This is a genomic window from Phenylobacterium sp., assembly GCF_004297125.1.
Taxonomy (GTDB): Bacteria; Pseudomonadota; Alphaproteobacteria; order Caulobacterales; family Caulobacteraceae; genus Phenylobacterium.
Window position 1 is genome coordinate 54,630 of sequence record NZ_SCVD01000040.1, and the last position, 55,325, is coordinate 109,954.

The window sequence follows — 55,325 nt, forward strand, 5'->3', positions numbered from 1 at the left end:
GCCGAGGAGCTGAAGCGCCAGGCCATGGCGCACGAGGCGGTGGGCTTCGCCCTCGACATCGACGGCCGCCGCACCCTGCGCCTGCCCGCCGAGTCCCCGGGCGACGAGGGCCGCCTCGCGCGCCTGGGCGCGGTCATGGGCCGCGAGTTCTCCGAGAACGCGCTGCTCATCGACCACGAGCGCGAAGGCGTGCGGCTATCAGGCTACGCCGGCCTGCCCACCTACAACCGGGGCAACGCGGCGCATCAGTACCTCTTCGTCAACGGCCGGCCGGTCCGCGACCGCCTGCTGCAGGGGGCGCTCCGCGGCGCCTACGCCGACTTCCTGGCCCGCGACCGCCACCCGGCCTGCGCCCTCTACATCGAGCTGGACGCCGGGCTCGTCGACGTGAACGTCCACCCCGCCAAGGCCGAGGTACGGTTCCGCGATCCGGGGCTGGTGCGCGGCCTGATCGTCAGCGGCCTGCGCCATTCCCTGGCCGGCGCCGGGCACCGCGCCTCGACCACCGTCTCGATGGCGGCGCTGGGCGGTTTCCGGCCGCAGGGCCTGCCCTATCCGGCCGCACGGCCCTCGGGTGGCGGGTTTTCGGCCTGGAGCGCCGGCGGCTGGCCCGCCGCCGCGGCCGCCGTCTCCCAGGCCATCCCTGGCCTCTCCGAGGTCTCGGCCCGCGCCGAGGACGCCTGGCAGCCGGGCGTCGCCGAGCCCGCCAGCGCCGCGCCCGTCTTCGACCCCGTGGACTATCCGCTGGGCGCCGCCCGGGCCCAGGTTCACGAGACCTACATCGTCGCCCAAACCCGCGATGGCGTGGTCATCGTCGACCAGCACGCCGCCCACGAGCGCCTGGTCTACGAGCGGATGAAGGGCGAACTGGCCGAGGGCGGCGTCGCCCGCCAGGCTCTGCTGCTGCCCGAGGTCGTCGAGTTGGACCCCGCCGAAGCCGACCGCGTCGTGGCCCGGGCCGACGAACTGGCGGCGCTGGGACTGACGATCGAGCCGTTCGGCCCTGGCGCGATCCTGGTGCGCGAGGTCCCGGCCCTGCTGGGCGAGACCGACGCCGCCGGCCTGATCCGCGACATCGCCGACGACCTGGCCGAGAACGGCCAGGCCCTGGCGCTCAAGGAACGGCTGGAGGAGGTCTGTTCCACCATGGCCTGCCACGGCTCGGTCCGCGCCGGCCGCCGCCTGACGGCGCCCGAGATGAACGCCCTGCTCCGCCAGATGGAAGCCACGCCCCACTCCGGCCAGTGCAACCACGGCCGCCCGACCTACGTCGAACTCAAGCTCGCCGACATCGAGCGGCTGTTCGGGCGGCGTTAGGTCAGCTCTCGCTCCGCGAACGCCAGCATCGCCGCCTGCAGGTACTCCGTCATCCCGGCCGCCTGGGCCTCGTAGCGGGCGTGGAAGTCCGGGTGTTCGCCGTAGAGCGCCGCGAGGTTCTTGTAGGCCGCCCGCGTGACCGGCTGCGGCCACTGGTTGGCGATCCAGTCGCGGTGGCGGCCGGTCAGCGCCTGTACAGGCGCGCTGTCGGCCGGCAGGCCATCGGCCAGCGCGCAGACGAACCCGGCCTCGATCCCCGCGATCTCGGCCTGGGCGGCGTCGAAGTCCGCCTGCTTCCAGTCCTTCTGCACCGTCTTCACCGCGTCGATGGATTTCCGGATTTCTGGCCCATAGCGGTCGACCAGCCACGCCTCCTGCTTCGCCTGCTTTTCGGGATCGAAGCCCCGGTACATCGCCTTGTCGTCCATCGTGGTCGCTCCCTGCAAAGCGGCGAGGGTGTCGTCGATCGTCCGGACCAGCCGCCGCGTGCGCCGCGCCTGGGCCTGGAGCCGCGTCCGGTGCGCCGTCAGCGCCGCCACCCGATCGAAGTCGGGCGCGTCCAGCACCCGCCCAATCTCGTCCAGCGGGAAGCCGAGCTCCCGGTGGAACAGGATCTGCTGCAGGCGCAAGAGCTCGTCCTTGCCGTAGTAGCGGTAGCCATTGGCGCCGACGTCCGCCGGCTTGAGCAGCCCGATGTCGTCGTAGTGATGCAGCGTCCGGACGCTCACGCCCGACAGCTTCGCCACCTCGCTGACCGTATAGCCGCCCACCGTTCGTCGTTCCCTCTGCCAATGGCGGGATCAGTCAGGCCTCACGCCGCGTTAGGGTCAATCACCCCATGGCACGGAGCGAACGGATGGAACTCCACACCGGCCGGATGATCGATCACATCCACCTGCGGACCCAAGACCTGGACGCCTGCAAGCGCTTCTACGGCGCCATCATGGACGTTCTGGGCATCCCTTATCGAAGCGACGACAACCACTTCCAGGCCGACGAACTCTGGATCGACGCGGGCGGCCAGCACAGTCATGTCCACCTGGCGTTTCAGGCGAAGGACCGCGAGACCGTGGACCGGGTCTACAAGGCCGCCCTGGCCGCCGGCGGCAAGGACAACGGCCCGCCCGGCGAGCGCGACTACCATCCGGGATACTACGGGGGGTTCGTCCTCGATCCGGACGGCAACAACATCGAGGCGGTCCACCACGGCCCCGCCGATCGCTCGGCCGACAGCGTGACGATCAGCTTCGAGATGCCGAAAGCTTAAGCCGCGCGGGCCTCCGCGCCCTCGCCCCCGACCTGCAGCACGGCGTTCATCGCGGCCAGCAGGCGCTCGGGCTTGATCGGCTTCTCGACCACGCCGTTCATGCCGCACATCCGGTAGAACGCGGCGTCGGACGGGTCGGCGTTGGCGGTCAGCGCCAGGATCGGCGCCTGCGACGCCGGCCCGCCGCCCGAGCGGATGCGCCGCGTGGCCTCGATCCCGTCTATGCCCGGCATCTTGATGTCCATCAGCACCAGGTCGAAGCGCCCGCTGGCGGCGGCCTCGACCGCGTCCTCGCCGTTGTCCACGGCTTCGCTGGAGCAGCCGAACATCTCGCACAGGGTCTGGGCGACCATGCGGTTGGTGGCGTTGTCGTCGACGATGAGCACGTGGACCGCCTCGCCGGCCTCCACCGCCTGGGGCGCGCCCGCCTCGGCTTCCGGGGCTGGCAACCGGCGCAGCGGTATCTCGAAGGCCAGTTCGGCGCCGCCCTCGCGCGGCCGCGCCGAGATCGTCCCGTTCATGCGCTCGACGATCTGGCGGCAGACGGCCAGCCCCAGGCCGGCGCCGCCGTGGCGCATGCCCTCTTCGGTCTGCTGGAAAGGCGCGAAGACCGCCTCGAGCCGGTCGCCGGGGATGCCCGGTCCCGTGTCGGTCACCGTGCCGGCCAGGCGGACGTCGTCGCCCTCGACGACGGCGGCCAGCCGCACGTCGACGCCGCCCTGCGACGTGAACTTCAGCGCGTTGCCGACCAGGTTGTTCAACACCTGTCGCAGGCGCACGGAATCGGCCAGGATCCAGAGGTCGGCGGGTCCGTCGTAGACGGCGCGGATCTCCAGCCCCTTCAACTCGGCCTGGGCGCTCCACAGTCCGGAGACGTCCTCCAGGATGCGCCCCGCCGACAACGGCGCCTCGTCAAGTCCCAGGCCGGCGGCTTCGGCGCGCGACAGGTCCAGGGCGTCGTTCAGCAGCCGCAGCAGGGCCCCGCCCGACTCCAGGATCGTGTCGATGAAGGGCGCCAGGTCGGGCTGCTGCGACTTGCGCCGCACGATCTCGGCCACGGCGAGGACGCCGTTCAGCGGCGTGCGGATCTCGTGGCTCATCACCGCCAGAAAGCGCCCCTTGGCGGCCAAGGCTTCGCCGGCCTCCGAGGCCAGGCGGCTCATGGTCTCTGCGTGGCTGCTGGCGGCGGCGGCCGAGGCCTGGAGCAGGGCCAGCGCCGTGCCGACGCCGGCATAGCGGCCGGCGCGGGTGACGATGAAGCCGTGCAGCAGCTCCGAGGGCCGCTCGGCCAGCACGCTGCCGAAGAACTCGGCCAGGGTCGTATCGCCGTCGGCGACCACCGGGTCGCGCTTCATCATGTGCGAGGCCGGGCGCTTCGACCACAGGGCGTAGCCGTGCTGGGCGGCCATCAGCACCAGGAAGGCGTTGCGCTCGACCAGCCCGACCGGCGCGCCGGCCTGGTCGACCACGGCGATCGCCAGCGTGTCGGGCTCGTTCTGGAAGCGCTCGTACAGCTCCGCCCCCGGCGTGTTCGGGGACACCGGTGAGATATGCGGCGCGATGTCGAGCAGCAGCGTCATGCCGGTCTCCGGGAAACAACCGGCGCCAGACATCTGCGATCACTCCTAACGGGGCGTTAGAAATACCGTCTTCGTTGGCGAAGATTTTGCGAAGAGTTTGTGACAGTCGCGGTTATTATTGTCGTTTCAGGAAATCAACGGCGCCCTCAAGGTAATCGCGCACGTCGCGCAATGTATGTCCGACCATCCGTGGCGACGACGCCGCGCGACCCCAGCCGTCGTCGGGCGAGGTTGGAACTTACGCTGCGGCATGCGACGTCAAAGCCGGTTGTCCGTGCGCGCACCAGCTCTACTATTTCCGCCGCAACAGGGATCCCGGCCAACCGGGCGCGCAGATGAACGCTCCCAGGGGTGGCCTCGGTTCGAGCCGGTTCGCCGGCGACGGCTTCTTCCGCAGCGCCCTGGAAAGCAGTCCCGACTGCGTGAAGATCCTCGACCTCTCCGGGCGCATCCAGTTCGTGAACCGCAATGGCGTCGTGCTCATGGAGGCCGAGGACGCGGCGAGCCTGCTGGGCGTCGAATGGCTGAGCCTGTGGGGCGAGCCTGAGCGGCCGATGGTCGCCGCGGCGCTGGCTCGGGGCGCGGAGGGCGAAACCCAGCGGGTGATGGGGCCGGCGCGGACCTTCCGCGGCGCCCTGCGCTATTTCGACAATGCAATCGCGCCCCTCTGCGACGACGCCGGCGCGCCGGTCGCCCTCCTGGTCACCTCCCGCGACGTCACCGAAATCGAGGCGGCGCGGCGCGCGGCCGAGGCGCGGGAACACGAAGCCGAGCTGCAGGCGGCGATCCTGCGCTCCGCCAACGAGGTGGCGCGGCTCGGCGGCTGGCACGGCGATTTCCGGACCGGTCTGCTCACCCGTTCGGAGGAATGCGTCCGCATGATGTGCGGGGGCCCGCCGGTGCAGCCGATGCGCGACGGCCTCGACATCTACGACCCGGAGGACCGCCCCCGCATCGCCGCCTACATGTCGCGGGTCCGTCCGCCGGGCGAGCGCATCCGCTACGAGGCCCCCTTCACCCGCTACGATGGCTCGCGCGGCTGGCTGCGGGTGTTCGGCGAGGCGGTGTACGAGGGCGACGTCTGCGTGGGCCTGCGCGGCGCGGCGATGGACATCTCGGACGAGAAGGCCGCCGAGGAGACGATCAAGCGCGCCGAGCAGCGCCTGATCCTGGCGCTGCAGCTCGCCGGGATGCACGTGTACGAGCTGGACTTCGAGCAAGGGCTCCTCACCCACCACGGGTCCGACGACACTCTCCTCGACGGAGATCTCACGTTCGACGACCTTGGAAGCGGCCTGGAGATGATCGTGGATCCGCGCGACCGCGACGCGGTGAGCGCGGAGTGGGACGCGGCGCTGGCGAACGGCGTCTCCTTTCGCTCGGAGTTCCGCGTGAACCGGGCGGATGGACAGGAAGTCTGGGTCTTCGCCGTGGCGGAAACCGCCTTCGACGAGACGGGCAGGCGGCGGCGGCTGATCGGGGCGCTGAAGGACATCACCGCGCGAAAACGCAGCGAGCTACAGACCCTCGAGGCCATGGCCAGGATGCGCGAGCACGAAACGCGCCAGAAGCTACTGCTGGACGAGCTGAACCATCGCGTGAAGAACACCCTGGCGGCCGTCCAGTCGGTGGCGGTCCAGACCCTCCGGGACGAGGGCGACATGGCCCACGCCCGCGACCTGTTCATCGAGCGCCTCCTCGCGCTGTCCTCGACCCACAACCTCCTGGTCCGCCGGGCCTGGCAGAGCGCCTGCCTGCACGAGCTCGCCGAGACGACGCTGAAGCCCTACGGCCGGCCCTACGAGGTCATCGGGGCGGACCTTCAGCTCGACCCGAACTTCGCCGTGAGCCTCGGCATGGCGCTGCACGAACTGGCGACCAACGCCCTGAAGCACGGCGCCTGGCGCGGCGCGGGCCGGGTCGGCATCGAGGTGGCGCAAGGGGCCGGCGGCGAGGTCGCCATCACCTGGCGCGAGACCGGCGGCGGTGCGGTCACGCCGCCCACGCGGCGCGGCTTCGGCTCGCGCCTCCTGGAACGGGGCGTCGCCCGCGAACTGGGCGGCCGCGTCACGCTGGACTTCGCCCGCAGCGGCCTCGTCTGCGCCATCCGGGTCCCCGAAAGCGAGCGCCTGAGGGTCGTGCACGCCCAGGCGTGAGGCCGACCGGGACGAGTCCCCGGCGGCGTCAACTTCGACCGACTCGCAGGAAATGAACGCGCGCCGCCCCGTAGTCGCGCGCGTCCAGCATCTCGTAGCCGGGGATGAGCGGAGGGGGTTCGGTCACCCCGCGCTCGAAGACCACGACCGCGCCGGGCGCCAGCCAGCCGCCCGCCGCCAGCTTCTCCAGCGCCTGCTCGCCCAGGCCCTTGGCGTAGGGTGGATCCAGGAACGCCAGGTCGAACGCTGGCCCGTCGGCCCCGGGCTTCGCGCCCAGGTCGGTGGCGCTGCGGCGATGGACCCGGGTCTTGCCGAACAGGCCGCCCAGCGCCTCGACGTTGTCGCGGATCGCGCCCCGCGCCGCCTCGTCGGTCTCCACGAACAGGCAGAAGCTGGCCCCCCGCGACAGGGCCTCGAAGCCCAGCGCCCCGGAGCCCGCGAACAGGTCGATCACCCGCCGCTCGCGGACGCCGGCCGACCACGGGGCATGTTCCAGGATGTTGAAGATCGCCTGCCGGGCGCGGTCCGAGGTCGGGCGAGTGGCCTCGCCCTTGGGCGCGATCAGCGCCTTGCCGCGGAATTCCCCTGAGACGATGCGCAAAGCCCGGCGCTCCTTGTGACTGCGGTCCTCCCGTTCCAAGCTTTCCGCCAACAAAGCAAGGGAGAGCGTCATGGGCTTGGTGAAGGTTGAACGGCGGGGCGGGACCGCGGTGATGACCTATGCGAACCCGCCGCTGGGCACGATGACCGCCGCGGGGTCCCAGGAGATGCTGGAGGCGTTTCGGCCTCTCAGCGCCGACGCGGCCGTGCGCAGCGTCATCGTCACCGGCGGCCTGCCCGACATCTTCATCCGCCACTACGACGTGGGCGAGCTGTCGGCCGCCAGCGACGCCACCGAGGGCATGGCGCCGCCGGAGCCGCCGCCATCCGCCCAGCCGGGCGGACGCCCGCGCCAGGGCTTCCTGGCCCTGGTGGACGAGATCTTCGAGGCGCCGAAGCCCGTCGTCGCGGCGATCAACGGCCTGTGCATGGGCGGCGGGTTCGAGCTGTCGCTGGCCTGCGACCTGCGGGTCGCCAGCCCGAAGGTGGCCGCCATCGGCCTGCCCGAGACCCGGATCGGCATCTTCCCGGGCGGCGGCGGGACCCAGCGGCTGCCGCGCGTGGTCGGCGAGGCCAAGGCGCTGGAGATCATCCTGCGCGGCCTGACGTTCGACGGCGCGGAGGCGCACCGCATCGGCCTGGTCCACGAACTGGCCGACGACCCGCTGGCCCGCGCCCTGGAGATCGCCGCGGAGTGGGAGACCCGCGGCGCCCAAGGGCTCGCCTACGCCAAGCGCCTCACCCGCGCGGCCCTCGACCGCCCGGTTTGGGAGGGCCTGTCCGATGAGCGCCGGAGCTTCGGGGAGGTGATGCGGACGGCCTCGGCCCGCGAGGGCCTGCGCCGGGGCCGCCCGCCCGCGGAGATCCAGAAGGTTTGATCCGAGCGGGCCTGGGGCCGGTTGGTTTGGGCGAGGCCGATCTGAAGTCCGAGGGCTCGGGGCCGGACGACTTTGGGCCGGGCTTGTAGCCGGACGCCTTGGGGCCGGAGCCCTTGTATCCCCCGGGCTTGGGACCAGCGGCCCTGAAGCCGGACGGCTTGGAGCCCTCGGGCCTGGGTGCGGACGGCTGGAACGCGACGGCCTTAGGCTCCGGCGGCCGGGACGGCCTCGGTCCGGTCGATTTCGACGCCGAGGCCCGGGCCGCCGCGGCCTTGCGCTCGGCAGGCCGTGGCCGAGGGGCCGCCAGGGTCGGGGCGGGGCGGTCGATGATGCCGGGGCGCGTCGGCGTGACCACCTTGCCCGCCCGCTTCGCCTTCACCGCGGGCTTGGGCTTGCCCGAGGCCTTGGACCTGGCGAAAGCTGCGTCCTTCAGCGGCTGGCGGACCTTCGGCTTCGGCTTGGCCCAGCCGGCCTTGTAGACCGGCTTCTCCTTGGGACCGGTCCGCGCCGGCGCTAGGTCGGCCTGGGCCTTGGCTTCCTCCTGGGCGCGACGCGACGCGCTCTTGTTGGGCGAGCGGTACTGCGGCCGCTCCCCGGTGGGCAGGTTGGCCGGGTCGATGTGCTCGGCGAACTGCTCGCGGACCACCCGAGGCCCCACTTCCTCCAGCTCGCCCACCCCCAGGGTTCCCAAGGCCAGCGGCCCGTAAGCCAGGCGGATCAGCCGGTTCACCTTCAGGCCGATGGCCTCCAGCACGCGGCGCACCTCGCGGTTCTTGCCCTCGTGCAGGCTGACGGTCAGCCACAGGTTGGCGCCCTGCGGCCCCTCCTTGGCCTTGTCCAGCTTGGCGTCGACCGGGCCATAGCGGACGCCGTCGACGGTGATGCCGTCCTTCAGCGTGTCCAGCTTCTCCTGGGTGGTCCGCCCGTGGGCGCGGGCGCGGTAGCGGCGGACGATGGCCGTGGACGGCATCTCCAGCGCCCGGGCCAGCTCGCCGTCGTTGGTGAGCAACAGCAGGCCCTCGGAATTGATGTCGAGGCGGCCCACCGAGATCAGCCGCGGCAGCCCGTTCGGCAGGGCGCCGAACATCGTCGGGCGGTTGTTCGGGTCCTTGTGCGTCGTCACCAGGCCCACGGGCTTGTGGTAGCGGAACAGGCGCGCGGGCTCGGGCTCGCCGATCACCTCGCCGTCGACGGTGAGGATGTCGCCGGGCTCCACCTTCACGGCCGGCGTGTCCAGCGTGCGGCCGTTGATGCCGACCCGCCGCTCAGCGATCAGGCGCTCGACGTCGCGGCGCGAACCGACGCCGGCGCGGGCCAGCAGCTTGGCCACGCGTTCGCCCCCTTCGGGGCCGCCATCGGAATCGTTGTCTTGACCCGGATCGTCGGGCTGGGGTCGTAGTGGATCGTGGACCATGATCAGCGGACAATGCGCATCGCGCTCGAAGCGGCGCAAGCGGCAGCCTTGGCGGGGGAGACACCCGTCGGCGCCGTCGTGGTCGATCCAGCGTCCGGCGAGGTGGTCGCGGTCGGCGCGAACCAGCCCATCGGCAGCCACGATCCCACCGCCCATGCCGAGATCGTGGCGATGCGCGAGGCGGCCCGGAAGCTGGGCAACTACCGGCTCACCGACCTCACCCTCTTCGTCACCCTGGAGCCCTGCGCCATGTGCGCCGGAGCCATCAGCCACGCGCGCATCGGACGGGTCGTGTTCGGCGCCGAGGACCCGAAGGGCGGGGCCGTCGTGAACGGGCCGCGGTTCTTCGAACAGCCCACCTGCCACTGGCGGCCGAAGGTGGAGGGCGGCGTGCTGGCCCAGGAGGCGGGCGACCTCTTGCGCAGCTTCTTCCGAGCTCGCCGCAAGCCGTGAGGTACGAGGAGTTCGCCCCGCCCCAGGCGCTCGCCCCCTACGTCCATTGCCTCTGGGTCTTCGAAGGCCAGGACGCACGGGAGCCGCAGCGGATCGTGCCGGACGGCCGGTGCGAGCTGATCCTGCACTGGCGCGCGCCCTACCTCGAACAGGATGGCGCGGGCTGGACGCCGCAGCCGCGGGCCCTGTTCGCCGGCCAACTCACCCGGCCGCTCCATCTGTTGGCTCGCGAACGGGCCGGGGTGGTGGGCGTGCGGTTCCGGACGGCAGGCTCCGCCGTCTATCTGCAGAGCCACGTGAACGCGTTCACGGACCGCCGGCTGGCGGTCAGCGACGCGCCGGACCTGCGCAAGGCGACGGACGAGACCGAACGGCTGGCCCTGGCCGCCGGCTATGTGGCCTCCCGCCTGGAGCCGCGCTTCCACGATCGGCAGATCTCGCGCGCTGTCGAGGAATTGCGCCGAAGCGGGGGGCGCGTGCCGCTGGATGCGCTGGCGTCCACGGCCGACCTGTCGCCCCGCATCCTGCAGCGCCGGTTCCTGCAGGCGGTGGGCGTGCCGCCACGGATGTTGGCCTCCATCCTGCGCTTCCACCGGGTGTTCGAGGCGCTGCAGGCGCCCGGCGTCACCAGCTGGACCGAGGCGGCCCAGGTCGCGGGCTATTTCGACCACCCGCAGATGGCCCGCGACTTCCGCCGTTTCGTGGGCTGCACGCCCAGCGAATTCCTGGCCGCCGAGCGGGGCCTGGCCAGCCACTTGGCGTCGTAAACGTACAAGCGCCGAACGCCCGCTACGGTTAAGCCTGGGCCTCGGAGGACCACCCCATGCGCATCGCCCTCGCCCTGATCGCCCTCGCGACTGCGACCGCCGCCCGGGCCGCCCCGGCGGACGACGTGACCAGGCTGTCCTGGATGGCCGGAAGCTGGGTCGAGGAGAAGGACGGCGTCACCACCCGCGAGACCTGGCTGCCGCCGCTGGGCGGAGTCATGGCCGGCGCCGGCCAGACCAACGCCGGGACGCGTCCGCCCCGCGTGGAGCACATGAAGATCGCCGCCGAATCGGGAGGCGCCACCTATACCGCCGTTATCCCCGGCCAGGCGCCGACGCCGTTCGTCCTGCTCCCCGGAAAGGATGGCGAGGCGGTGTTCGAGAACAGGGCCCACGACTTCCCGCAAAGGGTGATCTACCGCCGCTGCGGAGAGGACCTCTGCGCCCGGATCGAGGGGATCCTCCGCGGCCGGCCGGCGTCGGAGTCATGGCGCTACCACCCCCTCCGCTGATCTTTTTCGTTAACCTCACCGAGACGGAAATCATTAATTTCAAAGATTTTTTCGCGCGCTGAAACCGGCCGCCGAAAGGCTCCGTATCTGCGGCATGACGTGGGAAACCTATTGCCGCGAAGAAGCCGCCGAGTGCGAGAGACTCGCACGCGACGTGCAGGGCGACGACCGCAAGATCTGGGCGCAAGCCGCCCGGCAGTGGCGATCGCAGCTCGCGAAGCGCAAGCCGGCGAACGGCCAGGAAGGCCGGGCCTAGACGGCGCCAGCCGCCGACGGGCCTTGCGCGCACCTGCGCGCGAGTCCGATGATCCTTCCAAACAACGGTATGGGAGGAAGGCCATGGGACTGCTCGAAGGCAAGGTCGCCATCATCACCGGCGCCGGAAACGGCCTGGGCGAGGCCTATGCGAAACTCTTCGCGAAGGAAGGCGCGGCGGTCGTCGTCAACGACCTGGGCGGGCCGCGCGACGGTTCGGGCGCGGGCTCCGTCTCCGCGGCCCAGAAGGTGGTCGACGAGATTGTCGCCGCTGGCGGGCGGGCCGTGGCCAACGGCGACGACGTCTCGACCCTTCAGGGGGGCGAAAATATCCTGAAGACGGCGCTCGACGCCTTTGGCCGGGTCGACATTCTGGTCTGCAACGCCGGCATCCTGCGCGACAAGACCTTCGCCAACACCTCCGAGGAGGACTGGGACAGGGTCATCAAGGTCCACCTGAAGGGGTCCTACTGCTGCGCCCTGCCGGTTTGGAGGCACATGAAGGACCACGGCGGCGGGTCGATGGTGCTGACCTCGTCCACCTCGGGCCTCTACGGCAACTTCGGCCAGACCAACTACGGCGCCGCCAAGGCGGGCATCTACGGCATGGTCCGGGTGATGGCGATCGAGGGCCGCAAGTACGACATCCGGGTCATGGGCCTGGCCCCCGGCGCCTACACCCGCATGACCTCGGACCTGCCCGGCCGCCAGGGCCGCGAGCCCGACCCGCTCAGCCTACCCGAGAACGTGGCTCCCGGCGTGCTGTTCATGGTCTCCGACCTGGCGGCCGACCACTCCGGCAAGATCCTCGGCGTCTCCTCGCGCGGCGTGCGCGAAATCAAGATGCTGGAGACCGAAGGCTTCGCGCCCGGCCGGCCGTACACGGCTCAGGAGGTGGCCCGGAACGCGGACAAGGTCTTCTTCCCCGAGCGGGAGGGTCGTGCGGTCACGCTGGCCTAGCTCCGCCAGCGGAGCGTCGTCGGTTCCACGGGATTCACGAAACCGCGGCCCTCGCGCCGGCTGGCGATCCATTCGCGCTTCAACGCCTGGTACCACTTGGCCTGCCGGTCGGCGTCGTCGATCCAGAGCAGGGTCGGGTCGTGCTTCAGGCCCTCGTTCTGCAACTTCACCATGTCGCCGTCCTGGCGCAGGAAGGTGCGGGCCATGTGCGCCAGCACCGGCTTCAGCAGCCGGAACGCCGGATGGTCCGACCAGGCGATCTGGGTGACCTGGGTGCGTCTGGCGTCGATCGGCGTGAGGCATGTCAGCGAGAGCACCTGCCGCTTGCCCACCGTGACGTGCTCCCAGCGCAGGCCCGGCAGGCGGAAGGTGATCTCGGTCTCGGGCCGGCCGCCGAGGATCGCATAGGCGCGGCTGTTGCTGGACGGCGCATGCCGCACCATGGCGAATCCGGCCTCCCGGGGCTCGAACCGCTTCTCCTTGTCGTGCTCGCTGCCGGCCGTGCGCCACCACCACTGGCGGTGGACGTAAGGGCCGTGCGCGGGGTCCATGAGCCCGACGACCGCCTGGTCGATGTGGGCGTCGAAGACCATGCGGTCGACCAGCTTCGGCTTCCCGCCGACCACGCCAGGGAAGACCGGCGGCGGCTGGTCCGGCTCGCCCAGCGGCGTCGCGCCGGCCCAGACGAAGACCATCCCCTGGCTCTCGGCCACGGGATAGCTGCGCACCCGGACGCGGGAGACGTCCATAGCCTGGTCGGCGGTCAGCGACGGGATCGCCGCGCAGGCGCCGTCCGGCCGGAAACGCCAGCCGTGGTAGGGGCAGGCCACGGTCTCGACGCCCAGTTCATCCTTGTGGAACCGGCCCGCCGACAGCGGCGCGGCCCGGTGCGGGCAGACGTCGCGCAGGGCGAAGAGCTGGCCGCTCCTCGCGCGCCCCAGGGCGACCGGCTCGCCCAGCAGCTCCAGGTGGCTCAGCCGGCCGGGCCTCAGGTCGTCGGACAGCGCCGCCAGATACCAGGTGTCGGTCAGGAAGCCCTGGCCGAACCGCGTGTCCGAGCGGACCGTACGGGTTTCGCCGTCAGGCATCGCCATTCGTGGGGTCAAAATCAGTCATTCAGCGAATTCAATGTGCGTGAGGTGTGGGGCGCGATACCCATTTCGCCATGAAACGCGCCCTCGTCCAAATGGCTGCGCTTGCGCTCCTCGGCGCCTCCGCGGCCCAAGCCGCCCCACCGACCGATCCGATGGCCGGCTTCTACGGCAACACGGTGACCATAGCGGTCCCGCCCTACTATTTCGCCAGGCGCTATGTCGACCCGGACGGCACGTGGCGCGAGCCGCGCGGCTCGGCCTGGATCAAGGGGGCCTGGAAGGTCGATGGCGGCCAGATCTGCAGCTGGCAGACCGAACCGGCCGTCCACGAGGCACGCCGATACTGCTATCCGATCATGGCCCGCAAGGTCGGCGAGGAATGGACCACGGTCGATCCCGACACCGGCGCCGAGGTGTTCCAGAAGATCGAGCCCGGTCGCTCAGGTCAGCCTTAGGAAGCAGGCGGCGTACGGCGACAGGCCCACGGACCCGCCGCGCAGGTCGGCCTCGCCGGTGCGGAGCGGCAGGAGCTCGACGCGCTCGAGCGACGGGTGGGCGAACACCTGCGGCGCGTCGCTGAAGTTGAAGACGCAGACCACCTCGTCGCCCTCGTGGTGGCGGACGAAGGCGACGATAGGCTCCGACGTCCCGACGAATTCGATGTCGCCCAGGGTCAGCGCCGGGGTCGCCTTGCGCAGGGCGATCATCTCGCGGGAGAAGGTCAGCGCCGAGTCCGGGTCCTCGCCCTGTTCCTCCACCGACAGGCCCTGGTGCTCGGCCGCCAGCGGCAACCAGGGCTCGCCCTCGGTGAACCCCATCTGCGGACCGGTGGTCCAGGGCATCGGCGTGCGGCAGCCGTCGCGGCCGCCATCGTAGGGCCAGTAGAGGTCGCCCACGGGGTCGCGGAGCTGGTCTCGGGTGAGCTTGGCCTGCGGCAACCCCAGTTCCTCGCCCTGGTAGATCAGGGTGGTGCCCTTCAGGCTGACCAGCAGGGCGAACAGCATCTTGGCCAACTCGGGCGAGGCGTCTTCGCCGCCGAACCGGCTGACCGTGCGCGGGACGTCGTGGTTGGAGAAGCTGATCGTCGGCCAGTGGTCGGGATAGTCGGCCAGGGTCTCGAAGTGCGTGGTGACGAAGGAGGCCCGGAGCCTGCGCGCCAGCAGCATCACGAAGGTGTAGCCGGAATGCAGGCCCTCGGCGGGCGAGAGATAGGCGCCGCAACGGGCCTCTTCCTCCGAAAACTCGCCGAACACGAATCGGTCGGCGAAGGCGTCGACCCGTCGGCGGATGACGTCCAGCGTCTCGACGTTCTCCTCGAGGTTGGAGTCGTACCAGTGGAGCTGCAGGTTGCCGGCGTGGGACCAGTTCAGGCTCCGCCGCTCGTCCATGGGCACGGGCGGGTTGGGGGTCAGGGCCGCGTCGTGCAGGAAGGTGCCGGCCACGTCCAGGCGGAAGCCATCGACGCCCTTGGCCAGCCAGAAGTCCAGTACGGACAGCGCCGCCTCGCGGGCGCCGGAATCGCGCCAGTTCAGCTTGGGCTGCTGCCTGAGGAACTTGTGGTGGTAGTGCTGCCGGCGGGCCGGCTGGTAGGCCCAGGCCGGGCCCCCGAACACGCTGAGCCAGTTGTTCGGCGCGGTCCCATCCTCTTGTGGGTCCGCCCACACGTACCAATTCGCCTTGGGTCCGTCCTTGCCGCCTGTCAGGCTCTCCACGAACCACGGATGGACGTCCGAGGTGTGGCTCAACACCTCGTCCAGCACCACCTTCAGGCCGCGGTCGTGGGCCGCGTCCAGCAGGGTCTGGAAATCCTTGGCCGTCCCGTAGTCGACCTGAATCCCCTCGAAGTCGGAGATGTCGTAGCCCCAGTCGCGGTTGGGCGAGGGGTGGATCGGCGACAGCCACAGGCCGTCGACGCCCAGGCTCTGGATGTAGTCCAGTTTGGCCATGACGCCGGGCAGGTCGCCATGGCCGTCACCGTTGCTGTCGAAGAAGCTGCGGACGTAGACGTGGTAGAGGATCGCGCCCTTCCACCACGGCTCCGCCACCGGGTCAGACTTCGCTGGCGTCGGTGATGATCTTCGAGACCAGGCCGTAGCTCACGGCTTCCTCGGCGCTCATCCAGAAGTTCCGCTGGGTGTCCTTCACGACCTTTTCGAAGGTCTGGCCGGTCTCCTTGGCGATCGTCCGGTTGATGCGGTCCTGCATCTTGATGATCTCTTCCGCCTCGATCTCGATGTCCGAGGCCTGGCCGCGCACGCCGCCCAGGGGCTGGTGCAGCAGGAAGCGGGTGTTCGGCAGGCAGAGCCGGTTTTCCTTAAGCGCGCCCAGGAAGATGTGCGCCCCGGCGCTGGCCACCCAGCCGGTGCCGATCACCTTCACCTGGGCCCCGCAGAAGCGGATCATGTCGTGGATCGTGTCGCCGCTCTCCACGTGGCCGCCGGGCGAGTTGATGATCACCCGGATCGGCTTGTCGCTCTCGCTGGCGAAGGCGGTGATCTGGGCGGTGACCCGTTCGGCCAGCCGCATGTCGATCTCGCCGAAGATCAGCACGGTGCGCGACTTGAACAGCGCGTTCTGGACCGGACCCGCGCTCATCGGCATGTCGGGCAGGCGGCCCTTGTCGTCGTCGTCCTCGTCTTCGTCGTTGAGGTAGGAAGTCCACTTCAGCATGGGAGCGCCTCAAAATTCTGTCTCTCAGGAGTTATTGCTCCCGAGGGCTTCCGGCAAGCCCGGCAAGCCGCCGCGCAGGCTCAAGACGCGCTGGTGACGATCAGCCGGGCGTAGAATTGCACCATCTTCTCCAGGTTCTTCAGCGTCATGTGCTCGTTGGTGCCGTGGATCATCTCGATGTCCTTCAGCGAGAATTCCACCGGCTGGAAGCGGTAGACGTCCTTGGCCACGGGCGTGAGAAACCGGCTGTCGGTCCCGGCGGTGACCAGGCTGGGCGCCACCGGCGCGTCGGCCACCGCGCCGGCCGTGGCGGCCAGCACCTTCCACCCCCACGAACTGGTCGAGGAGACGGGCGAGGGCTCGTTCGGCGGGCTGTTCCAGGCCAGGGTCACCGGCAGGTCGCCCACGGCCGCCTTGGCCCGCGCCATCACCGACGCCGAGGTGTCCCCCGGCGCGATGCGGTAGTTGATCCAGGCGGTGGCGTCCTGCGGCAGGACGTTCTCCTTCGGGCTGCCTTTCAGCATGGTCGGCGCGATGGTCGTGTGCAGCAGGGCGGCGCCCGCCGGCGTGGCGGCCGCCTGGCTGGTCAGCAGGCCGCCGAACAGCCACTCGTTGGCCACCGCCATCCGCACCACGAACGGCGCGCTAGGCGCCAGGGCCTTGACCATCTCGGCGCCGGGGCCGCGGAACGCCAGCGGGAACTGGTCGCCCGCGATGGCCACCAGGGCCTTGGACAAGGTCACCACGCCCCCTGAGTCCGGCGGCGGAGCGGAGGAATGGCCGCCCGTGGCCCTGGCCGTGACGCGCAGGGTGCCATAGCCCTTCTCCGCCGCGCCGATGACCGCGACCTTGCCGCCGCTGATCGGGTTGTCGGTGATGACGGCCATGCCCTCGTCCAGCACGAACTCGGCGGTGATGCCGCGCGATTTCATGAGCTCCGCGGCCGCGCGGGCGCCCTGGCCGATCACCTCCTCGTCGCCGCCGGAGACGATCATCACGGTGCGGCGCGGCTTGTAGCCCTGCTTCGCCAGGGTCTCGATGGCCTCGAAGATGCCCACCAGCGAACCCTTGTCGTCGATGGCCCCGCGTCCCCAGACTGCGTCGTCGGCGATCACGCCCTCGAACGGCGGATGCTTCCAATCCTTCTCGGTCCCGGGCGTCACCGGCACCACGTCCTGGTGGGCCATCAGCACGATAGGGGCCAGGGCCTTGTCGGTCCCGGGCCAGGTGTAGACCAGGGTGCGGCTGGCCAGCTCCTCGCGTGTCATGGCCGCGTGGGCGGCGGGATAGTTCGTGGCCAGCAGCGCATGCAGCCGCGTCCATTCGGCGTCGACGTCCTCGGCCCGGTCCTGGTGGCGGATGGTGGGTATCCGGATCGCCTGGCTGAGCCGCTGGGCGGCGCCCGCCACGTCCACGCTCACCGGCGCGGCCACCTTGATCCCGGCGGTGTCGGCCGAGGCCGGCGGCTTGAAGGTAAGGGTGCGCGCCAGCACCACGGCGACCAGCACCACGAGCACGGCCAGGAGGCCGAGGGCGATCCGCCCGACGATCCGCATGAGAAGACCCTTCCCCTTTTCGGCGATCCTTGACGGTCCTGCGATTGAACCGCAAGGCGCGGCGGCTACTTCGGCTTGAACGCCAGCAGGACGTTGCCCTCGGCCTGGCCGAACATGCCGTAGCCCGAGCTCGCCAGGACGAGGCCGTTGACGCCGACGATGGATACCGCGTCGAAAGCGCCGCCCTTGCCGGGCACGCCGTTCAGGGTCGGGAACGGGCGCAGCGTGTCGTAGCGCCAGAGCTCGGCGCCCGTCTTGCCGTCCAGCGCGAACAGGCGGCCGTCCAGGCTGCCCTGCAGGACCGCCCCGTCGATCACCGTCGGCGCGCCGGAGAAGCCGTAGACCCGCTCGCAGCGGGGCGCCTTCCTGGCCCGCTCGCCCGCGCAGTCGGCGGTGACGGTATAGTGCCACCTGATCTCGCCGGTGTTGGCGTCGACGGCGTACATGCCGATCTGCAGCTTCGGATCGAAGGCGGGCTGTCCAGGCAGGGGCCGGCCCACGTTCGAGATCGGCGCGTAGACCAGGTCGTTCTCGAAGGCGATGCCCCAGTGGATACCGCCCATGGGCCCGCCCGCGCCGAGGTCGCGCCGCCAGACCACCTTGCCGGTCTCCGGCTCCAGCGCCCACAGCGTGCCGGACTTCTGGCCGGCCAGCAGCAGTTCGCGGCCGTTCGCCAGCTTGGCCAGGATCGCCGAGGCGCCGAAGTCGACGTCGCGGAAGACCGTATCCTTGACGCAGTTCAGCTTGTCCGCCGCCGGGTTGGGGCCGCAGCCGATGGTGAAGATGTCGTTGGCGGTGGCCTGCATGCTCCAGGCCTCGGTCCCGTCCTTCAGCCGGATGGCGATCAGGGCGTCGGTGTTGTGGTGGGCCGGCGGCGAGTTAGCCTCGCCCGTGCCGAAGTAGATCAGGCCGCGCTTCTCGTCGATGACGGGCGAGTTCCAGATCGGCGCGCCCGAGGGGCCGAACAGCGGCTTGCCGTCGCCGCGGTCCTTGATCGGCTGAGCGTCGGGCATGGTGTCGTAGCGCCACTGCTGCTGACCCGTCCTGGGATCCAGCGACAGCACCACGCCGTGGTTGTTGCAGCACGAGACCTTGTTGTCGCCACCGACGGTGATCTCGAACTGCGAGACGGGCACGATGATGCGGTCCTTGAGGACGCGCGGCGTCCCCGTGGTCATCGAGTAGGAATAGATCGCGACGTTCTTCGTCCACAGCGGCTTGCCGGTGCGGGCGTCGACGACGTGGACGGTGGAATCCAGACCGGAGAAGGCCAGGACGGGCGTGCCGTCGGCGATCACGCCATAGGACGGACTGGAGCGCAGCGGCGCGCCGCCGGGGGTGTTGTAGACCCACTTCACGCACGGCTTCGCCGGGTCGCTGACGTCGAAGGCGTACATCGCGCCGGCCTCGGCGACCGGCAGGAAGACGCTCTTGCCGACCACGGCGGGCTGGGCCCGCATCATGGTCACGTCCGGGAAGCCGATGGCCCAGGCCAGGTCCAGCCTGCCGAGGGAGGCCCTCGACAGGCCGGCCTGCCTGGCCGTGAGGGTGCGGGTGTTGCGCGCGTCGAATCCGAAGGTGGTGATGGTTGGCGCGGCCTTCAGGTCGACCGCCAGGCGTGCGCCGGTGCAGGCCATGGCCTTGCTCCAGGTCTCGGCCGACCTGGTGGTCTTGCCGGTCAGGTAGCTGATCAGCTCTCCGCGGGTCTCGTCGGTGAGGCCGGCCCCCTGCGCCTGCATCTTGCCCTGGGTGAGCGCGAAGTTGAGCGTCTGGTAGCTCATCGCCTCCAGGTTCGCCTTGGATGGCGAGCGGCTGGTCTCCGGGTTGTCGTGGCAGGCCGCGCACTGCAGCCGGTAGATCGCCTGGCCCGGGTGCGGCAGCGCGTTCGCCGGCTGCACCTGTGGTTGCTGGGCCTTCGCCCCGCCGCCGAACATCAAGCCCACGGCCAACGCCGCAGCCGCAAGACCGCCCACCCGCTTCATAGCGCTTCCCCCAAAGACGCGCCGCGTGGCTCTACCGGCCCGCGTGCGGTTTCGAAGATACGGAATCCTGCGTCCGCGTCCACCTTGACCGAGGGGCAAGCGCTGTCGCAAATGGCCGCAAACTCAAACAACCGTTTGGAAGGACGCCCCGATGAGCCCAGTTCTGGAAGCCCCCGCCGTGAGCGCCAACGGTCTGTTCGACCTGACCGGGAAGGTGGCGGTGATCACCGGCTCGTCGCGCGGCATCGGCCGGGCGATCGCCGAGCGGATGGCCCAACAGGGCGCCAAGGTGGTGATCTCGTCCCGCAAGGCCGGCCCCTGCGACGAGGTGGCCGCCCTGATCAACGAGCGGAGCCCCGGCCACGCCATCGCCGTGCCGGCCAACATCTCGTCGAAGGAGGACCTTCAGCGGCTGATGGACGAGACCCGCAAGGCGTTCGGCAAGATCGACATCCTGGTCTGCAACGCCGCGTCGAATCCCTACTACGGCTCGCAGCTCGAGATCACCGACGACGCCTTCACCAAGATCCTGGCCAACAATATCATCGCCAACAACTGGATGATCCAGATGGTGGCCCCGGAGATGAAGGAACGTAAGGACGGCGCGATCATCGTGATCTCGTCGATCGGCGGCCTGCGCGGCACCGAGGTGATCGGCGCCTACGCCATCTCGAAGGCGGCCGACATGCAGCTGGCCCGCAACCTGGCCAAGGAACTCGGGCCCTACAACATCCGCATCAACTGCGTCGCGCCGGGCCTGGTGAAGACCGACTTCGCCAAGGCGCTGTGGGACAATCCGGCCGGCGAAGAACGCGCCAGCACCGGCACCCCGCTCCGCCGCCTGGGCGAGCCCGACGACCTGGCCGGCGCAGCGGTCTACCTGGCATCTCGGGCCGGCGCCTGGACGACCGGCCAGACCATCGTGGTGGACGGCGGGAGCACCTGCTGATCGCCTAAACCTTCACCACCAGTTCCAGCCCGTTGTCGAAGGGCAGGGTCATGGTCCTGAGGCCGTTCTTCGGGTCGTCGACGAATTCGAAGAAGTGGCGGTAGGCGTGGCGGAACTGGTCGGTGTTGTCGGCGACGACGACCGCGCCGGGCCGCAGGTGCGGCGCGATCAGCTCCAGGGCGGGGCGGGCCATCTCGGTCCAGATGTCCATCAGCACGAAGTCGACCGGTCCCTCGATCGCCTTCAGCGTCTCGCGCAGGTCGCCCTCGCGCAGGTCGATGAGGTCGGCGGCGCCCGCCGCCGCGAAGTTGGCGCGCGCCTGGACGGCCTTGGCCGGCTCGTACTCGGTTCCGATCACCACCCCGCCGCCGTTCGCCCGCACCGCGTCGGCCAGGTAGAGCGTCGAGACGCCGAAGCTGGTGCCGACCTCCACGACCCGCGTGGCCCTGAGCGCGCGGCACAGCATGTGGCAGAACTCCGCCTTGACCGGTTGGAGGGCGACAAGCTTGTCGGCCATGAAGCGGTTGGCCTCGGCGTCCAGCCCGTCCCAGCTGAGGTCGCCCTTCTTCGCCCGCTCCATGAAGTAGCCCACGGTGACGGCCTCCTGGGCCGCGCTCTGCGCCTGCAGCGCGTCGATGCGCGCCTGCAGGGCCGGGTCGGTCAGCACGCTCATTTCCAGCTCTCGGTCTCGTACTGCATGGCTCCCGCCACGTTGCCCTCGGTGTCGCGGAAGAAGATCAGCTCGCCCACGCCCTCGATGCGGAAGGGCGGCATCAGGATGGTCCCGCCGCCGGCTTCGATGGCGGCGATGGTCGCCTTGATGTCGTCGACGCCGAAGGTGAGCTCCATCCCCGGCATGCGTTGCCCGCCGACGTCGCGCCGGCCCTGCAGCGCGCCCAGGTGGCCCTCGCCGGTGGTGCGCGTCTGGTAGAAGCCGGGCGGCCCCCAGGGGGTGAAGCTCCAGCCGAACACCTCCTCGTAGAACCGCTTGGCGCGCGGCACGTCGTCGGCGTTGATGGCGAAGTGGCGGAGGGTTCCGGGCATGGCGAAGGCTCCTTCGCCGCCAAGCTAGACCTATCGACGTTCGGCGTACTTGCGCTAGTCTGACGAATTATGTCGCAAGCACGCCAGAATGTGCGGGACGTCGATGGCTTCCCCGTCCGCGGCCTAGCCGTGACCTATCGCGACCGGGCCCGCCTTGACCGCCACACCCACCCGTGGGCGCAGCTCGTCTACGCGGCCACCGGGACCATGCGGGTGGCGACGCCCACCGCCGCCTGGCTGGTTCCGCCCACCCGGGCGATCTGGGTCCCCGGCGGCGTGGCGCACGAAATCGAGATGCGCGGGACGGTGGCCATGCGCACGCTCTACCTGGCCCCGGCGGGCGAGGACCCGAGGCTGGCCGGCTGCCGGGCCATCGAGGTCGCGCCGCTGCTGCGGGAGCTGATCCTCCACATCGTGAAGCTGGGCTTGCTGGACGCGGACGATCCCGCCCACGCACGGCTGGAAGGCCTGCTGGTCGACCTGCTGGCGGCGGGGGAGACCGCACCCCTGGAGCTGCCGCTGCCGACCGATCCCCGCGCCCGCGGGTTCGCCGACCGGCTGCTGGCAGAGCCGGGCGCGGAAGCGTCGTTTACCGAATTGGCCCGTGGATCGGGGGCGAGCCTGCGCACCCTGCAGCGGCTGTTCCTGGCCGGGACCGGCCTGTCTCTGGAAGCCTGGCGCGGACGGGCCCGGATGCAGCAGGCGGTGGTGTCGCTGAGCGCCGGCGCTTCGGTGACCGCCGCGGCCCTGGAGGCCGGCTACCAGAGTCCCTCGGCCTTCATCGCCGCCTTCAAGCGGGCCTTCGGCGTCACGCCGGCGCGGTGGCGTGCGGCGCCTTGATCGACAACTCCCGCGCCCTGGCCAGCCGCGTCACGCCCTCGTCGAGCGTTGCATCGCCCTTGGAAAAGCACAGCCGCGCGATGGTGGTCACCGGGTCTGCTTCGTAGAAGGCCGAGACCGGGATCGCCGCGACCCCGGCCTCTTTCACCGCGCGCAGGCAGAAGTCGCGGTCGCCCTGGGCGATCCCGGAGCCGGCGAGGTCGACGTTGAGGAAATAGGTCCCCTGGCTGGGGAGCACCGCGAAGCCCTCGCGCTTCAACCCCTCGGTCAACCGGTCGCGCGAGCGCTCCAGCCCGCGCGGCATGTCGCGGAACCAGTCGGCCGAGTTCTCCAGGCCCCAGGCGACGGCCGCCTGCAGGTTGGGCGGCGTGGTGAAGGTCAGGAATTGGTGGGCGCGCGCCAAACTGTGGGTGAGGGCGGGCGCTGCGCAGAGGTAGCCCACCTTCCAGCCGGTGAGGCCGAACATCTTGCCGGCCGACCCGATCTTCACCGTCCGCTCGCGCATGCCCGGAAAGGCGATCAGCGGCCGGTGGCGCGCGTTCCCGAACACCACCTGCTCCCAGACCTCGTCGCAGATCGCCACCGCGTCGTGGGCGACGCAGAACTCGGCCAGCAGGGCCAGGTCCTCGTCCGGCAGCACCACACCCGTGGGGTTGACCGGGTTGTTCAGCACCACGAACCGCGTCCGTTCGCTGAACGCCGCCTCCAGCATGGCGCGGTCGAAGCGCCAGTGCGGCGGCGCCAGGTTCACCAGCTTGACCGTCCCGCCCGCCCGCCGGATCAGCGGCAGGTAGGCGTCGTAGAACGGCTGGAAGACGATCACCTCGTCGCCCGGCTCGATCAGGGCGAAGAAGCTGGCGGCCAGGGCCTCGGTCGCCCCGGAGGTGACGGTCACCTCGGTGGCCCAGTCCAGGTCCAGGCCCTGGTGGCGGCCATAGTGGTCGGCCACCGCCTGGCGCAGCTCCGGCAGGCCGGCCATGGGCGGATACTGGTTGTAGCCGGTCATCACCGCCTCGGCGGCCTTGGCGCGGACGGCCTCGGGCCCAGGATCGTCCGGGAAGCCCTGGCCCAGGTTCACCGCGCCGGTGGCGCGCGCGAGGCCCGACATCTCCTCGAAGATGGTGGTGGGCAGGCTTGAGAAAATCGCATTCGGCATTAGGTCGACATTGGCCGCAGACGGCGGCGCTGACCACCCCGGAGGGCCCATGGAGATCGTGGAGTTCCAGCCCCATCACGCCGAAGCCTTTCACCGGCTGAACGAGGCGTGGATATCGAAGTACTTCGCGCTGGAGGCAAAGGACCTCGAGGTGCTGACCGCCCCCCAGGCGAAGATCATCGACAAGGGCGGCCGCATCTTCATGGCGTTGAAGGACGGCGTGGCCGTGGGCTGCGCGGCCCTGCTGAAGATGGACGACGGCGGCTACGAGGTGGCCAAGATGACCGTGTCGGAGGACCTGCGCGGCTCGGGCCTGGGCCGTCGGCTCATGCAGCGCTGCATCGACGCCGGCGCGCAGATGGGGGCTACGCGCCTCTACCTTGAGACCAACTCGTCCTTGGGCCCGGCGCTGGGCCTCTATCGCGCCATGGGCTTCCGCGACCTCGCGCCCGTCGAGACGCCCTACGTGCGCGCCGACGTGTTCATGGAAAGACCCTACTGACCTCGCTTCTCTTGTTGCGAACGACTCGCAATAGCAATAGCGTCGGCCGGCTTCCCCCGGAGTCTGGCCATGCAAGACCTCAAGCCCCACGACGATCTCCTTCATGGCGAGCGGCTGCTGATCCGCACCGTCCGCCTGCTGGCCCTGGCCTCGCCCTGCCACAGCCTGAAGGCGCATTTCGAGGACGCCTGCGGCTGCGCCGGACAGTCGGCCTACCGGATGCTGGAGGCCTTCGTGCAGCAGCTCGGCCTGCGCGGCCGGCGCAGGGTGACGCTGTCGATCCCCGCCGATCCGCGGCTGACCGACGACGAGGCCCTGATCCTCGACGCCTTCGGCTGCGCCCAGGCCGAGGACTACCGGTCGCTGGACGAGCGGCTCACTGGCCTTCTCGGCGTCCCTCCGCCCTTCGCCGTGGGCGCCGCCGCCTGCACCGTGGCCGAGACCCTGGCGTTGAACGGCCTGATGCTGCGCGCACGGCCGGCCCCCGACGCCTTCATCCCGCAGGCGTGGGGGCAAGACGCCTGCCTGCGCATGGCGGCCGAGTAGGGCGCTACCGGCGGTCCCGGGCGAGGCGCAGGATCGCGCCGTTGCGATCGTCGGCGACCCAGATCGCCCCGTCCGTCGCCACCGCCAGCCCAACCGGCGCGCCCGCGGGACGCCGGCCCTTCACGGCCCGCCAGCCGGGCGTCAAGTCCAGCGGCTTGGAAGCCGTGGGCAGGCCGGCGGCGTCCAGCTCGTAGGCCAGCAGGCGTGAGCCGGTCGGCTGGTAGCCGTGCAGGCTGACGATCAGCCGGCCCGCCAGCTCCGGAAACATCGCGCCCCGATACTCGATCAGGTCCAGCGGCGCGCCGTGGGGCGGCAGCAGGCGCGCGGGCTTGCGGTAGGGCGCGCAGGCGACCTTCTTCGCCTTCCACGCCGGCGCCGGCTGGTTCGCGCCCATGCAGTAGGGCCAGCCGTAGTGGGCGCCGGCCTTGAGCACGTTCAGCTCCTCCGGCGGCCAGGCCGGGTCGGGGACGTCGATGCTGTTCTCGGCCTGGAGGATCGTTCCGGCCCTGGTCCGCACCATCGCCAGCGAGTTACGCAGGCCGCGGGCGAACACCGAAGGCTTGCTCGCCCATCGGCCCGCGCCCTCATAGCCGAAGCGCCAGACGGCCGCGTGGCGCTCGGCCTCGGCGCAGCGGGCCTCGCCGGGCTTCGGCGGGCACTGGTCGGACGGCGCGCCGACATTGACCAGCAGGCTGCCGTCGCCGTCGAAGATGAAGGCCGACAGCGGGTGGCGGTTTTCGTGCAGGCGGTTGTCGGGCAGGCCCTCGATGACGGGCGTGAGCGTGGCCTGCGGGTCGGTCGCGTCGGGATCGAAGCGGCGGATGCGGCTCATCTCGCCGAGGTAGACTTGGCCGTCCGGCCCCACGGCCAGGGTGTGTGGCAGGTCCAGCCCGGTCAGCAGGCGCCTCAAGGTGGGTTCGCCGCCGGGCTTCGGCGTCAGCCGCCAGACCGAGCCGCGGCCCGGATCCCAGGTGCCCAGGTCGACCACCAGCCAGTCGCCGCCCGGCAGCGCCAACAGGGTCCGTGGCATGTGGAGGGTGCGCTTCGAAGGCGGCAGGCCGGCGGGCGGCGGCGCCAGCACCAGGCCGGCGCAGAGGCCCTTCAGCGTCTCGATAGGCGCTCGGGCATAGCCGTCGCAGGTCCTGCCGTCGCGGGCGTAGCCCCATTGGGGCAGGGATTGCGCCTGCGCCGCGCCGCCGAGCAGCGCGAGCGCCAGGGCGGCGATCAGGCGGCGCATGAGGTCAGTGCTGGGTCGCCAGGACCACGCCGGTCAGCACGGCGCACCAGTGGGCGGCGGCGGCGGCCACCACGTGGCCGTGCCAGATGGCCCGCGAGAACTTCAGCCGCTTGTTCACGTAGAAGATCACGCCGGTCGAGTAGAGCACTCCGCCGGTCACCAGCAGGGCCAGGGCGTACCAGGCCAGGGTGTCGATCATCGGCTTCAGGGCTACGACCACCAGCCAGCCCATGATCAGGTAGACCACCACCCAGAACTTCCGGTCGATGCCCATCAGGAACAGTTTCCCCAGCGCGCCCAGGGCCGCGATGCTCCACACCGCCGCCGTCATGCCGGGGCCCCAGGCGCCGGGCAGGTTCAGGGTGAAGGGGGTGTAGGAGCCGGCGATCATCAGGAAGATGCCCGCGTGGTCCAGCCGACGCAGCACCGGCCGGTACTGGGGCTTGGCGAAGTTGTAGGCGGTCGAGAAGGACAGCATCGCCACGATGCCGGCGGCGTAGATCGAGACGCCCACGACCTGGCTGATCCGGCCGTTCATGACGGCCAGCGTCAACAGCACGATCCCGCCCACCAGGGCCAGCGTCAGGCCCATGACATGCACGACCAGGTCCGCGCATTTGGCGGCGGGGGTCGGGTAGTGGCGGGGCGGATAGGGGCGGTCGGTGGAGGTCATGGGAAACTCCCTAGACCCAATCCGTGTCACGCGCATGGCGGGCGCGTCCAGACCTCGTTCTGACGCACCTCGCAAATTCAGGCGCCATCCCGGCCTTGCGGCGCGCAAAGGCCGGGATGCACAGCCTGAGAGGCTACTCTTCCTTGACGCGCTTCTTGCGGAAGGAGGGGTTCAGGACCCGCTTGCGCAGGCGGATCGACTTCGGGGTCACCTCGACCAACTCGTCCTCCTCGATATAGGCGATCGCCTGTTCGAGGGTCGGGCGGCGCGGCGGGGTGAGGCGCACGGCCTCGTCCTTGCCGGAGGCGCGCACGTTGGTGAGCTGCTTGGCCTTCATCGGGTTGACGTCGAGGTCGTCGGACCGCGAGTTCTCGCCGATGATCATGCCCTGGTAGGTCTTCTCGCCGGCGCCCACGAACATGAAGCCCCGGTCCTCGAGGTTCCACAGGGCGAAGGCCGCGGTCTCGCCGTCGCCGTTGGAGACCAGCACGCCCTTGCGGCCGGCGTCGATGGGGCCCTTGTAGGGCTCGTAGTGGCTGAACACCCGGTTCAGCACGCCCGAGCCGCGCGTGTCGGTCAGGAACTCGCCCTGGTAGCCGATCAGCGAACGCGAGGGCGACATCAGGCTGATACGGGTCTTGCCCGCGCCCGACGGGCCCATGTCCTTCAGCTCGGCCTTCCGGGCCGACAGCTTCTCGATGACGATGCCGGTGAACTCGTCGTCCACATCGATCATGACCTCCTCGATCGGTTCCAGGCGCTCGCCGGTCTCGGGATCGGTCTGGAACACCACCCGCGGACGGCTGATGGACAGCTCGAAGCCTTCGCGGCGCATGCCCTCGATAAGCACGCCCAGCTGCAGTTCGCCGCGGCCGGCGACCTCGTAGGCGTCCTTGTCCGGCGTCTCGGTGACGCGGATGGCGACATTGGACTGGGCTTCCTTCTGCAGGCGCGCGGCGATCACGCGGCTCTGCACCTTGTCGCCCTCGCGGCCGGCCAGGGGGCTGTCGTTGACCGAAACGGTCATCGAGATGGTCGGCGGGTCGATCGGCTGCGCCGGCAGCGCCTCGGTGACTTCCATGGCGCAAAGCGTGTCGGCCACGGTCGCCTTGCTGAGGCCCGCGATGGCGACGATGTCGCCAGCCTCGGCGTCGTCGATCGGCTGGCGCTTCAGGCCCCGGAAGGCCAGCACCTTGGTGATCCGGCCCCGCTCGATCTCCTTGCCGTCCAGGCCGAGCGCGTGGATGGCCATGCCGGGGACGGCCTTGCCGCTCTCGATGCGCCCGGTGAGCAGGCGGCCCAGGAAGGGGTCGTTCTCGATCAGCACCGAGAGGATCTGGAACGGCTTGTCCTTGTTCGCGACCACCTTCGGCTCGGGCACGTGGCGCACGATCAGATCGAACAGCGGGGCCAGGTTGTCGTTGGGCTTGGCCAGGTCCATCGTGGCCCAGCCGTTCTTGCCCGACGCATAGATGTGCGGGAAGTCCAGTTGCTCGTCCGTGGCGCCCATGGCGGCGAACAGGTCGAAGGCGTCGTTCAGGATGCGGTCGGGATCGGCGTGCGGCCGGTCGACCTTGTTGAGGCAGAGGATGGGGCGCAGGCCCATCTTCAGCGCCTTGCCCAGCACGAACTTGGTCTGGGGCATGACGCCCTCTTCGGCGTCCACCAGGATGACGCAGCCGTCCACCATGCCGAGGATCCGCTCGACCTCGCCGCCGAAGTCGGCGTGGCCGGGGGTGTCGATGATGTTAATCCGGGTCTCGCCCGCCTCTCCGTGCCAAAGCACGCTCGTGCATTTGGCCAGGATGGTGATCCCGCGCTCGCGCTCCTGGTCATTGGAATCCATGGCGCGCTCGACCGTCGCCTCGTTGGCTCGGAAGACGCCGGACTGGGCCAGAAGCTGGTCCACGAGCGTGGTCTTGCCGTGGTCGACGTGGGCGATGATGGCGATATTTCGAAGCGACATGGCGCGGACGGTCTCTTTCAGAAGGCGCGCGCTTGTAAGGGAACCTGAGGCGCGCCGCCAGCCTGTTGTGCGCCGCACATAACGTCTCAGGCGAATGACGTAACGTGATATCCTGTTTTCACAGCGAAATCAGAAAAAATGAACGGGTGCGACACAAAAGTTTCTGCAGCGGCCCTTGCGTTTTTGTGCACTGCACATTAGCTTTTGGGTACGGGGCGTCGGTTTGACGCCTCCGCCCTTCCTGGGCGTTTCCTCCCTAATTGAACTGCCGCGCCCGATGGCGCGGCTTTTTTTTGGCCCGTCGCCTCCGCCGCCGCGCTATGGCCGGACCTGCCCGGGCCATCCCGAAGCCCAGGAAGCCCATCGCGGCGCATTCACCGTCCCCGGCTCGCGGCCGAGCGCCCAGCCGACCGTCTTCCAGACCAGGACGGTCGCCACGATCGAGGCGTAGCCGTCGACCGCGTAGTGCCACCCGAGGTGGACCGACGCCACCATGGTGAAGACGAGGAAGGCGCCAAACAGGGCCCCCAGCGCGGGGTGCGTGCGCAGCCCGAACAGGAAGAACAGGGCGGCCATCGAGACGTGCATCGACGGAAAGGCGGAGATCCCGGTGCCGATCACCGCCTGGCCCTCCATGGTGGCCTTCCAAAGCGCCTGCTGCTGCATCCAGACCGCCGGGGCGCTGGTGGCGAGATGGTCGGCCAGGTCGCGGAAACGCGGATCGCCCAGGACCTGCTCGTAGTAGATCGGGCCGGCCGACATGCCCGCGAGCGCCACCACATTGCCGAGCAGCACCCAACAGATGAAGTAGCTCCACATGTACTGGCGCTTGGTGGGCGTCAGGACCGCGATGGCCCCGACGATCACCAGCAGGGCGAACCAGGTCTCGTGATAGAGCTCCTCGATCCGGGCGTCGAAGGGGTCGAGAAACCGCAGATGGCGCCAGGGGTCCGCCCCATGGAGGGCGCGGTCGAGGTCGGCCAGCCAGCGGTCGGCGTAGAATGGCCGCAGCTGCGGCAGCAGCATCTTGATCGTCGAGAAGCTGGCCTTGAAGATCAGCATGCTGGCGGCGAGGGCGGCGGCGGCCAGCAACCGCGACGGCGGGAAGTGCCTGGCGACCGCCCCCACGCGGTCCTCTGCCCGCAGGGCCACGACCAGCATGGCCATCGCGAAGGAGCCTGCCAGGGTCATCGCGACCGGCGGGCCGATCTGCAGGTACATCATCGGCCGGAACCACTCCGGCCGGCCCATGGCGTGCGCCAGCGCGGCCGCGGCGCCGGTGACGGCGAGGACCACGGCGTGGAGGCGCCAGTCGTTCTTCAGCTCGGCTAGCACTTCGAGGCCCCCGACGTTACTCGGCGGGAGCCTCGCCGGGTCGCGCTAAGATTGCGTTACGCCACCACACGCAGGCCGGGCGACGCGGCCGTGAAAGGGGGCGGAACGTGGCGCCTGTGGGACACAACCTGCGGACGCGGGACCGTGGGATAGCCGATGATCGTGTCGAGGGCGGGGGCGGCGCTCAGCGCGAAGGACGCCAGCTTGCCGCTCATGGTCGCGCCCTCGAAGCTGCCCACGTTCAGGCCGGTATAGATCCAGTCGCCGGCCAGGGTCAGGTTGTCGAAGCCCGAGCCCCAGGCCTCAAGACGGCAATCGATGCTGCCGGGGGGCGAGGTGACGTATCGCTCCGTCGGGTCGATGTTGGCCCGCCAGAACTGGCTGTCGAAGCGCTGGACACCCTGGGCCGCGCGGTTCTGGGTGTCGACCAGCAGGTCGAAGTCCAGGCCGTTCGGGTCGCCCGCGGGGTTGTTGGCCCGCACGGTGGCGTTCGGCAGCATCGTGCCGATCGAGGTCTGCAGGTACTGGATGCACTGCGCCTTCACCCGCTCGCTCTGGCGGCGCGGATAGTCCGTGTCGCTGAACGGCGGCGGGGCCTCGTAGTCCGGCATCAGGCCGCAGAAGTACCAGAGCGCCTTGGGCTGGTTGTCCTTGGGCCAGCACTCCCATTTCAGCAGGTCGTGGAACTCGGCGTTGCCGTTCGGCGGGCAGAAGTAGGTGGCGCTGAGCGCCAGCTCGTTCTTCGCCGGGTCCAGCGGCTCGGACCAACCCATCTCGTACATGTCCTTGGAGAACCAGAGCTGCATGGCCTGGGTCTGCAGCGCCGGGATGTTGGCGACCATGTCACGCCAGGCCGGGCTCTCGGTGAGCAACTCCTTGCAGAGGTACGGAATGGCGCCCAGGGCGATGGCGAAGACGATCTGGTCGTAGTCGACGCCCTCGCGCAGGGTGTGGGGCGTCTTCAGGTGCGGGAAGGCCGCGTTCGGCCAGCCGTTCCAGTAGGATTCCAGATCGATGTTCGTGGCACGCAGGTACTCGCCCTCGACCAGTTGGTCGTAGTGCGGCTTGGACGGCCAGGAGGGCAGGCCCTTGACGTCGATCAGCGGGTGGTAGCCGGCCTCGGGGTCCTTCAGCGTGGCCTGGACGGTCATCTCGACGCCGCTGACCCGCTTGCCGTCGGCCGAGAGGCGCAGCGCCTCGACCTTGCGGAAGAACTCGAACTTCACGCCGCGGCGCTTCAGGACCTCATACATCGGGGCCACGACGGTCTCGCCGGTGCCGGCCGCGAAGCTCCAGATGACCGAGCCCATGTAGGCGGCGGACCGGAGCGTCCAGTCCAGGAAGGCGCCGGCGGCCATGCGGGCCGCGCGGCTCGTGTCGCCGTTGGGGCTCTGGTAGCAGATGTTGACGGTGGTCATGACCACCGGCGACTGCAGGGTGGCGGCGTGGATGCCGTGGCGGGTGAGCCAGTCGGTCCAGTTCTCCGGGTCGAGGATGTCGTAGCCGTTGACCTCGACGTTGTCGGTCAGGGCGCCGACGATGAGGGCGGCGTAGAAGTCCAGCGTCAGCAGCGCCTGGCGCAGGGTGTTGGCGTGCTCCGCGATCTTGGGCGCCAGGTGGTCGATGGCCTTGACCACGCCGGAGATGAAGCTGCGGGCGTCGGTGATCTCGCGCACCAGCGGATGGTTCGGCCCTTCGGACATCGGAATCGTGAGGGCCTGCTCGCGGGCCTTCTCCAGCAGCGCGGCGATACAGTCGCCGACGATCTTCGGCACCCCCGGCGTGGAGGTGAGCATCTCGGACACCTCCTCGATGATGGCGGCGATCGCGGTCTGGACGCCCTTGTAATAGGAGCCGTCGGTGGGCGGGATGTCGTTGGACGGCGCGCGGACTGGCCAAGGCTTCAGCCCGCCGTTCCGCCACTCCCACAGCATGGTGAAGTTGGACCCGAGGAAGGCCTCCTCGAAGGTGGCCAGCGGTTGGCCCGGCTCGCGGCCCAGCTCGGCGTAGACCTCGGACATCATCGGCAGGGCGTTGAAGTAGCTGCCCATGAAGCCGTGGATGCCGTGTTCCTCGATGCGCTCGTTGTCGCCGCGCGACGAAGCGCACTTGCCGCCGAGCCGCCAGCCCAGCTGATAGACGGTGATGTCGAAGCGTTCTTGCCAGCCCGGCTGGCTGGTGAGCTCGAAGGCGGTGGTAAGGCCGCCCATACCGCCGCCAAGTATCGCCACCTTCTGGCGCGTGTCTGCTTTGGACATGCTGTGTGTTCGGGGCCCGAACCCCGCTCCCGCCTAGGTTGTTGACCTAGGCACCCTGCCATCCAGACTTTTGCAGAGCCTTAACGAGGCGGTCGAGGTCGGCGGGCCGTACGAAGGGATGGCCGATCTTCAGGGCTTCGAGGGAATAGGCGGTGGCGTTGCTGCGACCGGGTCCGGCGCGATCCCGGGCCAGCCGCTCGCCGTCCTCGAGCGCGCGCTGCGCCTCGGCCTGCCGGCCCCCGGCGGCGTAGCAGGCGGCCAGGAGGTAGTGCAGGGGGAAGCGCTCGGGCCCGCGGGCGCAGGCGTCCGCGGCGTCGCGCGCGGCGCCCTCAAAGTCGCCGGCTACGAAGCGGGCGATGGCCTTGCTGCGGAACCACAGCCAGGTGTGGGGGTCGTTCGGGCTGGCTGCGATGGCGCGCTCCGAATAGGCGATGGCCTCCTCCGGCTGCCCGTCGAAGGCCAGCAGGCGACCCATCTCGCCCGACGCCGCGGCCAGGTAGGGGTTCAGCTCCAGGGCCCGTCGCTGTTCGGCCCTGGCCTCGGTCAGCCGTCCCATCATCGAGAGCACGACGCCCAGCGTGTAGTGGGCGAAGGCGTCGGCGCCGCCCGCCGAGACGGCGCGCAGCGCGATCCGATGCGCCTCGGCCACCGCGCCGGAGGGGTCCGCAGAGGTCCCGACCCAGACGTCGAACAGCTTGCAGTGGGCCAGGATCGCCAGGGCCGAGACGTCGCGTGGCTCGATTTCCAGGGCCTGTTCCAGCAAGGTTTCGGCCTTGCGGACGTCCTCGGCGGTGGAACGCCAGAAATGCCGCCGGCCCTGCACCAGCAGGCGCCAGAACTGCAGGCTGTGCTCGGGCGCGCTGAGCGCGCGGGCCTCCTCCCGCTCGAGGACGGCGGGCTCCACGGTGCCGATGATCGAGGTGGTGATCTCGCCCAGCATGGCGAACAGGTCGGCCATCGGCCGGTCGTAGCGGGCTGACCACGCGCTGGTCTCGTCGGAGCCCTGTATCAGGTCCACCGAGACCCGGACCGTGCCGCCCAGGCTGCGCACCTTGCCGTCGAGCACATAATCGACGCCCAGCCGGGCGCAGATCGCGCCGGGCGGATGGCCGGCGACGTCGGAATGGAGCAAAGCCTGCCGGGGCGTGAGCGACAGGAGGGGCGATTTGGCCAGGCCCGCGGTCAGCTCGTCGGCGAGGGCCTCGGCGAACCAGGCCTGCTCCTCGTCGCCCGGCGCATGGGTGAACTCGAGGACCACGAGGCGGGGCCGCGCATTGCCGGCGGACCTCGCGCCCGATTTCGCCGCGGGCGCCGCGTCGCGCGTCGGCGTCGCCAGCCGGTAGCCCACCCGCGGGATCGTCTCGACGGCGAAGGCGCCGCCGCTGCGGTCCGCCAGCCGGCGCAGTTTCATCATGACCAGCGTGATGGCGTCCTCGCCGACCACGCGGCCGTCCCAGCAGGTGGCGATCAGGTCGTCGCGGCTGACCACCGCGCCCCCGGCCTGGGCCAGGGCCACCAGGGTCTGCATGACGCGCGGCTGCAGGATCTCGCGACCCAGCGGCGACACCACCTCGCAGGTGGGTGGACGCACTTCCAGCGTCCCCAACGAAAACGCAGGCTGGTGGGCCAGCTGCATCGAACCCCCGGTCCCGTCCAATCGGCGAACGCGGCGCTATCGCCTCATCAACACATCGACGGCCTTGGCCCTTAGCACAACCGAGAAGGGTCGCCATCGCCGAGACACGCCACCGACCGTAGAAAGATCGGCTTCTGCTCGGGGAAAGATCGGTTGGCGGGCCTGTCGGCGCAAGCCGGTTACTGGTCTTTTAAAGCAGGGTTTCGACCCCTTTCCAGGACCGAAGGCGACCCGACAACCCCGCCCTCACGTCCTGGGCCCGACGCCGACGCCGCCTCCCGCTGGCGTCAAGGTCGGGGCGGCGATCGTCATGTCGCAGCGAGGGTCGTCGAAACTCCTCCCGGGGCTCTCTCCGAGCGGGCTCAGGCTCGTTCGGTGCGGGCCGGCCGCGGCGGCCTGGGGAGGCGCCTCGGCAGGCTTGTTCTCCCGGAGAGGGCTTGGTGGGATCTCTGACCCCTCGAGCATCTTCCTTGGCCCCCGATCCCGGTCGGGATCGGGGGTCTCCTTTTGGGGGTCGATCTCGCTTGCTAGGCCGCCCGCAGCGCCGACCAGTCCGCCGCCGCCAGCGCGCGCGTGAGCTGCTCGACGTCGTTGCGCAGCCGCTCGAAGCCCGAGGTCGGCGCCAGCGTCGCCTCGTCCAGGTAGAGGCCCCGGTTGATCTCCACCTGCAGGGCGTGGGCGCGGCGGTGCGGCTGGCCGTAGTGCTCGGTCGTATAGCCGCCGGCGTAAGGGGTATTGCGCGTCACCCGATAACCCATCCCCTCGAGTTCGCGCTCGACGCGGGTGGGCAGAACCCCGGCGCAGGCGGCGCCGAAGCGGTCGCCCAGGACGATATCGCAGGCACGCTCGCGGCCGGCGGCCTTGGCGGCGGCGGCCGGCATGGAGTGCCAATCCACGAGGATCGCGAAGCCGTGGGCGGCCTGGGCCTCGGCCATCAGGCCGGCGAGCGCCTCGTGATAGGGTCGGTGCGCGCCCTCGATCCGCCGGCGCGCCTCGGCGAAGGTCAGCTTGCGGCGATAGATCTCCTGGCCTTCCGAGACCACCCGGGCGATGGCGCCCAGGCCGGCCGCCACGCGCGCCGTGCGCGCCCGGGCGAATTCCGGGAGCTGGTCGGAGAACATCCCAGGGTCCAGCTCGAACGGCTCGCGGTTCAGGTCGATGTAGGCGCGGGCGAAATTGGCGGTGATCACCGCGGCGCCGTGGCCCGGCGCCTGGGCGATCAGGTCGTCGACGAAGGCGTCCTCGGATCGGCGGATGCTGACGGCGTCCAGGGCCGCCGCCGACATCATGTCCTCGGGGTAGAGGCGGCCCGAATGCGGCGAGGCGAACACCAGCGGCGTGGGCGGGGCCCCCGCGGGCCCGGCCCGGCGCACCTCGAACGCAGGACCGATGTCGGGGGCGATTCCAGGCAGTGGCTCCAGCGCGTTCATCGCCTGCATAGAACGCCGCCTTGCCCCCCAGCGTCAAACGACCTTCATTCGGTCTTTACCCTTCGATAGCTATTGTCCCCGCCCAAGCGTTCAGCAAATCGCCATGTCCCGCATCCTCCTCGCCGAAGACGACGACTCCCTCCGTGGCTTCCTGGCCCGCGCGCTCGAACGCGCCGGCCATGAGGTGACCGCGTGCGCCGACGGCGAGGAAGCCGTGACCTTCCTCGACGAGCCGTGGGACCTGTTGCTCACCGACATCGTCATGCCGGGCCTCGACGGCATCGAGGTGGCCCGCCAGGCCGCCGCCCGCCACCCGGGCCTGCGCATCATGTTCATCACGGGATTCGCGGCGGTCGCGCTGGCCGCCGGCGAGAAGGCTCCGGCCGGGGCCAAGGTGCTGTCCAAGCCGATCCACCTGCGCGAGATCGTCTCCGAGGTGGAGCGGATGATCGCCGCCTAGAAAAAGCCGCCTGCGGCCCCGCTTGCTAAGGGCAGGGCCGATCTGTATATCCCCGCCTTCCCGAAGGTACGGACGTGTAGCTCAGCGGGAGAGCACCTCGTTGACATCGAGGGGGTCACAGGTTCAATCCCTGTCACGTCCACCATCCTTTCCTTCACAAATTCAAATGTCTGCTGGGCTTCGGATGTGGTGGCCGCGGCTCAGGCCCGCCGTCGCCGATAGGCTCCGGCTCGCCTGGGAGGAGTGTCGGGCACTCGCCCTATGGACGAGGCCGGCGTTTCGGCAGTTCGCGCACAACGCGAACGAGCTTGGCCTTGGCCGGCGATAACCTTAACACTCCATAATAGGCCATCGCGGCTCCCCACGGGGATGGGGACGGGGAAAGTATCATGATCAAGACGTCCGCCTTCGCGGCGATGTCGCTTGCGCTGAGCGTCATGGCGACGCCGGCGCTGGCCACCGACTGGGACCTTGTCGACTGGAACGGCGAGCAGGTGTGGGGCGCGGAGTGGACCGCGTCGACCAAGCTCACCTGGGACTCCACGACCGGCGTGAACGCCTGGTACCGGATCTATTTCGAGGGCTACACCGAGAGCTACATGAACGGGAACGAAGTTCTCCCGGGCCTGGCCTCGAGCGTGCTCTACAAGCTGACGAGCATCAGCGCCGACAAGAAGTCCTGGACCTTCGACTACGTGGTCGAGAATGCGTCGAACCAATGGGTCGACGAATCCCAGGTGGCGGAAATCGCCTTCGACGTGAACGGCAAGAAGAACGGCTCCACCAAGCAGTTCGGCGGCGCCGTGATCCTCGACGGCGAGTATCGCACGGTCGGCAAGGGCGACTTCGACCCGACCAACAACTATCTGGTCGATGACGTCTTCGACGTCTGCCTGACCACCAAGAACCTCGCCTGGTATCAAAGCACCAACACCTCGAACACCTGCGATCCCGGCACGAGCGCCGGGCCGGAGATCGGCGAGACCGTGGACGGCACCTTCAAGCTGACCTTCAACAGCGCCATCGACACGCTGAGCTTCTACAATCCGATCGTGGCCTACGAGAACGTCGAGTACGACGTCCCCACCAGCAGGTCCTCCAAGGGCGGCAGCTACTACTACGGGCACCAGCACTATCCGGGCTGCGGCGACCAGGACGATCCGGGTTATGGCCTTCCGGTCGCCTACGTGCCCGAGCCGGCCACCTGGGCCATGATGATCATGGGCTTCGGCGCCGCCGGCACGGCGCTTCGGACCCGCCGCCGCCTGGCGGCCTAAACGATCCACCAGCGCGACTTCACGGCGGCGGGACCTCCCGCCGCCGTTTTCCTTGTCAGAACAGCCCCGCCACCAGGTTGATCGCCAGGGCGAGGATCAGGGTGTTGAACACGAAGGCGATCAGGCTGTGGACCGTGCCCACGCGGCGCATCGCCTTGGCCGTGAAGGCGATGTCGGCGGTCTGCGACGCCACGCCGATAACGATCGAGAAGTGCAGGAAGTCCCAGTAGTCCGGGGCCTCGCCGCCCGGAAAGGCGAGGCCGCCCGCATCCTCGCCGGTCTGCGGATCGGCGGCGTAGAATTCGTGGGCGTAGTGCAGGGCCAAGACCATCTGCATCACCAGCCAGGAGCCGACGACGGTGACGAAGGCCGCGGCCACGCGCACCGCCTTCTCCAGCCCCTGGTCGTGCTGCGCCTGGGACAGCTCCATGCCGGCGGCGGCGAGGCTCGCGCCGCAGGCCGCAAGGACCAGCAGGAGGATCACGGCCTGGCCCTCGTCCTGCCCGGCCGCCCGGGCGCGGATCTCGTCCGGCCCTTCGCGGGTGATCGCGCTCAGCGTCAGGCCCAGGTAGAGCGCGCAGAAGGCGTCCCAGCCGGCGATCGCGCAGGACGACGCGCTGAACCGCGGTGCGAGAAGGGCGCAGGTGACGCCCACGGCCAGCCCCATCCCCAGCGCCGTGCTAAGGCGCGGCCGGACCATGAAGGCCCTCGGCCCCAGGCGCCAGCGGCCGGTGCGGGCGGTCGGAGTCTGGCTCATCGCAGCGGCATTTCCAGCACCAGGCGGTTGCGCCCGGCCCGGCGGCCATACGCGGCGACCCGGCTCCACGCGCGCATCAGCTCAAGGCCGGCGCCGCCGCCGCGATCGATGTTGGGACCGCCGAACGCCGCCGTGCGCGGGTCGAACACGCGGCCGGCGTCGGTCACGGTGATGCGGATCAGGCCCTCGCCGCGCGCCAGTCGCAGTCCGATCCGGCTGCCCGCGGGTGGCTCGCCGTGCTCCACGACGTTGGCGACCCATTCCTCGACGATGATGGCCAGTCGTTCGGCGGCGTCGCGGCCCAGGCCCGTACGCTGGACGAACGACCGCGCCGCCGCCAGGGCGCCCGCCACGGCGCCCCGTCCGGCCGGCAGCCGCGCGTGGACGACAGCTTGGGATTGGGCAAGGGGGCGGAGCTGGGCTATGACAGAACCGTGTTTCAGGGAGGCGCGGATGCGCGGAGCTTTGGTCGCAGGATTGCTGATGGTCGCGGCGCTGTCGACGCCAGGCTTGGCCTTGGCCGAGATCGGTCGGATCAAGAGCGTGACGGGCACGGCCTCGGTGGTGCGCGGCAAGGCCGTGACGCCCGCCGCGGCGGGCTATCAGCTGCTGGTCAGCGACGTGCTGACCACGGGCGGCAACGGCCGGATCGGGATCACCTTCATCGACAACAGCCGCTTCGCCGTCGGCCCCAACAGCCGTGTGGCGCTCAGCCAGTTCGAGTTCGACGACACCACTCACAAGGGCAAGTCGCTGACCACGGTCGATCGTGGAACCCTGGGCGTGGTCTCCGGCCAGATCGCCAAGGAGAACAAGGACGCGATGAAGGTGCGCACGCCCACCTCGCTGCTGGCGGCGCGCGGCACGACCTTCGTGGTCGAAGTGAAGTGAGGCTGGCGGCTGCGCTGGCGCTCGCCGGCCTGCTCTGCGGTTGCGCCACCTCGGACGTGACGCTGCTGAACGACGCCGGCAGCGACAGGTCCGGCTCGGTGGCGGTGCTCGACCCCGAGACGGGCCGGGAGGTGGGCGCCCTCACCGCCGGTGACACGCGCGCCCGGCTGGGCGGCAAGGCCGTCAGGGCCAAGCCGGTGAAGACCGGATTCTGGAAGAACCTGATGGGCTTCGTTCCCTTCGAGCCGCGGGCCTATGTGATGTACTTCGTCGAGGGCTCCACCGACCTGACGCCGGAATCGATGCCGATCCTGGAGGCTCTGCGGCGCGCCGCCGACGCCAACTCGGAAGTCCAGATCACCGGGCACACCGACACCACGGGCAGTGACGAGACCAACGACAAGCTGTCCTACGACCGGGCGGTCGAGATTCGCGCAGCCCTGGTGAAGCAGGGCCTGCCGTTCGAGAACGCCAAGGTGACCGGCCGGGGCGAGCGTGAGCTTCGCGTGCCCACCGACGACGAGGTCAGCGAGCCGGCCAACCGCCGGGTCGAGGTCATCCTCCGCTAGGCGGCAGGGCGCAACCGCACGGCCATCACGGTGAGGTCGTCGCTGGGCTCGCCGCCCGCTTCGAAGGCGCGCACCCGGTCCACCACGCCGTCCACCATGCCGGCCAGGGTCGGGGCCCGCGAGGCCTGGCTCAGGGCGTCAAACACCTGCTGGCGGCTGAACAGCGCGCCGGTCGGGTCCTGCGCCTCGGTCAGGCCGTCGGTAAAGGCCACCAGCACCTCGCCGGGCGCCAGGCGATCGGTCTCCTGCGGATAGGGGAAGGCCTCGTCGACGCAGAGCGGCGGGCCGCCGTCCAGCTTCAGCTCCCGCACGGTCCCGTCCACGCCCACGACCAGGGGATTCTCGTGGCCCGCGCAGCACAGGTCGAGCCGCCCGTCGGCGGGGTGCAGCACACCCACCAGCAGGGAGACGGCCATGGCCTGGCGGTTGTCGCGCGACAGCTCGGCGTTGATCTCGCGCACCGCGGCCTCGAGGCTGGTGCTGGGCCGCATCAGCAGGCTGCGCGACAGCGCCTTGGAGAGCGCCATGAACAGCGAGGCCGGCACGCCCTTGCCGGTGACGTCGCCGACCAGGAAGCAGACCCGGCCGTCATCGAACAGGAAAGCGTCGTAGAGGTCCCCGCCCACGGTCTTGGCCGATTGCACCACCGCGTCGATCTCCACGGCGGGCGAGATCCGGTCCAGCTCGGCGCGGGGCAGCAGCATGCCCGACTGGATTTCGCTGGCGGCCGCCAGCTCGCCCGAGATCCGCGCGGCGCTGAGGCGCTCCTCCTCCAGGTCGCCGCGAAGCCGGGCCTGCACGCGCCGGCCCTCCACAAACAGCAGGGCGACCATCACGGCCGAGTTCGCGGCGCCGGGCGCCAACATCGGAAAGGGGTCCAGCAGCAGGTTGTTCTGGAAGGCGACCCAGCTGGCGCCGAACGCCAGCGCGATTTCGACCGCGGCTCCGACCAGGACCGGCCCCATGGGCGCACGTGGCACGCCCAGGAACGAGATCATCACCAGCGCGAATCCGATTCCCCACTCGACGGGCGCCGCCCACGCCGGGCGGCGCAACGCCGTGCCGCGCAGGATCGAGTCCACCGCCTGGGCCTGGACATAGACCCCGTAGATCGCCTTGGCCCGCGGGGTGCTGGTGACGTCCGAGGTGCCCGCGCTCGCCAGTCCGATGATGACGATCTGGTCCTTGAACTGGTCCGGTCTCTGGCCCTGGCGCAGCACGTCGACGGCCGAGGTGGTCTGGGTCTTCCGCCAGTCGCCGAAGCGCAGCAGCAACTGGCCGTCCGGTCCGGCGGGAACCCGGTGGGACCCGACCTTCACGCCGTCCAGTTGACGCCTGTCGCCCTGCAGCTCGACCTGATCGACTCCCTCGGCCACGCGCACCAGTTCGACGGCGAAGCCCGGGGTCAGGTGGCCGGCCGCCCTGGCGAACAGCGGCACGCGGCGGACCAGGCCGTCGGAATCGCGGTCGCCGTTGACCAGGCCGTGGCCCAGGGGCGCGCCGTCCAGGATGGGGATGTTGGCTACCACCGCCGGGAAGGTCAGGGTCTCTTCGGGGACCGCGCCGACGAACTTCGCCTCGGGCGGCAGGGGCGGGGGTGCGCCGTCCAGCCGGTCGAAGGATTCCTCGGTCACGCCCGCCCGGGCCAGCACCACGGGACTGCGGCCGATCACCCGGGCGAACACCGCGTCCATGGACGGCAGGCTCTGGATCTCCTGCGACACGCCGGCGGGGAGCTCGTTGTAGATGCTGGTGAATTCCGAGGGCGCCAGGCGATCGGGCTCGGGGAACAGCATGTCGAAGCCGATGACGGCCGCGCCCCGCTCCGAGATCTGCTCCACCAGCCGGGCCAGATAGAACCGCGTCCAGGGCCAACCGCCCACGTCGCGCAGGCTGTCGGCGTCGATCACCACCACATGCACCCGGCGCGACACGTCGGGACCGGGGGCGATGTTCTGGAACAGGTCATAGAGCGGCTGGCGCACCAGATGGCCGCCGAACAGCACCATGAGCGCCACGGCGAGGGCCGCGCCCAGGCCGGCGATCCGGACGCGAAGCTTCGCCCCGGCGTCCAGGTCGCTTAAGGCGTCAGACAGCGACCTCGAGTCCGTCATAGGCGCAGATCACCTCCAGTGCAGGCCGATCGGCGCGGACCAGCTCCTCGTAGCGGACGGTCTCAGCGTGCATGCGCTGGATGTCGGCGTCCGTATAGGTTGGTTCGTGGTGAAAGAGGGCCAGTCTCTTGGCCCGGGCGGCGTGGCAGAGGTCCACCGCCACGACGTTGGACGAATGGCCCCAGTCCTGCTTCAGGCTGACGGTGTCGCCCAGCGAATACATGGTGTCGCAGATCACCAGGTCGGCGTTGGCGAAGAAGGCCTCGAACGCGGCCTCCGCGTCCATGTTGTCGACCTTGTGCTCGCTGTCGGTGGAATAGATCGCCGCGCGACCGCTCTTCTCGAACCGGAAGCCATAGGAATCGTGGCTGTGGTGCTGGGCCACCAGGGTGACCGTGACGCCGCCCACTTCGAATGCTTCGCCCGGCGGGTGGACGATGAACTCGAACTTCGCGCGCAGCCAGTCGAAGGGCACGGGGAAGGAGATCTCCTCCTGCTGCCGGCGCAGGGCGGTCTCCGCGTCGGTGTGGCCCGAATGGACGACGATGGTCGCATTGGGATTGAAGGCCGGCCCGAAGAACGGGAAGCCCATGATGTGGTCCCAGTGCAGGTGCGAGAGGAAGAAGTGGTAGACGGGCGGATGGCCGCCCGCGATCCGGCGGAACGAGTCGATGCCGAATTCGCGCACCCCCGAGCCCATGTCGCAGACCAGGAAGGCTCCATCGGCGCCCTCGATCTCGACGCACGAGCTGGCGCCGCCGTACGAGCCGTAGGTCGCGAAGTCCAGGTTCGCCCTGGCGAAGGCGTCGGCCTCGGCCTCGTCGGCGAACTGGCGCCCGCCGGCGGCGACCAGGGCATGGGCGATCTTGGCCTGGATCGCGCCGGCCCGCTGCGCCACCGGCAGGGAGCCGCGCGTACCCCAGAAGCGTACCAGCATTGTCGAAGCCCCTCCCGCCGCCGCTCAGGCGTCCGAATCGACGTCGTCGACGATCTTGAAAAGCTTGTCGTAGCGGCTGATCGCGAAAATCTCCCGCATCCGGTCGTTGGGTGCGGCCAGGGTGATGGGCGTGGCCTCGCCGGCCTCGCGCCGCGCGATAGTCAGCGCCCGCAGGCCGCGGGACGACATGTAGTCCAGGCCGCTGAGGTCGATGATCAACGGCGCGCCCGCGGCGATGGCCTGGCGCACCGCGGCGATCAGGTGGGCGGAGAACGCCTCCCAGGTGGTCTCGTCGACGCGTCCCGTGGGCTCGCCCACCAGCCTGCCGCCCGCGTCGCGAACCTGCCAACCCAGATCCATCCAAGACCCCCGACCCGCGCGCCCGTCACAAACCGGGAGCGCCGGACCAAACTGAAGGCGCCGCTTGTGACGGCGCAACAGGATTCGCGCCTCGGGGGCAGTAACCCCCGCAACCGGCGGCCAGGGCCGTCCGGCGGGGCCTCCTGGACCACCTCGAGCCGGACCCGGCGGCGGGCCTGGCCGCAGTTTTCGAAGACAAGGCGCCTTGGGAGACGGGACGTGTGACGCCTAAAAAACGCACAATCCCTTATGCCGCAAGGTGTTGCGCGAACGCTGCTCCCTCGCCTCTCGTTGACAGAACAATGAAATTCCTGTGGCGGATCTGAAACAATAGGCCTCAATATCCCTCCACTCAGGCTGGCCCGCCAACAGAGGCTGCCGAGGGGAGGAAAAATCTATGTCCAAAGGCAGGTTCTTCTGCAGCGCATCCGTGCTGGCCGCCGCTGTGGCGTTCGGCGCGTCAGGCCAGGCGATGGCCCAAGCCACACAGTCCGCGGCCACCGAGATCGGCGAGGTCGTCGTCACCGGTTCGTTCATCCGCGGCACCCCTGAGGACGCCGCCCTGCCGGTGGACGTCATCGGCGCCGACGAACTGCAGAAGCAAGGCAATCCCAGCCCCGTCGAGCTGATGAAGTCCCTGACCGTCTCCAACGGCGTGCTGGGCGACACCAACCAGTTCGACTCGCGGGCGCAGGGCGCGGAGGGTTCGGCCACCATCAACCTGCGGGGCCTGGGGCCGGCGCGGACATTGGTGCTCTGGAACGGTCGCCGGCTGGTCAATGCGCCGACCCTGAACGGGGCTTCCCCCGACCTGAACGTGCTGCCCTTCGCCGCGGTGGGACGCATCGAGGTCCTCAAGGATGGCGCCGCGGCCACCTATGGCTCCGACGCCATCGCCGGGGTGGTGAACTTCATCTCGCGGAAGAACACCGACGGCCTCGAGGTCTCCGGTTCCTACAAATACATCGACAACGCCTCCGGCGACTGGGACGGCCACGCCGTGTGGGGCAAGCAGTGGGGCGACCTGAGCCTGCTGCTCACCGGCGAGTACCACTACAAGTCCAAGCTGACGGTCGGCGAGCGCAAGTTCACCCAGCCCGGCTACTTCGTCAGTCCGGAAACCGGCTTCTCGTCCGGCAACGCGACCACGGCTTTCGTCCCGCTGGGGCCCGGTTCGCTCGTGGGCTCGCCCGCGCCATTCACGCCGCTCGCCGGCCCGCAGCGTGATACGGGCTGCGCGCCCCTGGGCGGCCTGCCGTCGTTCAGCGGCACGACGCCCACCTGCCTCTTCAACTATACGCCGTACGATAACATCCAGGAGACCGAGGAGCGGTTCCAGCTCTACGCGGAACTGGACTACGATCTGGGTGAAAACACCAAGCTCCACCTGGAAGGCCTCTACGCCGAGACCGATACGCCGGACTGGCACACCTCGCCGTCCTACCTGGCCTTGCAGGTGCCGACGGCGACCACCAACCCGGCCTTCACCTCCGGACTGAGCGCCGGCTACTTCGTCCCCGCCAGCAATCCCGGCTTCGCGCTTTACCGATCGCAGAACCCGACGCAGATCTCCGCGGCCGCCACCGGCGCCTATATTCCGGGTGTGCTCTACCGGCCCTTGGCCATGGGCGGGAACCCGCTCTTCGGCGATGGCTCCTCGACCGGCAGCCGCAAGTTCGAGGCCTACCGCGTCTCGGGCGGGATCTCCGGCAAGTTCGGGCCGGACATCGGCTACGACCTGAGCGCCACCTACATGCGCGAGGACCTGACCCGGATCGGCTACGATACGATCGTCAGCCGATTCCAGCTGGCGCTTCGCGGCCTCGGCGGACCGAACTGCAACATCGCCACCGGCACGCCGGGCGTGGGTGGGTGCCAGTATTTCAATCCGTTCTCGAACGCGATCCAGTCGAACTACATCACCGGCCAGACCAACCCGAACTACTCGGCCTCGGTCGCCAACAGCCCGGATCTGATCAGCTGGTTCTTCCAGCCCACCCGGGTGGACGTCGCGACGAAGGTGTTCGTCACCGACCTGGTGTTCAACGGCGAGCTTCCCGGACTGGAGCTGGGCGGCGGGGCCGTCGGCTGGGCGTTCGGCGGGCAGTATCGCAAGCAGTGGTACCAGGCCGACTACGACGCCTTCTCGGACCTGACGGTCACGCCGTGCATCGACACGCCGGTGAACGGCACGACGAACTGCACCGTGCGCAATGGGCCGTACATGTTCCTCGGCGGCGGCACGCCCGCGGACCTCTCGGGCGACAACTGGGGCGCCTTCGCCGAGGTCAGCCTGCCGTTCACGGACAACTTCCAGATCCAGGGCGCCGCCCGGTTCGAGGATTACGGCTCAAAGGGCGGTTCGACGTTCAATCCCAAGGTCTCGGCCCGTTGGCAGATTTCCGAGGTCTTCGCGGTTCGCGGCTCTATCGGCACGACGTTCCGCGCGCCGCCGCTCACTTCGCTGGACCCGGGACAGGTGACTAGCCTGCAGTTCCTGGGCGGCGCCTTCCGCGCCGTCGACGTGGTGGGCAATCCCGGGCTCGACCCCGAAAAGGCGACCACCTATTCGGTCGGGGCCATCGTGCGGTCCGGGCCGTTCCGCGCGACGCTCGACTACTGGAACTTCGACTTCAAGAATCCCCTGGTGACCGAGCCGGTGGGCGGCATCTTCGCCACCCTGTTCCCGACGGGCACGGGAACCGGCAATTGCGGCGCCGCGGCGCTCGCCGGTCTGCAGTCGCGCTTCACGTTCAACGGCGTCTGCAGCGTGGCGAACCTGTCGCGGATCCGCACCCAGGCCATCAACGGACCGGGCGTGAAGACCGACGGCATCGACATCCTGGCGACCTTCGACGTCGATGACTTCTTCGGCGCCAAGCTGCAGTTCGGGACGTCGGTGACCTATGTGCATAAGTACAAGGTCGAGGCCACGACGGTCGAGGGCGTGACCGTCTCGCCTGCCTTCAACGGCGTCGGCAAGCTGAATTACCAGACGCAGATCTACCCGATCCCCGAGTGGAAGGGTCAGTTCTACGTCGAGTACGCGCGCGACATCCATACGGCGCGCGTGACGATGAATGCAGTCGACAGCTACGTCGATCAGCGGACTTCGCCGTTCCCGCCCAACGTCGTGCGCAACGGGGCCAACGCGGCGGTCCCGCTGACCAATGCGGGCCAGAAGATCAAGACCCAGACCACGTTCGACTTCACCTACCGGGCGATCCTGCCGTGGGACACTACCGTCGTGGCGACCGTCGACAACATCTTCGACGAGGATCCGTCGTTCGCGCGCCTCGACCTCGGCTACGACCCGTTCACCGGCGGGGCGCTGGGCCGGACCTACAAGCTCACCGTGACCAAGAAGTTCTAGCTCGCAGCCCCAAGCTGCATCGCCTGGGCGCCGTCGGCCTTGCCGGCGGCGTCCTTCTTTTGGGTGGGCCCCGCCAAACCCCCACTTCGAAAACGATCTGGCGGATGCGACCTCGCGGAGGTTGCGAAACGATACCAAAGTGCCGAGATTCATGGCGGCGATGTTTTCATATAACATGTTGATTTTTCTAAATATATATCAGGATCAAGCGTTGCAATAACGGTGATGTGATTCAGAATTTCGGTACGGTGCGCGAGGAATTCGCTAGCGCGCGGAGAGAAGCCGGATGATCATCTTTCCGCCAAGGTCACGGAATCCGCGCGCCAGATGCGGGTCGGGCCTTCGGGGAGGAAAACCTATGAACAGACGCAGCACCCTCTGCGGCGGCTCGATGCTGGCCGTCGTCTTTTCGCTCGGTCTCGCCAGCGCCGCCTCGGCCCAGCCCGGCCAGACCACACCATCCGAAGTCGAGGAAGTCGTCGTCACCGGCTCATTCATCGCCGGGACGCCCGAAGACGCCGCCATGCCGGTGGACGTCCTCTCCAGCGCGGACCTGGAGAAACAGGGCTCGCCCTCGATCGTCCAGCTGGTGAAGACCATCACTTCGTCCCAGTCCTCGCTGGGCGAGAGCAACCGCTACAACGGCGGCGCGGGCACGGCGACCATCAACCTGCGCGGCTTCGGAGCGGCGCGGACCCTGACCCTGATGAACGGACGGCGGCTGGCGGACAGCCCGGCGGCGGCGTTCCAGGGCGGCGGCGCGAACCTGAACTTCGTCCCCACGGCGGCGGTGGGGCGGATCGAGATCCTGAAGGACGGCGCGGCCGCCACCTACGGCTCCGACGCGATCGGCGGGGTCGTGAACTTCATCACCCGCAAGGACCTCGACGGCTTCGAGGTGGACGGCGAATACGCCCTGATCGACGGCTCGAACGGCGACTACAGCGCCAATGCCGCCTGGGGGAAGAAGTTCGAGAACGGCAACGTCCTGCTCACCGCCGGCTACCGGCACCGCTCGCGGCTCGACATCCACGAACGCGACTTCGCGCTCAAGCCCTTCGACTTCGCCGGCTCCTCCGGCGCGGCGGGCTTCACCGGCGCGGCCAACCCCGGCTTCTACGTGGCGGGCGCCACGGCGTTCCGCGACAACGGTTGCGCGGAGCTTGGCGGCACGCTGACCCGGTCCGTCACCTTCGCCAATCCGCTGGCCGGACAGCCGAACCAGGCGGCGACCGTGGCCTTCGCGGTGCCGGTCAACGCCAACCTGCCCCAGACCTCAGGCGTCGCCACCACCTGCCGCTTCCAGTTTTCCAACTTCAACGACCTGGTGAACCGCGAGGACCACTACCAGCTCTACGGCGAGGTGAACTTCGACCTGTCGGAGAACATGTCGTTCCACGGCGAGGTGGCCTGGACCAAGAACGACACGCCCGTGCAACGCCTGTCGCCGGCCAACCTGACGGCGCAGTATCCGTCGCCGGTGTCGGTGGGGGGCACGTCCTTCTCCCCCGGCGTTCCCAGCGGCCCGAACCTGGCGGTGCCGTTCAACGTGCCGGTCAACAACCCGGGCTTCCTGGCGCTCGTCAACGACTGCCGCGCCCCGCTCACGGCGACCGAATGCGCCGCGATCCGCGCCGGCGCGTTCAGCACCACGGGCGCCCAGGCCGGATCGCCCGGGGGCGCGCGCGGCGTCGACATCGTCCAGCTCGGCTGGCGAGCTCTGGCGTTCGGCGGCAACCCGTCGTTCCCGGACGGGGCGGACCACCAGTCGATCGTCAACGACGCCTATCGGATCTCCGGCGGGCTCAAGGGTACGATCTTCGGCGGCGTCAGCTACGACACCGCGCTCACCTTCATGGAGCAGAAGAACACCTCGAACACGAACGACATCCTGGTGAAGAACCTGCAGCTCGCGCTGCGCGGCTTCGGCAGCCAGGCCGGCGCGGCCAATTCCTGCACCGCCGCCGAGACCGCCAACTACACGACGGGCGCCGGCAACGCGGCCCTCGGGTGCCACTTCTTCAATCCGTTCAGCAACGCCGTCGCCACCAGCGCGGTAAACGGAGCGGCGAACCCCTACTTCAACTCGGCCGTGGCCAACGATCCGCTCGTCGTGGCGGGCCTGTTCGGCAACTACACCAATGTGCTGACCAACCAGATCCTGGTGGCCGACATGGTGTTCTCCGGCGAGACTCCCATCGAGCTGGCGGGCGGCGTCGTGGCCTGGGCGGTCGGCGGCCAGTACCGCTACACCCGCGAGATCCGGAAATACGGCGCATTCTTCAACGCCGACGAGAACCCCTGCCCGGACCGCCCGGCCTGCAACGACGAGAGCGGCCCGCTGCAGTTCTTCGGCTCGGCCGTGGACCGCGACGACGACGCCAACGTCAAGGCGATCTTCGGCGAGATCCAGATCCCGCTGCTGGACAACCTGAACGTCAACGCGGCGATCCGCTTCGAGGACTACCAGGGCGGCATCGGATCGACGACCAATCCCAAGGTCGCCGTGAAGTGGCAGGCGACCGACTGGCTGGCGTTCCGCGGCAGCGCCAGCACCACGTTCCGCGCGCCTGGCCCCGGCCTCACGGGCACGGGCTGCAACAACGGCGTGCGGGTCCTGGGCAGCGCCTATCGGGCTTTCCAGAGCTGCGGCAACCCGGACCTGAAGCCCGAGAAGGCCGACACCTTCAACGTGGGGGTCATCTTCGACATGGGCGGCCTGTCGGCGACGCTCGACTACTTCAACTTCAAGTTCAAGGACGAGATCATCGAGGAAAGCGGCTCGCGCCTCTACGCCACCATGTTCCCCGGCGGCACGAACGTGAATTGCGGCAATGCAGCCTTCGCCGAACTGCAGGCGCGCTTCAGCTTCGCCGGGACCTGCGGGGCGGCGAACGTCGCGCGCCTGCGCAGCTTCACGATCAACGGCCCCAACACCGACACCTCCGGCATCGAGGCGCGGGTGCAATACGACTGGGACGGCTGGTTCGACGGCGCGTGGGCGGTGGGTGGCGAGCTCACCTACCTGATCGAGTACAAGCGCGGGGCCGTGAGCCTGCGCGACTCCACGATCAACATCGCCCCAGCCGAGGATCGCGCCGGCCTCAGCGACATCCTCAACGACTTCTTCTCCTACCCGGAGCTGAAGGGGAACGCCTTCGCCGCGTTCAACAAGGGGCCGCTCAGCATCCGCTGGCAGATGCGGTACTCCGAAGGCACCTCGCCGGCCTTCGGCTCACCGTTCTTCATCACGGTCCCGAATCCGAGCGCTCCCTCGGGCGCCGACCTCGTGGCGGTGGGCAAGTCCAAGGACTACTGGCAGCACGACGTCGTCGTGCGCTGGGAAGCGCCGTGGGACTCGGTCGTCACCTTCAGCATTCAGAACCTGTTCGACGAGGACCCGCCGTACCTGCCCTCGCCGTACAATTACGACATCACCCAGGGCAATCCGCTGGGCCGGGTGTTCGAACTGGGCGTGAAGAAGACATTCTAGGGCTCTCCGACGGGAGCCGATCTGGGGCGCTGGCGACAGCGCCCCTTTCTTTTCTGCGCCTACGGCCGGGCGTGCTTGGGCAGGGCCTTGACCTCTTCCGGCGTCAATTTGCGGATCTTGCTCACCGGGCAGCGCTGCGGCCCGATCGGCGACGGCGAGATGATCTCAGCGTCCATGCCGGTGCAGATGTACGAGCCGCCGCGTGAGACCAGGGCGATCTTGTTGTTCCAGTCCACGTCGTTGCAGTGGCCGAACATCTCCATCTGGTAGACGTCCTTCACGCCCACGCGGACGTTGACGATGCGGTCGTCGTTCGAGGCGAAGCTGTTGACCTGCCGGGTCCAGAAGCACTCGCTCTTGGGCTTGGCGGCGCCCGGCTCCGGCGGCGACTTCGCGAGCGCCGGGCCCGAGGCGGCGAGGCTCAGCGCCAGGACGCCCATGGTGGCGAGCGATTGGGCGGCGAATGGCAGGGCGGTCTTGCAGTTCATGGTCGGAGTCCTCTGCCCCAGAATATCCCCCGAGGAAGCGTCAACATAAGGCCGTTTCTGCGGCTTAGGAACGGCGCCGCGCGGCCCGGCGGGCGAAGCGGTCCGGGGCCACGAGATCGGCGGCGGTGCGGCCGATGGGGGAAGGCGCGCCGAGCGCCAGGGCCGCGACGTGCTCGGCCAGGAGGGGCGCCTGCGAGAAGCCTCGCGAGCCGAAGCCGGCGAGAGCGAAGAGGCCGGGGGCGACCTCGCCCGCGATCGGCATCCGATCGGGCGTCGCGGCGCGGACCGCGGCGCGGCCGTGGAGCGGCAGCTTCGCGACGCGGGCGTGCAGCCCCGGCAGGGCCGCGGCCAGGGTGGCGAGGTTGCGCTCATGATCTTCCCCACGGACCTCGACGCCCCTGTCGTCGCGGTCGTGGGTGGCGCCGAACAGCAGGCCCGTCCGGGTCGCCAGGACATAGCCGCCCCAGGCCGCCGCCGGAGCGGAGATCGCTTCCGACGTCCAGCTCGCCTGGCCACGCACCGCCTGAAGCGGCAGGCCTTCAATCAGCTCGCCGGAGCCCTTTGCGGCGGCGACGATGACGATGTCTGCGCGGAGGATCTCGTCGCCCTCCGTGTCCAGCAGCCGCCAGGTCCCGCCCTCGGGCGCGAGGGACGCGACCCGCGCCATGACAACCTCGCCCGTCCAGGCTTCGAGGATCGGCGCGGGCTCGACCACCTGGCCCGTCCGTTGGTCCAGGGCCGGCGGGGCGGGCTCGCCCGACAGCGTCGAGGCGGCTTCGGCGTCCAGCAGCGCCAGGTCGTCGGGCTCGAAGACGTCCGCGGCGGCGATGCGCGCGAACCGGCCGACGTCGCGAGGATCCTTGGCGAACTGCAGCACGCCCCGCGACAGCACCGCGCCGGGGACCCGGGCGTACAGCGCGGCGGCGCGGCCGAACGCCTGGGCATGGAGCCGCGATGCCTCGCCCAGGCCGGCGTCCAGGCGCGAGGTGACCAGGGCGGCGGGATTGCCGGACGCCCCGGCTCCCGGCCGCTCCGCCTCAACGACCGTCGCCTCGGCCCCCAGAGCCCGGACGGCGCGTGCGGCGGACGCGCCGGCGATGCCCGCGCCTATGATGGCGACGTGGCGTGCGGGCGGGTCGGCGGGCTCCCCCGGCAGATGCGCCTCCAGCCGCTCGCGCTTGCGGCCGAACCCCGGGCGCTTCTCCACCGCGAAGCCCGCGGCGGCCAGGCCGCGGCGCACCTGGCCCGCGACGGTGAAGGTGGCGGCCCGCGCGCCCGGCGCCGAGCGCTGGGCCACGAGCCGCAGCACCTCGTCGCTCCACATCTGCGGGTTCAGGGCCGGGGAGAAGCCGTCGAGGAACCAGGCGTCGGCCGCGCCGGACCAGTCCGCCAGGGCCTCGGCGGCGTCCATCACCGCCAGGTCGAGGATCGCGCCGAACTCCGGCAGGTCGATCCGGTGGCGGCCGCGGGCGCGGCCAGGCCAGCGGGCGGTCAGGAGTTCGGCGACGTCCGCGAGCTCAGGCCAGCGGCCAAGCGCGCGGGCCGCCTCGTCGGCGGTGATCGGGAAAGCCTCGATGGAGAAGATGTGGAGCTGGCCGCCGGGCGAGCGCGAGCGTCGCCAGAGGTCGAGGAGGGCGGCGATGTTCAGACCGGTCCCGAAGCCCAGCTCCCCCACCACGAACCGGCGCCGGCCGGCCCAGGCGTCGGGCAGGCCGCAGCCCTGGAGGAACACTGCGCGGGTCTCGGCCAGGCCGTCCTGCGCCGAGAAATAGACGTCGCCGAACAGGCGCGAGCGGGGCTGGCCGTCATCGGTCCAGTCCAGGGGGCTTTCGCCGGTCGCCGGCGGCTCGGCGGTCATGAATCACGTCCGGAAACGAAAAAGGGCCGCCCCAGAGGGCGGCCCTTCCCGTAACGCGAAATCGCGTTGGAAGCTTAGTGCTTCTCGGCCGGGGCAGCGGCGGCGTCGGCGGCCGGAGCAGCCGGAGCAGCGGCGGCGTCGGCGGCCGGGGCAGCGGCGGCGGCCGAGTCGGCGGCAGCGGCGGCCGACGAGGCGGCGGCGTCGGCCGACGAGGCGGCGGCGTCAGCGGCCGGAGCGGCGGCGGCGTCAGCGGCCGGGGCTTCGGCGGGCTTTTCTTCGGTCTTCTGGCAGGCGGCGACGCCCAGCATGGCGACGGCGGCGCTGGCGATCAGCAGTTGCTTCATCATGGTCCAAATCCTCTGGTCGGAGTGTCAGGGCGCCGGTCGGACTTTTCCCGCCGAAATGGAAAGGGCAAGGCCGCCCCCCCGACGCACGGGCAGACATAAGCCTGCGCGGGCCGCCATAGCAAGGCCAAAAATCACGGACTTGTGATCACTTTTTCAACCTCTGCCGTGGGCCGGGGCCGACGGCAAGAGGGATTAGCCCTCGGCCGGAATATTCGACAGGGCTTCTTCCAGTTCGAGGAAGCTGGGCTGGGCGGCGGACGGCACGTTGCCGCGGCCGATCTCGACCGAGATCTGGGCGGCGTTGCCATGCAGGTGGGCCACCAGGACGGCCTGGATGATCCGATAGAAGGCGCCTTCCTCGTCGACCACTTCCTTCATGCGCGTCGCCATCGGGCCGACGATGCCGTAGGCGAGGAACACGCCCAGGAAGGTGCCGACCAGGGCGCCGCCGATCATTTCGCCCAGGATTTCGGGCGGCTCGGTGATCGCGCCCATGGTCTTGATGACCCCCAGCACCGCGGCGACGATACCCAGGGCGGGCAGGGCGTCGGCGAGGTTGGTGACGGCGTGGCTGGGCATCAGCGCTTCGTGGTGGTGCTTCTCCAGCTGCTTTTCCATCGCGTCCTCGACCTGGTGCGGGTCTTCCAGGTTCATGGTCATCATGCGCAGCGTGTCGCAGATGAAGTCGATGGCGAAGTGGTCCTTCATGATCTTCGGGAAGCGATTGAAGATCGTGGATTCCTTGGGATTCTCGATGTGGCTCTCGAGCGCGATCACGCCCTTGGACTTCATTGTCTTGGTGAGCAGGAAGAGCAGGGCCAGCAGGTCGCGGTAGTCCGCGGCCTTCCATTTCGGGCCGCTGAACACCTTGCCGAACCCGCCGCCGACGCCCTTGATGGTGCCCATCGAGTTAGCGATCAGGAAGGCGGCGATGCCGGCTCCGCCGATGGCCATCATCTCGTGCGGCGCGGCGTGCAGGATCACGCCCATGTTGCCGCCGGAGATGATGTAACTGCCGAACACGAGGCCGAACAGCAGTACAAGGCCGATGATCTGGAACATGGAATCCCCGCGACGTCCGGCGGGAACATGCATGTTAATGCTTAATGTCGGGTGAGTGGGAGGCGGCCCGTACGGCGCAGAATTGCCGCAGCGGGCCAACCCGCATAAGGCAGGGGACATGGCCACCCCCGCCGCCAGCGCCCTCCCCAGGCGCTCCTTCGCGATCATCTTCGCCGTTTCGGCGGCGACCGCCATGGGCAACACCGGCCTGATCTCGGTGCTGCCGGCCATCGGGCGCTCGATCGGCATTCCGGACCCGATGGTCTCGGCGATTTTCTCGCTGTCGGCCCTGTTGTGGGCGTTCTCCTCGCCCGGCTGGGCCCGGGCCTCGGATCGCTACGGCCGCAAGCCGCTGATGCTGGTGGGCCTGGCGGGTTTCACGATCTCGATGACCCTGTGCGGGGCAGTGGTGAGCGCAGGGCTGCGCCATCTCGCGACGCCGATGATCATCTTCGTCCTGCTGCTGCTGGCGCGGGCGCTGTTCGGCCTCTTCGGCGCGGCCAGCAATCCGGCCACCCAGGCCTATGTGGCCGAGCGCACGCCGCTGGCCGGCCGCACCCAGGCGATGGCCAGCCTGGCGGGGGCCTTCGGCCTGGGCACGGTGATCGGGCCATTCCTGGCGCCGTTGTTCGTGTTCCCGGTCGTGGGGCTGGCCGGCCCGTTGTTCAGCTTCGCCCTGATCGCGCTCGCCATGCTGTTCGTGGTCTGGCGTTTCCTGCCCGACCAGAGGGTCCCCCTCGAGGCTCAGCGGCCCCGGCGGCCGGTGGTGATGGGCGCGCCGAAGGAGCGCCCGCTCTGGCGAGATCCGCGCATCACGCCCTTCCTGATCTACGGCTTCATCGTCGCCACCTGCCAGACGGCCCAGGCCCAGAGCCTGGCCTTCCTGATCATCGACAAGGTCGGCCTGTCGCCGATCGCGGCCCAGGGCTACATCGCCACGGCCATGATGTTCGGCGCGGTCGCGGGACTGCTGGCCCAGTGGGGCCTGATCCGCATGTTCGAGATGACGCCGCGCCAGCTGCTGCGCTGGGGCGTGGCGACCGCGGCGGCGGGCAACCTGATCGTGGCGGCGGCCCCGAGCGGCGACAACGGCTTCTATGTCGTGGTGGCCGGCTACGCGCTCTCCAGCCTCGGCTTCGGCTTCGCCCGGCCCGGCTTCACGGCGGGATCCTCCATCGCGGTGGGCATCGAGGAGCAGGCGCGGGTCGCCGGCGCCATCGCGGCGGTGAACGGGATCAACGTGATCTTCGCGCCCGGCTTCGTCTTCCTCTACCAGCATTTCGGACCGGCCCCCTTCGTGCTGAACGCCGTCCTGATGCTCGGGATGCTGGTCTATGCCTTCCGCAACACCGCGCTGAAGAACGCGGATCCGCAGCCGGCCACACGGGATGCGACGACGATGGCCACCATAGAGAAGAGTGACGAGGGCGGGGCGACCTAGGCGCCGGCCCCGTCCGCCTCGGCCTTCAGGCGCCGCACCATGTCGGCGGACAGATAGCCGTCCGCCGTGAGGCCACGGGCCTTCTGCCAGTCGCGCAGCGCCTTGCGGGTGGCCATGCCTACGACGCCGTCCGACCCGCCGGGGCTGAAGCCCAGGGCCGCCAGCGCGCGCTGCGCCGTCATCCGGTCGACCAGCGACAGCGGCGTCTCCTGGGGCCAGGGTTTGACCAGGGCCGAGCCGCCCGCCACCCGGTCGGCCAGCAGGCCCACGCCGAGCGCATAGGCGATGCTGTTGTTGTACTTCCGGATCGCGAAGTGGTTGGGCAGCAGGAGGAACAGCGGTCCGTTCGCCCCCGCCGGCGCGATCAACTGCGTCTCGGCCGCGGCGTCGTTCGCGGACCATGGCTTGCCGTCGGCCGGTCGCACCCCCTTGGCCGCCCACCAGGCCGGAACCTCCTTGGGACCCTCGGTCAGGCTGAAGTCGAAGCCCGGCGGCGCGGTGACCTCGCGCGCCCAGCCCTGTCCGCGCACCCAGCCGGCCTTGGCCAGCAGGTTGGCGGCCGAGGCCAGGGCGTCGGTGGAGGAACCCCAGATGTCGCGCTTGCCGTCGCCGTCCTCGTCGACCGCGGTGGACAGGAAGGTCGTCGGGATGAACTGGGTCTGGCCCATGGCGCCCGCCCATGAGCCTCGCAGGCGCGCGCGCGAGAATTCTCCGGACTGGATGATCTGGAAGGTGGCGATCAGCTCGCCCTCGGCCCACGCGCGGCGGCGGCCCTGGGCGGCCAGGGTGGCGAGCGAGCGGACGTTGTCCAGATCACCCTGGATCGAGCCGAAGCCGCTCTCCATGGCCCAGACGCCCATCAGGA

General features: G+C 69.7%; 49 protein-coding genes, 1 tRNA gene and 1 pseudogene (2 of these 51 cut by a window edge). 22 read left to right on the forward strand and 29 right to left on the reverse strand.

What is annotated here, in order from left to right:
- Window positions 1-1,317, forward strand: the 3' portion of a protein-coding gene (gene mutL, locus EPO51_RS26800; RefSeq protein WP_293357144.1) for a DNA mismatch repair endonuclease MutL. 528 nt of this gene lie to the left of the window's left edge; 1,317 of the gene's 1,845 nt are visible here — the last part of the coding sequence; its start codon lies beyond the left edge, outside the window; its stop codon occupies window positions 1,315-1,317.
- Here the strand turns inward: mutL and EPO51_RS26805 are convergent.
- Window positions 1,314-2,087, reverse strand: coding sequence for a MerR family transcriptional regulator (locus EPO51_RS26805; RefSeq protein WP_293357146.1), 774 nt, complete (start codon window positions 2,085-2,087; stop codon window positions 1,314-1,316). The genes mutL and EPO51_RS26805 overlap by 4 nt on opposite strands.
- Before the next feature lie 86 nt (window positions 2,088-2,173).
- On the opposite strand from EPO51_RS26805, the gene EPO51_RS26810 reads away from it, so the two are divergent.
- Complete coding sequence (locus tag EPO51_RS26810) at window positions 2,174-2,584, forward strand: VOC family protein (RefSeq protein ID WP_293357148.1); 411 nt, start codon at window positions 2,174-2,176, stop codon at window positions 2,582-2,584.
- Here EPO51_RS26810 and EPO51_RS26815 read toward each other — a convergent pair.
- Window positions 2,581-4,164, reverse strand: a complete 1,584-nt coding sequence (locus EPO51_RS26815; protein ID WP_293357150.1) for a response regulator — start codon at window positions 4,162-4,164, stop codon at window positions 2,581-2,583. The genes EPO51_RS26810 and EPO51_RS26815 overlap by 4 nt on opposite strands.
- A 335-nt stretch (window positions 4,165-4,499) precedes the next feature.
- Here EPO51_RS26815 and EPO51_RS26820 point away from each other — a divergent pair, with 335 nt between their 5' ends.
- Window positions 4,500-6,320 carry a PAS domain-containing protein gene (locus EPO51_RS26820; RefSeq protein ID WP_293357152.1) on the forward strand — a complete coding sequence of 607 codons (1,821 nt, stop codon included), beginning with the start codon at window positions 4,500-4,502 and terminating at the stop codon, window positions 6,318-6,320.
- Between the two features lie 28 nt (window positions 6,321-6,348).
- Here the strand turns inward: EPO51_RS26820 and rsmD are convergent, their stop codons facing one another.
- Window positions 6,349-6,993: a 16S rRNA (guanine(966)-N(2))-methyltransferase RsmD gene (gene rsmD / locus EPO51_RS26825; RefSeq protein ID WP_293357154.1), complete on the reverse strand. Its 645-nt coding sequence runs from the start codon at window positions 6,991-6,993 to the stop codon at window positions 6,349-6,351.
- A gap of 70 nt (window positions 6,994-7,063) precedes the next feature.
- On the opposite strand from rsmD, the pseudogene EPO51_RS26830 reads away from it, so the two are divergent.
- Window positions 7,064-7,702 (forward strand): annotated as a pseudogene (locus tag EPO51_RS26830) (enoyl-CoA hydratase/isomerase family protein); the annotation flags it as partial.
- Here the strand turns inward: EPO51_RS26830 and EPO51_RS26835 are convergent.
- Window positions 7,659-9,128 (reverse strand): pseudouridine synthase, encoded by a 1,470-nt coding sequence (locus EPO51_RS26835; protein WP_293357156.1) that lies wholly within the window; start codon window positions 9,126-9,128, stop codon window positions 7,659-7,661. The pseudogene EPO51_RS26830 and the gene EPO51_RS26835 sit on opposite strands and share 44 nt — an antisense overlap.
- A gap of 96 nt (window positions 9,129-9,224) precedes the next feature.
- Between EPO51_RS26835 and tadA the strand changes: the two genes are divergently transcribed.
- The 5 genes from tadA to EPO51_RS26860 all read left to right on the forward strand — a co-directional run bounded on the left by tadA (window position 9,225) and on the right by EPO51_RS26860 (window position 12,159).
- Window positions 9,225-9,665, forward strand: coding sequence for a tRNA adenosine(34) deaminase TadA (tadA, locus tag EPO51_RS26840; RefSeq protein WP_293357158.1), 441 nt, complete (start codon window positions 9,225-9,227; stop codon window positions 9,663-9,665).
- Window positions 9,662-10,432 carry a helix-turn-helix domain-containing protein gene (locus EPO51_RS26845; protein WP_293357160.1) on the forward strand — a complete coding sequence of 257 codons (771 nt, stop codon included), beginning with the start codon at window positions 9,662-9,664 and terminating at the stop codon, window positions 10,430-10,432. The genes tadA and EPO51_RS26845 overlap by 4 nt, the downstream gene beginning before the upstream one ends.
- Before the next feature lie 56 nt (window positions 10,433-10,488).
- On the forward strand, window positions 10,489-10,944 hold the full coding sequence (locus EPO51_RS26850; protein WP_293357162.1) for a DUF6265 family protein: 456 nt from the start codon (window positions 10,489-10,491) through the stop codon (window positions 10,942-10,944).
- Between the two features lie 94 nt (window positions 10,945-11,038).
- Window positions 11,039-11,200 carry a hypothetical protein gene (locus EPO51_RS26855; protein ID WP_293357164.1) on the forward strand — a complete coding sequence of 54 codons (162 nt, stop codon included), beginning with the start codon at window positions 11,039-11,041 and terminating at the stop codon, window positions 11,198-11,200.
- Between the two features lie 83 nt (window positions 11,201-11,283).
- Window positions 11,284-12,159, forward strand: a complete 876-nt coding sequence (locus EPO51_RS26860) for an SDR family NAD(P)-dependent oxidoreductase (protein ID WP_293357166.1) — start codon at window positions 11,284-11,286, stop codon at window positions 12,157-12,159.
- Here the strand turns inward: EPO51_RS26860 and EPO51_RS26865 are convergent.
- Window positions 12,156-13,253, reverse strand: coding sequence for an aromatic ring-hydroxylating oxygenase subunit alpha (locus EPO51_RS26865; RefSeq protein WP_293357168.1), 1,098 nt, complete (start codon window positions 13,251-13,253; stop codon window positions 12,156-12,158). The genes EPO51_RS26860 and EPO51_RS26865 overlap by 4 nt on opposite strands.
- A 71-nt stretch (window positions 13,254-13,324) precedes the next feature.
- On the opposite strand from EPO51_RS26865, the gene EPO51_RS26870 reads away from it, so the two are divergent.
- Window positions 13,325-13,708, forward strand: coding sequence for a hypothetical protein (locus tag EPO51_RS26870; RefSeq protein ID WP_293357170.1), 384 nt, complete (start codon window positions 13,325-13,327; stop codon window positions 13,706-13,708).
- Here the strand turns inward: EPO51_RS26870 and EPO51_RS26875 are convergent.
- The 4 genes from EPO51_RS26875 to EPO51_RS26890 form a co-directional block, all read right to left on the reverse strand.
- A complete protein-coding gene (locus EPO51_RS26875; RefSeq protein ID WP_293357172.1) occupies window positions 13,694-15,298 on the reverse strand; it encodes an alpha-glucosidase family protein in 1,605 nt (534 codons plus the stop codon). The two genes, EPO51_RS26870 and EPO51_RS26875, sit on opposite strands and share 15 nt — an antisense overlap.
- 4 nt (window positions 15,299-15,302) lie before the next feature.
- Window positions 15,303-15,923: an ATP-dependent Clp protease proteolytic subunit gene (locus tag EPO51_RS26880; RefSeq protein ID WP_293357174.1), complete on the reverse strand. Its 621-nt coding sequence runs from the start codon at window positions 15,921-15,923 to the stop codon at window positions 15,303-15,305.
- 80 nt (window positions 15,924-16,003) lie between these two features.
- Window positions 16,004-17,479: a M20 family peptidase gene (locus EPO51_RS26885; protein ID WP_293357176.1), complete on the reverse strand. Its 1,476-nt coding sequence runs from the start codon at window positions 17,477-17,479 to the stop codon at window positions 16,004-16,006.
- A gap of 65 nt (window positions 17,480-17,544) precedes the next feature.
- Window positions 17,545-19,461 (reverse strand): outer membrane protein assembly factor BamB family protein, encoded by a 1,917-nt coding sequence (locus EPO51_RS26890; RefSeq protein WP_293357178.1) that lies wholly within the window; start codon window positions 19,459-19,461, stop codon window positions 17,545-17,547.
- Between the two features lie 151 nt (window positions 19,462-19,612).
- Between EPO51_RS26890 and EPO51_RS26895 the strand changes: the two genes are divergently transcribed.
- Window positions 19,613-20,410 carry an SDR family oxidoreductase gene (locus EPO51_RS26895; RefSeq protein ID WP_293357180.1) on the forward strand — a complete coding sequence of 266 codons (798 nt, stop codon included), beginning with the start codon at window positions 19,613-19,615 and terminating at the stop codon, window positions 20,408-20,410.
- Window positions 20,411-20,414: 4 nt separating this feature from the next.
- Here the strand turns inward: EPO51_RS26895 and EPO51_RS26900 are convergent, their stop codons facing one another.
- Together EPO51_RS26900 and EPO51_RS26905 are read right to left on the reverse strand one after the other, a co-directional pair.
- Window positions 20,415-21,083, reverse strand: coding sequence for an O-methyltransferase (locus EPO51_RS26900; protein WP_293357182.1), 669 nt, complete (start codon window positions 21,081-21,083; stop codon window positions 20,415-20,417).
- Complete coding sequence (locus EPO51_RS26905) at window positions 21,080-21,454, reverse strand: VOC family protein (protein WP_293357184.1); 375 nt, start codon at window positions 21,452-21,454, stop codon at window positions 21,080-21,082. The genes EPO51_RS26900 and EPO51_RS26905 overlap by 4 nt, the downstream gene beginning before the upstream one ends.
- 69 nt (window positions 21,455-21,523) lie before the next feature.
- Here EPO51_RS26905 and EPO51_RS26910 point away from each other — a divergent pair, with 69 nt between their 5' ends.
- The gene (locus tag EPO51_RS26910) at window positions 21,524-22,294 is read left to right on the forward strand and encodes an AraC family transcriptional regulator (protein ID WP_293357186.1); all 771 of its coding nucleotides are present in this window, start codon (window positions 21,524-21,526) and stop codon (window positions 22,292-22,294) included.
- On the opposite strand, the gene EPO51_RS26915 is transcribed toward EPO51_RS26910, so the two are convergent.
- The gene (locus EPO51_RS26915; RefSeq protein WP_293357188.1) at window positions 22,263-23,450 is read right to left on the reverse strand and encodes an aminotransferase; all 1,188 of its coding nucleotides are present in this window, start codon (window positions 23,448-23,450) and stop codon (window positions 22,263-22,265) included. The two genes, EPO51_RS26910 and EPO51_RS26915, sit on opposite strands and share 32 nt — an antisense overlap.
- Before the next feature lie 49 nt (window positions 23,451-23,499).
- On the opposite strand from EPO51_RS26915, the gene EPO51_RS26920 reads away from it, so the two are divergent.
- A complete protein-coding gene (locus EPO51_RS26920) occupies window positions 23,500-23,952 on the forward strand; it encodes a GNAT family N-acetyltransferase (RefSeq protein WP_293357190.1) in 453 nt (150 codons plus the stop codon).
- A 69-nt stretch (window positions 23,953-24,021) separates the two neighbouring features.
- Window positions 24,022-24,498: a hypothetical protein gene (locus EPO51_RS26925; protein ID WP_293357192.1), complete on the forward strand. Its 477-nt coding sequence runs from the start codon at window positions 24,022-24,024 to the stop codon at window positions 24,496-24,498.
- A 4-nt stretch (window positions 24,499-24,502) separates the two neighbouring features.
- Here the strand turns inward: EPO51_RS26925 and EPO51_RS26930 are convergent, their stop codons facing one another.
- The 7 genes from EPO51_RS26930 to EPO51_RS26960 all read right to left on the reverse strand — a co-directional run bounded on the left by EPO51_RS26930 (window position 24,503) and on the right by EPO51_RS26960 (window position 35,033).
- Window positions 24,503-25,735, reverse strand: coding sequence for a PQQ-dependent sugar dehydrogenase (locus EPO51_RS26930; RefSeq protein ID WP_293357194.1), 1,233 nt, complete (start codon window positions 25,733-25,735; stop codon window positions 24,503-24,505).
- Between the two features lie 4 nt (window positions 25,736-25,739).
- The gene (gene trhA / locus EPO51_RS26935; RefSeq protein ID WP_293357196.1) at window positions 25,740-26,408 is read right to left on the reverse strand and encodes a PAQR family membrane homeostasis protein TrhA; all 669 of its coding nucleotides are present in this window, start codon (window positions 26,406-26,408) and stop codon (window positions 25,740-25,742) included.
- A gap of 133 nt (window positions 26,409-26,541) precedes the next feature.
- Complete coding sequence (typA, locus tag EPO51_RS26940) at window positions 26,542-28,374, reverse strand: translational GTPase TypA (protein ID WP_293357198.1); 1,833 nt, start codon at window positions 28,372-28,374, stop codon at window positions 26,542-26,544.
- Window positions 28,375-28,692: 318 nt separating this feature from the next.
- Window positions 28,693-29,709: a phosphatase PAP2 family protein gene (locus tag EPO51_RS26945; RefSeq protein WP_293357200.1), complete on the reverse strand. Its 1,017-nt coding sequence runs from the start codon at window positions 29,707-29,709 to the stop codon at window positions 28,693-28,695.
- A gap of 56 nt (window positions 29,710-29,765) precedes the next feature.
- Window positions 29,766-31,967, reverse strand: a complete 2,202-nt coding sequence (locus tag EPO51_RS26950; RefSeq protein ID WP_293357202.1) for an NAD(P)-binding protein — start codon at window positions 31,965-31,967, stop codon at window positions 29,766-29,768.
- A 46-nt stretch (window positions 31,968-32,013) separates the two neighbouring features.
- Window positions 32,014-33,603 carry a winged helix-turn-helix domain-containing tetratricopeptide repeat protein gene (locus EPO51_RS26955; RefSeq protein WP_293357204.1) on the reverse strand — a complete coding sequence of 530 codons (1,590 nt, stop codon included), beginning with the start codon at window positions 33,601-33,603 and terminating at the stop codon, window positions 32,014-32,016.
- 527 nt (window positions 33,604-34,130) lie between these two features.
- Complete coding sequence (locus EPO51_RS26960; protein ID WP_465246644.1) at window positions 34,131-35,033, reverse strand: N-formylglutamate amidohydrolase; 903 nt, start codon at window positions 35,031-35,033, stop codon at window positions 34,131-34,133.
- A 103-nt stretch (window positions 35,034-35,136) separates the two neighbouring features.
- On the opposite strand from EPO51_RS26960, the gene cpdR reads away from it, so the two are divergent.
- From cpdR to EPO51_RS26975, 3 genes are all read left to right on the forward strand, one after another.
- Window positions 35,137-35,493, forward strand: a complete 357-nt coding sequence (cpdR, locus tag EPO51_RS26965; protein WP_293357208.1) for a cell cycle two-component system response regulator CpdR — start codon at window positions 35,137-35,139, stop codon at window positions 35,491-35,493.
- A gap of 70 nt (window positions 35,494-35,563) precedes the next feature.
- Window positions 35,564-35,638, forward strand: a tRNA-Val gene (locus tag EPO51_RS26970).
- 292 nt (window positions 35,639-35,930) lie between these two features.
- The gene (locus EPO51_RS26975; protein ID WP_465246645.1) at window positions 35,931-36,770 is read left to right on the forward strand and encodes a cistern family PEP-CTERM protein; all 840 of its coding nucleotides are present in this window, start codon (window positions 35,931-35,933) and stop codon (window positions 36,768-36,770) included.
- 55 nt (window positions 36,771-36,825) lie between these two features.
- Here EPO51_RS26975 and EPO51_RS26980 read toward each other — a convergent pair whose 3' ends face one another.
- Complete coding sequence (locus EPO51_RS26980) at window positions 36,826-37,527, reverse strand: DUF1345 domain-containing protein (protein WP_293357212.1); 702 nt, start codon at window positions 37,525-37,527, stop codon at window positions 36,826-36,828.
- Entirely contained in the window at window positions 37,524-37,880 is a 357-nt protein-coding gene (locus tag EPO51_RS26985; protein ID WP_293357214.1) for an ATP-binding protein, read from the reverse strand. The genes EPO51_RS26980 and EPO51_RS26985 overlap by 4 nt, the downstream gene beginning before the upstream one ends.
- A 100-nt stretch (window positions 37,881-37,980) precedes the next feature.
- Here EPO51_RS26985 and EPO51_RS26990 point away from each other — a divergent pair, with 100 nt between their 5' ends.
- Both EPO51_RS26990 and EPO51_RS26995 read left to right on the forward strand, forming a co-directional pair.
- Window positions 37,981-38,418 carry a FecR family protein gene (locus EPO51_RS26990; RefSeq protein ID WP_293357216.1) on the forward strand — a complete coding sequence of 146 codons (438 nt, stop codon included), beginning with the start codon at window positions 37,981-37,983 and terminating at the stop codon, window positions 38,416-38,418.
- The gene (locus tag EPO51_RS26995; RefSeq protein ID WP_293357218.1) at window positions 38,415-38,987 is read left to right on the forward strand and encodes an OmpA family protein; all 573 of its coding nucleotides are present in this window, start codon (window positions 38,415-38,417) and stop codon (window positions 38,985-38,987) included. The genes EPO51_RS26990 and EPO51_RS26995 overlap by 4 nt, the downstream gene beginning before the upstream one ends.
- On the opposite strand, the gene EPO51_RS27000 is transcribed toward EPO51_RS26995, so the two are convergent.
- Genes EPO51_RS27000 through EPO51_RS27010 form a run of 3 tightly spaced genes read right to left on the reverse strand, consistent with a single transcriptional unit; the run spans window position 38,984 to window position 42,398 of the window.
- Window positions 38,984-41,101 carry a CHASE2 domain-containing protein gene (locus EPO51_RS27000; protein WP_293357220.1) on the reverse strand — a complete coding sequence of 706 codons (2,118 nt, stop codon included), beginning with the start codon at window positions 41,099-41,101 and terminating at the stop codon, window positions 38,984-38,986. The two genes, EPO51_RS26995 and EPO51_RS27000, sit on opposite strands and share 4 nt — an antisense overlap.
- Window positions 41,076-42,038 carry an MBL fold metallo-hydrolase gene (locus tag EPO51_RS27005; protein ID WP_293357222.1) on the reverse strand — a complete coding sequence of 321 codons (963 nt, stop codon included), beginning with the start codon at window positions 42,036-42,038 and terminating at the stop codon, window positions 41,076-41,078. The genes EPO51_RS27000 and EPO51_RS27005 overlap by 26 nt, the downstream gene beginning before the upstream one ends.
- Before the next feature lie 24 nt (window positions 42,039-42,062).
- Complete coding sequence (locus EPO51_RS27010) at window positions 42,063-42,398, reverse strand: STAS domain-containing protein (RefSeq protein ID WP_293357224.1); 336 nt, start codon at window positions 42,396-42,398, stop codon at window positions 42,063-42,065.
- 397 nt (window positions 42,399-42,795) lie between these two features.
- Here EPO51_RS27010 and EPO51_RS27015 point away from each other — a divergent pair, with 397 nt between their 5' ends.
- Complete coding sequence (locus EPO51_RS27015) at window positions 42,796-45,771, forward strand: TonB-dependent receptor plug domain-containing protein (RefSeq protein ID WP_293357226.1); 2,976 nt, start codon at window positions 42,796-42,798, stop codon at window positions 45,769-45,771.
- A 358-nt stretch (window positions 45,772-46,129) separates the two neighbouring features.
- Window positions 46,130-49,264, forward strand: coding sequence for a TonB-dependent receptor domain-containing protein (locus EPO51_RS27020; RefSeq protein WP_293357228.1), 3,135 nt, complete (start codon window positions 46,130-46,132; stop codon window positions 49,262-49,264).
- Window positions 49,265-49,323: 59 nt separating this feature from the next.
- Here EPO51_RS27020 and EPO51_RS27025 read toward each other — a convergent pair whose 3' ends face one another.
- The 4 genes from EPO51_RS27025 to motA form a co-directional block, all read right to left on the reverse strand.
- A complete protein-coding gene (locus EPO51_RS27025; RefSeq protein ID WP_293357230.1) occupies window positions 49,324-49,752 on the reverse strand; it encodes a DUF6491 family protein in 429 nt (142 codons plus the stop codon).
- A gap of 64 nt (window positions 49,753-49,816) precedes the next feature.
- Window positions 49,817-51,610, reverse strand: a complete 1,794-nt coding sequence (gene mnmC2 / locus EPO51_RS27030; RefSeq protein ID WP_293357232.1) for a tRNA (5-methylaminomethyl-2-thiouridine)(34)-methyltransferase MnmC2 — start codon at window positions 51,608-51,610, stop codon at window positions 49,817-49,819.
- 74 nt (window positions 51,611-51,684) lie between these two features.
- Window positions 51,685-51,957 carry a hypothetical protein gene (locus EPO51_RS27035; RefSeq protein WP_293357234.1) on the reverse strand — a complete coding sequence of 91 codons (273 nt, stop codon included), beginning with the start codon at window positions 51,955-51,957 and terminating at the stop codon, window positions 51,685-51,687.
- A gap of 192 nt (window positions 51,958-52,149) precedes the next feature.
- Window positions 52,150-53,019, reverse strand: a complete 870-nt coding sequence (gene motA / locus EPO51_RS27040; RefSeq protein ID WP_293357236.1) for a flagellar motor stator protein MotA — start codon at window positions 53,017-53,019, stop codon at window positions 52,150-52,152.
- A gap of 118 nt (window positions 53,020-53,137) precedes the next feature.
- Between motA and EPO51_RS27045 the strand changes: the two genes are divergently transcribed.
- Complete coding sequence (locus EPO51_RS27045; protein ID WP_293357238.1) at window positions 53,138-54,460, forward strand: MFS transporter; 1,323 nt, start codon at window positions 53,138-53,140, stop codon at window positions 54,458-54,460.
- On the opposite strand, the gene EPO51_RS27050 is transcribed toward EPO51_RS27045, so the two are convergent.
- On the reverse strand, window positions 54,457-55,325 hold the 3' portion of the coding sequence (locus EPO51_RS27050) for a lytic murein transglycosylase (protein WP_293357240.1). It continues 442 nt past the right edge of the window; the window shows 869 of its 1,311 coding nt (coding positions 443-1,311); the start codon falls outside the window, past its right edge — the gene reads right to left on this strand; its stop codon occupies window positions 54,457-54,459. The two genes, EPO51_RS27045 and EPO51_RS27050, sit on opposite strands and share 4 nt — an antisense overlap.

What these genes read in the sequence shown, in the direction of transcription:
- EPO51_RS26810 (WP_293357148.1), top strand. Translation starts at nt 2,174, where the DNA reads ATGGAACTCCACACCGGCCGGATGATCGATCACATCCACCTGCGGACC.
- EPO51_RS26815 (WP_293357150.1), bottom strand. Translation starts at nt 4,164, where the DNA reads ATGACGCTGCTGCTCGACATCGCGCCGCATATCTCACCGGTGTCCCCG.
- EPO51_RS26820 (WP_293357152.1), top strand. Translation starts at nt 4,500, where the DNA reads ATGAACGCTCCCAGGGGTGGCCTCGGTTCGAGCCGGTTCGCCGGCGAC.
- rsmD (WP_293357154.1), bottom strand. Translation starts at nt 6,993, where the DNA reads ATGACGCTCTCCCTTGCTTTGTTGGCGGAAAGCTTGGAACGGGAGGAC.
- tadA (WP_293357158.1), top strand. Translation starts at nt 9,225, where the DNA reads ATGCGCATCGCGCTCGAAGCGGCGCAAGCGGCAGCCTTGGCGGGGGAG.
- EPO51_RS26850 (WP_293357162.1), top strand. Translation starts at nt 10,489, where the DNA reads ATGCGCATCGCCCTCGCCCTGATCGCCCTCGCGACTGCGACCGCCGCC.
- EPO51_RS26855 (WP_293357164.1), top strand. Translation starts at nt 11,039, where the DNA reads ATGACGTGGGAAACCTATTGCCGCGAAGAAGCCGCCGAGTGCGAGAGA.
- EPO51_RS26860 (WP_293357166.1), top strand. Translation starts at nt 11,284, where the DNA reads ATGGGACTGCTCGAAGGCAAGGTCGCCATCATCACCGGCGCCGGAAAC.
- EPO51_RS26865 (WP_293357168.1), bottom strand. Translation starts at nt 13,253, where the DNA reads ATGGCGATGCCTGACGGCGAAACCCGTACGGTCCGCTCGGACACGCGG.
- EPO51_RS26870 (WP_293357170.1), top strand. Translation starts at nt 13,325, where the DNA reads ATGAAACGCGCCCTCGTCCAAATGGCTGCGCTTGCGCTCCTCGGCGCC.
- EPO51_RS26880 (WP_293357174.1), bottom strand. Translation starts at nt 15,923, where the DNA reads ATGCTGAAGTGGACTTCCTACCTCAACGACGAAGACGAGGACGACGAC.
- EPO51_RS26885 (WP_293357176.1), bottom strand. Translation starts at nt 17,479, where the DNA reads ATGCGGATCGTCGGGCGGATCGCCCTCGGCCTCCTGGCCGTGCTCGTG.
- EPO51_RS26890 (WP_293357178.1), bottom strand. Translation starts at nt 19,461, where the DNA reads ATGAAGCGGGTGGGCGGTCTTGCGGCTGCGGCGTTGGCCGTGGGCTTG.
- EPO51_RS26895 (WP_293357180.1), top strand. Translation starts at nt 19,613, where the DNA reads ATGAGCCCAGTTCTGGAAGCCCCCGCCGTGAGCGCCAACGGTCTGTTC.
- EPO51_RS26900 (WP_293357182.1), bottom strand. Translation starts at nt 21,083, where the DNA reads ATGAGCGTGCTGACCGACCCGGCCCTGCAGGCGCGCATCGACGCGCTG.
- EPO51_RS26905 (WP_293357184.1), bottom strand. Translation starts at nt 21,454, where the DNA reads ATGCCCGGAACCCTCCGCCACTTCGCCATCAACGCCGACGACGTGCCG.
- EPO51_RS26910 (WP_293357186.1), top strand. Translation starts at nt 21,524, where the DNA reads ATGTCGCAAGCACGCCAGAATGTGCGGGACGTCGATGGCTTCCCCGTC.
- EPO51_RS26915 (WP_293357188.1), bottom strand. Translation starts at nt 23,450, where the DNA reads ATGCCGAATGCGATTTTCTCAAGCCTGCCCACCACCATCTTCGAGGAG.
- EPO51_RS26920 (WP_293357190.1), top strand. Translation starts at nt 23,500, where the DNA reads ATGGAGATCGTGGAGTTCCAGCCCCATCACGCCGAAGCCTTTCACCGG.
- EPO51_RS26925 (WP_293357192.1), top strand. Translation starts at nt 24,022, where the DNA reads ATGCAAGACCTCAAGCCCCACGACGATCTCCTTCATGGCGAGCGGCTG.
- EPO51_RS26930 (WP_293357194.1), bottom strand. Translation starts at nt 25,735, where the DNA reads ATGCGCCGCCTGATCGCCGCCCTGGCGCTCGCGCTGCTCGGCGGCGCG.
- trhA (WP_293357196.1), bottom strand. Translation starts at nt 26,408, where the DNA reads ATGACCTCCACCGACCGCCCCTATCCGCCCCGCCACTACCCGACCCCC.
- typA (WP_293357198.1), bottom strand. Translation starts at nt 28,374, where the DNA reads ATGTCGCTTCGAAATATCGCCATCATCGCCCACGTCGACCACGGCAAG.
- EPO51_RS26950 (WP_293357202.1), bottom strand. Translation starts at nt 31,967, where the DNA reads ATGTCCAAAGCAGACACGCGCCAGAAGGTGGCGATACTTGGCGGCGGT.
- EPO51_RS26955 (WP_293357204.1), bottom strand. Translation starts at nt 33,603, where the DNA reads ATGCAGCTGGCCCACCAGCCTGCGTTTTCGTTGGGGACGCTGGAAGTG.
- EPO51_RS26960 (WP_465246644.1), bottom strand. Translation starts at nt 35,033, where the DNA reads ATGAACGCGCTGGAGCCACTGCCTGGAATCGCCCCCGACATCGGTCCT.
- cpdR (WP_293357208.1), top strand. Translation starts at nt 35,137, where the DNA reads ATGTCCCGCATCCTCCTCGCCGAAGACGACGACTCCCTCCGTGGCTTC.
- EPO51_RS26975 (WP_465246645.1), top strand. Translation starts at nt 35,931, where the DNA reads ATGGCGACGCCGGCGCTGGCCACCGACTGGGACCTTGTCGACTGGAAC.
- EPO51_RS26980 (WP_293357212.1), bottom strand. Translation starts at nt 37,527, where the DNA reads ATGAGCCAGACTCCGACCGCCCGCACCGGCCGCTGGCGCCTGGGGCCG.
- EPO51_RS26990 (WP_293357216.1), top strand. Translation starts at nt 37,981, where the DNA reads ATGCGCGGAGCTTTGGTCGCAGGATTGCTGATGGTCGCGGCGCTGTCG.
- EPO51_RS27000 (WP_293357220.1), bottom strand. Translation starts at nt 41,101, where the DNA reads ATGACGGACTCGAGGTCGCTGTCTGACGCCTTAAGCGACCTGGACGCC.
- EPO51_RS27005 (WP_293357222.1), bottom strand. Translation starts at nt 42,038, where the DNA reads ATGCTGGTACGCTTCTGGGGTACGCGCGGCTCCCTGCCGGTGGCGCAG.
- EPO51_RS27010 (WP_293357224.1), bottom strand. Translation starts at nt 42,398, where the DNA reads ATGGATCTGGGTTGGCAGGTTCGCGACGCGGGCGGCAGGCTGGTGGGC.
- EPO51_RS27015 (WP_293357226.1), top strand. Translation starts at nt 42,796, where the DNA reads ATGTCCAAAGGCAGGTTCTTCTGCAGCGCATCCGTGCTGGCCGCCGCT.
- EPO51_RS27020 (WP_293357228.1), top strand. Translation starts at nt 46,130, where the DNA reads ATGAACAGACGCAGCACCCTCTGCGGCGGCTCGATGCTGGCCGTCGTC.
- EPO51_RS27025 (WP_293357230.1), bottom strand. Translation starts at nt 49,752, where the DNA reads ATGAACTGCAAGACCGCCCTGCCATTCGCCGCCCAATCGCTCGCCACC.
- mnmC2 (WP_293357232.1), bottom strand. Translation starts at nt 51,610, where the DNA reads ATGACCGCCGAGCCGCCGGCGACCGGCGAAAGCCCCCTGGACTGGACC.
- EPO51_RS27035 (WP_293357234.1), bottom strand. Translation starts at nt 51,957, where the DNA reads ATGATGAAGCAACTGCTGATCGCCAGCGCCGCCGTCGCCATGCTGGGC.
- motA (WP_293357236.1), bottom strand. Translation starts at nt 53,019, where the DNA reads ATGTTCCAGATCATCGGCCTTGTACTGCTGTTCGGCCTCGTGTTCGGC.
- EPO51_RS27045 (WP_293357238.1), top strand. Translation starts at nt 53,138, where the DNA reads ATGGCCACCCCCGCCGCCAGCGCCCTCCCCAGGCGCTCCTTCGCGATC.